The organism is Streptomyces sp. SAS_272 (assembly GCF_052543235.1).
Genome location: NZ_JBMNDR010000039.1, coordinates 1 through 51,588, shown reverse-complemented (window position 1 = coordinate 51,588; position 51,588 = coordinate 1). Strand labels below are relative to the sequence as shown.

At 72.0% G+C, this 51,588-nt stretch carries 48 protein-coding genes and 1 pseudogene; 35 read left to right on the top strand and 14 right to left on the bottom strand.

Going from position 1 to position 51,588, the window contains the following annotated elements:
- The first annotated feature begins 2 nt into the window (after positions 1-2).
- From ACN6LD_RS22320 to ACN6LD_RS22300, 5 genes are all read left to right on the top strand, one after another.
- Positions 3-1,409 (top strand): alkaline phosphatase PhoX, encoded by a 1,407-nt coding sequence (locus ACN6LD_RS22320; RefSeq protein WP_445044086.1) that lies wholly within the window; start codon positions 3-5, stop codon positions 1,407-1,409.
- A gap of 518 nt (positions 1,410-1,927) precedes the next feature.
- A complete protein-coding gene (locus tag ACN6LD_RS22315; RefSeq protein ID WP_319188660.1) occupies positions 1,928-3,511 on the top strand; it encodes a TROVE domain-containing protein in 1,584 nt (527 codons plus the stop codon).
- A 100-nt stretch (positions 3,512-3,611) separates the two neighbouring features.
- Positions 3,612-4,337 (top strand): GntR family transcriptional regulator, encoded by a 726-nt coding sequence (locus ACN6LD_RS22310; protein WP_445044085.1) that lies wholly within the window; start codon positions 3,612-3,614, stop codon positions 4,335-4,337.
- A gap of 58 nt (positions 4,338-4,395) precedes the next feature.
- Positions 4,396-5,412 carry a 1-aminocyclopropane-1-carboxylate deaminase gene (locus tag ACN6LD_RS22305; protein WP_319188664.1) on the top strand — a complete coding sequence of 339 codons (1,017 nt, stop codon included), beginning with the start codon at positions 4,396-4,398 and terminating at the stop codon, positions 5,410-5,412.
- 78 nt (positions 5,413-5,490) lie between these two features.
- A complete protein-coding gene (locus ACN6LD_RS22300; RefSeq protein ID WP_319188665.1) occupies positions 5,491-6,063 on the top strand; it encodes a TetR/AcrR family transcriptional regulator in 573 nt (190 codons plus the stop codon).
- 61 nt (positions 6,064-6,124) lie between these two features.
- On the opposite strand, the gene ACN6LD_RS22295 is transcribed toward ACN6LD_RS22300, so the two are convergent.
- Entirely contained in the window at positions 6,125-7,321 is a 1,197-nt protein-coding gene (locus tag ACN6LD_RS22295) for a TerD family protein (protein WP_445044099.1), read from the bottom strand.
- Positions 7,322-7,472: 151 nt separating this feature from the next.
- On the bottom strand, positions 7,473-8,282 hold the full coding sequence (locus ACN6LD_RS22290) for an NAD-dependent epimerase/dehydratase family protein (protein WP_319188667.1): 810 nt from the start codon (positions 8,280-8,282) through the stop codon (positions 7,473-7,475).
- Between the two features lie 227 nt (positions 8,283-8,509).
- On the opposite strand from ACN6LD_RS22290, the gene ACN6LD_RS22285 reads away from it, so the two are divergent.
- Positions 8,510-9,454: a 5-dehydro-4-deoxyglucarate dehydratase gene (locus ACN6LD_RS22285; RefSeq protein WP_445044084.1), complete on the top strand. Its 945-nt coding sequence runs from the start codon at positions 8,510-8,512 to the stop codon at positions 9,452-9,454.
- Complete coding sequence (locus ACN6LD_RS22280; RefSeq protein WP_445044083.1) at positions 9,451-10,617, top strand: hypothetical protein; 1,167 nt, start codon at positions 9,451-9,453, stop codon at positions 10,615-10,617. The genes ACN6LD_RS22285 and ACN6LD_RS22280 overlap by 4 nt, the downstream gene beginning before the upstream one ends.
- Here the strand turns inward: ACN6LD_RS22280 and ACN6LD_RS22275 are convergent.
- Positions 10,554-11,798: an MFS transporter gene (locus tag ACN6LD_RS22275; RefSeq protein ID WP_445044082.1), complete on the bottom strand. Its 1,245-nt coding sequence runs from the start codon at positions 11,796-11,798 to the stop codon at positions 10,554-10,556. The genes ACN6LD_RS22280 and ACN6LD_RS22275 overlap by 64 nt on opposite strands.
- A gap of 156 nt (positions 11,799-11,954) precedes the next feature.
- Between ACN6LD_RS22275 and ACN6LD_RS22270 the strand changes: the two genes are divergently transcribed.
- The 17 genes and pseudogenes from ACN6LD_RS22270 to ACN6LD_RS22190 all read left to right on the top strand — a co-directional run bounded on the left by ACN6LD_RS22270 (position 11,955) and on the right by ACN6LD_RS22190 (position 30,348).
- On the top strand, positions 11,955-12,551 hold the full coding sequence (locus ACN6LD_RS22270; RefSeq protein ID WP_319188675.1) for a TIGR03086 family metal-binding protein: 597 nt from the start codon (positions 11,955-11,957) through the stop codon (positions 12,549-12,551).
- 74 nt (positions 12,552-12,625) lie between these two features.
- The gene (locus tag ACN6LD_RS22265) at positions 12,626-13,387 is read left to right on the top strand and encodes an MBL fold metallo-hydrolase (RefSeq protein WP_319188677.1); all 762 of its coding nucleotides are present in this window, start codon (positions 12,626-12,628) and stop codon (positions 13,385-13,387) included.
- 138 nt (positions 13,388-13,525) lie between these two features.
- Positions 13,526-14,200 (top strand): GntR family transcriptional regulator, encoded by a 675-nt coding sequence (locus tag ACN6LD_RS22260; protein ID WP_319188679.1) that lies wholly within the window; start codon positions 13,526-13,528, stop codon positions 14,198-14,200.
- A complete protein-coding gene (locus tag ACN6LD_RS22255) occupies positions 14,197-15,108 on the top strand; it encodes a dihydrodipicolinate synthase family protein (protein ID WP_319188681.1) in 912 nt (303 codons plus the stop codon). Before ACN6LD_RS22260 ends, ACN6LD_RS22255 begins: the two co-directional genes overlap by 4 nt.
- Complete coding sequence (araD, locus tag ACN6LD_RS22250) at positions 15,105-16,826, top strand: L-arabinonate dehydratase (protein ID WP_319188683.1); 1,722 nt, start codon at positions 15,105-15,107, stop codon at positions 16,824-16,826. Before ACN6LD_RS22255 ends, araD begins: the two co-directional genes overlap by 4 nt.
- Positions 16,827-17,024: 198 nt before the next feature.
- The gene (locus ACN6LD_RS22245; protein WP_266726989.1) at positions 17,025-17,960 is read left to right on the top strand and encodes a carbohydrate ABC transporter permease; all 936 of its coding nucleotides are present in this window, start codon (positions 17,025-17,027) and stop codon (positions 17,958-17,960) included.
- Positions 17,957-18,856: a carbohydrate ABC transporter permease gene (locus tag ACN6LD_RS22240; protein ID WP_319188686.1), complete on the top strand. Its 900-nt coding sequence runs from the start codon at positions 17,957-17,959 to the stop codon at positions 18,854-18,856. The genes ACN6LD_RS22245 and ACN6LD_RS22240 overlap by 4 nt, the downstream gene beginning before the upstream one ends.
- A 193-nt stretch (positions 18,857-19,049) precedes the next feature.
- Entirely contained in the window at positions 19,050-20,210 is a 1,161-nt protein-coding gene (locus ACN6LD_RS22235; RefSeq protein ID WP_319188688.1) for a Gfo/Idh/MocA family protein, read from the top strand.
- Positions 20,210-21,064 carry a DUF6807 domain-containing protein gene (locus tag ACN6LD_RS22230; protein WP_319188690.1) on the top strand — a complete coding sequence of 285 codons (855 nt, stop codon included), beginning with the start codon at positions 20,210-20,212 and terminating at the stop codon, positions 21,062-21,064. The genes ACN6LD_RS22235 and ACN6LD_RS22230 overlap by 1 nt, the downstream gene beginning before the upstream one ends.
- Complete coding sequence (locus ACN6LD_RS22225) at positions 21,061-22,581, top strand: family 43 glycosylhydrolase (RefSeq protein ID WP_445044081.1); 1,521 nt, start codon at positions 21,061-21,063, stop codon at positions 22,579-22,581. The genes ACN6LD_RS22230 and ACN6LD_RS22225 overlap by 4 nt, the downstream gene beginning before the upstream one ends.
- A gap of 378 nt (positions 22,582-22,959) precedes the next feature.
- Positions 22,960-24,297: an ABC transporter substrate-binding protein gene (locus tag ACN6LD_RS22220; protein WP_319188694.1), complete on the top strand. Its 1,338-nt coding sequence runs from the start codon at positions 22,960-22,962 to the stop codon at positions 24,295-24,297.
- A 93-nt stretch (positions 24,298-24,390) separates the two neighbouring features.
- Entirely contained in the window at positions 24,391-25,188 is a 798-nt protein-coding gene (locus ACN6LD_RS22215) for a rhamnogalacturonan acetylesterase (protein WP_319188696.1), read from the top strand.
- 57 nt (positions 25,189-25,245) lie between these two features.
- Complete coding sequence (locus ACN6LD_RS22210) at positions 25,246-26,571, top strand: pectate lyase family protein (protein WP_319188698.1); 1,326 nt, start codon at positions 25,246-25,248, stop codon at positions 26,569-26,571.
- 88 nt (positions 26,572-26,659) lie between these two features.
- Positions 26,660-27,775 (top strand): pectinesterase family protein, encoded by a 1,116-nt coding sequence (locus tag ACN6LD_RS22205; RefSeq protein ID WP_319188699.1) that lies wholly within the window; start codon positions 26,660-26,662, stop codon positions 27,773-27,775.
- Positions 27,776-27,779: 4 nt separating this feature from the next.
- Positions 27,780-28,811 carry a pectinesterase family protein gene (locus ACN6LD_RS22200; RefSeq protein ID WP_445044098.1) on the top strand — a complete coding sequence of 344 codons (1,032 nt, stop codon included), beginning with the start codon at positions 27,780-27,782 and terminating at the stop codon, positions 28,809-28,811.
- A gap of 9 nt (positions 28,812-28,820) precedes the next feature.
- A pseudogene (locus ACN6LD_RS22195) lies at positions 28,821-29,474 on the top strand (right-handed parallel beta-helix repeat-containing protein); the annotation flags it as partial.
- 76 nt (positions 29,475-29,550) lie between these two features.
- Positions 29,551-30,348: an HAD family acid phosphatase gene (locus ACN6LD_RS22190; RefSeq protein ID WP_319188701.1), complete on the top strand. Its 798-nt coding sequence runs from the start codon at positions 29,551-29,553 to the stop codon at positions 30,346-30,348.
- A 45-nt stretch (positions 30,349-30,393) separates the two neighbouring features.
- Here the strand turns inward: ACN6LD_RS22190 and ACN6LD_RS22185 are convergent, their stop codons facing one another.
- The gene (locus tag ACN6LD_RS22185; protein WP_319188702.1) at positions 30,394-31,263 is read right to left on the bottom strand and encodes a hypothetical protein; all 870 of its coding nucleotides are present in this window, start codon (positions 31,261-31,263) and stop codon (positions 30,394-30,396) included.
- Positions 31,260-31,823: a SigE family RNA polymerase sigma factor gene (locus tag ACN6LD_RS22180; RefSeq protein ID WP_319188704.1), complete on the bottom strand. Its 564-nt coding sequence runs from the start codon at positions 31,821-31,823 to the stop codon at positions 31,260-31,262. The genes ACN6LD_RS22185 and ACN6LD_RS22180 overlap by 4 nt, the downstream gene beginning before the upstream one ends.
- Before the next feature lie 264 nt (positions 31,824-32,087).
- Between ACN6LD_RS22180 and ACN6LD_RS22175 the strand changes: the two genes are divergently transcribed.
- Positions 32,088-33,539, top strand: coding sequence for an NCS2 family permease (locus ACN6LD_RS22175; RefSeq protein WP_445044080.1), 1,452 nt, complete (start codon positions 32,088-32,090; stop codon positions 33,537-33,539).
- 46 nt (positions 33,540-33,585) lie between these two features.
- Here ACN6LD_RS22175 and ACN6LD_RS22170 read toward each other — a convergent pair whose 3' ends face one another.
- The 3 genes from ACN6LD_RS22170 to ACN6LD_RS22160 form a co-directional block, all read right to left on the bottom strand.
- On the bottom strand, positions 33,586-35,043 hold the full coding sequence (locus ACN6LD_RS22170) for a peptidoglycan D,D-transpeptidase FtsI family protein (RefSeq protein ID WP_319188708.1): 1,458 nt from the start codon (positions 35,041-35,043) through the stop codon (positions 33,586-33,588).
- Between the two features lie 79 nt (positions 35,044-35,122).
- Positions 35,123-35,593 carry a GNAT family N-acetyltransferase gene (locus ACN6LD_RS22165; protein ID WP_319188710.1) on the bottom strand — a complete coding sequence of 157 codons (471 nt, stop codon included), beginning with the start codon at positions 35,591-35,593 and terminating at the stop codon, positions 35,123-35,125.
- Positions 35,594-35,625: 32 nt separating this feature from the next.
- Entirely contained in the window at positions 35,626-36,399 is a 774-nt protein-coding gene (locus ACN6LD_RS22160; RefSeq protein ID WP_319188711.1) for an IclR family transcriptional regulator, read from the bottom strand.
- A gap of 123 nt (positions 36,400-36,522) precedes the next feature.
- On the opposite strand from ACN6LD_RS22160, the gene ACN6LD_RS22155 reads away from it, so the two are divergent.
- The 5 genes from ACN6LD_RS22155 (at position 36,523) to ACN6LD_RS22135 (ending at position 41,279) form a co-directional block, all read left to right on the top strand.
- Entirely contained in the window at positions 36,523-38,052 is a 1,530-nt protein-coding gene (locus ACN6LD_RS22155; RefSeq protein ID WP_445044079.1) for an aldehyde dehydrogenase (NADP(+)), read from the top strand.
- Positions 38,053-38,089: 37 nt separating this feature from the next.
- Positions 38,090-38,698 (top strand): DUF1349 domain-containing protein, encoded by a 609-nt coding sequence (locus tag ACN6LD_RS22150; RefSeq protein ID WP_319188714.1) that lies wholly within the window; start codon positions 38,090-38,092, stop codon positions 38,696-38,698.
- Between the two features lie 56 nt (positions 38,699-38,754).
- A complete protein-coding gene (locus ACN6LD_RS22145; RefSeq protein ID WP_445044078.1) occupies positions 38,755-39,261 on the top strand; it encodes a GNAT family N-acetyltransferase in 507 nt (168 codons plus the stop codon).
- A gap of 144 nt (positions 39,262-39,405) precedes the next feature.
- Positions 39,406-40,122 carry a DsbA family oxidoreductase gene (locus ACN6LD_RS22140; RefSeq protein WP_445044077.1) on the top strand — a complete coding sequence of 239 codons (717 nt, stop codon included), beginning with the start codon at positions 39,406-39,408 and terminating at the stop codon, positions 40,120-40,122.
- Between the two features lie 95 nt (positions 40,123-40,217).
- Entirely contained in the window at positions 40,218-41,279 is a 1,062-nt protein-coding gene (locus ACN6LD_RS22135) for an aminotransferase class V-fold PLP-dependent enzyme (protein ID WP_445044076.1), read from the top strand.
- Positions 41,280-41,393: 114 nt separating this feature from the next.
- On the opposite strand, the gene thpD is transcribed toward ACN6LD_RS22135, so the two are convergent.
- The 6 genes from thpD to ACN6LD_RS22105 all read right to left on the bottom strand — a co-directional run bounded on the left by thpD (position 41,394) and on the right by ACN6LD_RS22105 (position 46,609).
- Positions 41,394-42,281, bottom strand: a complete 888-nt coding sequence (thpD, locus tag ACN6LD_RS22130; protein WP_319192263.1) for an ectoine hydroxylase — start codon at positions 42,279-42,281, stop codon at positions 41,394-41,396.
- Entirely contained in the window at positions 42,278-42,691 is a 414-nt protein-coding gene (locus ACN6LD_RS22125; protein ID WP_445044075.1) for an ectoine synthase, read from the bottom strand. The genes thpD and ACN6LD_RS22125 overlap by 4 nt, the downstream gene beginning before the upstream one ends.
- A gap of 92 nt (positions 42,692-42,783) precedes the next feature.
- A complete protein-coding gene (gene ectB / locus ACN6LD_RS22120) occupies positions 42,784-44,055 on the bottom strand; it encodes a diaminobutyrate--2-oxoglutarate transaminase (protein ID WP_319192264.1) in 1,272 nt (423 codons plus the stop codon).
- A gap of 76 nt (positions 44,056-44,131) precedes the next feature.
- Positions 44,132-44,638 carry a diaminobutyrate acetyltransferase gene (gene ectA / locus ACN6LD_RS22115; RefSeq protein WP_319192266.1) on the bottom strand — a complete coding sequence of 169 codons (507 nt, stop codon included), beginning with the start codon at positions 44,636-44,638 and terminating at the stop codon, positions 44,132-44,134.
- A gap of 269 nt (positions 44,639-44,907) precedes the next feature.
- Entirely contained in the window at positions 44,908-45,435 is a 528-nt protein-coding gene (locus ACN6LD_RS22110) for a DinB family protein (RefSeq protein WP_445044074.1), read from the bottom strand.
- Positions 45,436-45,508: 73 nt separating this feature from the next.
- Positions 45,509-46,609 carry an aminotransferase class V-fold PLP-dependent enzyme gene (locus ACN6LD_RS22105; protein WP_445044097.1) on the bottom strand — a complete coding sequence of 367 codons (1,101 nt, stop codon included), beginning with the start codon at positions 46,607-46,609 and terminating at the stop codon, positions 45,509-45,511.
- 173 nt (positions 46,610-46,782) lie between these two features.
- Here ACN6LD_RS22105 and ACN6LD_RS22100 point away from each other — a divergent pair, with 173 nt between their 5' ends.
- From ACN6LD_RS22100 to ACN6LD_RS22080, 5 genes are all read left to right on the top strand, one after another.
- On the top strand, positions 46,783-47,634 hold the full coding sequence (locus tag ACN6LD_RS22100) for a transporter substrate-binding domain-containing protein (RefSeq protein ID WP_319192272.1): 852 nt from the start codon (positions 46,783-46,785) through the stop codon (positions 47,632-47,634).
- Positions 47,631-48,464, top strand: a complete 834-nt coding sequence (locus ACN6LD_RS22095; RefSeq protein WP_319192274.1) for an amino acid ABC transporter permease — start codon at positions 47,631-47,633, stop codon at positions 48,462-48,464. Before ACN6LD_RS22100 ends, ACN6LD_RS22095 begins: the two co-directional genes overlap by 4 nt.
- Positions 48,461-49,255 carry an amino acid ABC transporter ATP-binding protein gene (locus ACN6LD_RS22090; RefSeq protein ID WP_445044073.1) on the top strand — a complete coding sequence of 265 codons (795 nt, stop codon included), beginning with the start codon at positions 48,461-48,463 and terminating at the stop codon, positions 49,253-49,255. Before ACN6LD_RS22095 ends, ACN6LD_RS22090 begins: the two co-directional genes overlap by 4 nt.
- Before the next feature lie 9 nt (positions 49,256-49,264).
- Positions 49,265-50,356 (top strand): amidohydrolase family protein, encoded by a 1,092-nt coding sequence (locus ACN6LD_RS22085; RefSeq protein ID WP_445044072.1) that lies wholly within the window; start codon positions 49,265-49,267, stop codon positions 50,354-50,356.
- Positions 50,357-50,551: 195 nt separating this feature from the next.
- Positions 50,552-51,541 (top strand): SCO1860 family LAETG-anchored protein, encoded by a 990-nt coding sequence (locus ACN6LD_RS22080; protein ID WP_445044071.1) that lies wholly within the window; start codon positions 50,552-50,554, stop codon positions 51,539-51,541.
- Positions 51,542-51,588 lie beyond the last annotated feature (47 nt).

Here is a 51,588-nt window from a genome sequence, read left to right as displayed (position 1 = left end):
CGCTGGCGGGCAGCGTAGGCGCCCTCGCCAGCGCGCCCAACGCCCTCGCCGCCACGGACGCCGACCACACCGCGGACGCCGCGGACGCGTCGCGAGGGACGGCGGCCGACGGGCGCCACGGGGTCGGCTACGGACCGCTGCTCCCCGACCCGGACGGCCTCCTCGCGCTGCCCGCCGGGTTCAAGTACCGCGTCATCACGTACAGCGGCAGGACCAAGCTGGAGTCCGGCGAGATCACCCCGTCCAACCACGACGGCACCGCCGCCTTCTGCGGCCCGCGCGGCGCGACCCTGCTCGTCAACAACCACGAGCTGAAGGGACCGCGCGCGGGCTGGCAGCACCCGGTCCCGCTCACCGAGGGCCTGGTCTACGACCCGGCGGCCGCGGGCGGCTGCACGGTCGTCGAGGTGCGTCCCGGCGGGCACGTCGCCGAGTGGGTCGGCATCGCCGGCACCTCCACCAACTGCGCGGGCGGCACCACGCCCTGGGGCACCTGGCTCACCGGCGAGGAGACCGAGGACAAGGCCGGCCAGAACGGCATGACCAAGGACCACGGCTACGTCTTCGAGGTCGACCCCGCCGACCGCCGCGCCAACCGCGCCCCCAAGCCGATCAAGGCGTTCGGTCGCTACGCCCACGAGGCCGTCGTCATCGACCCCCGGCGCGGCCACGCGTACCTCACCGAGGACGCCTCGGGACCCAACGGCCTGCTCTTCCGCTGGACCCCGCCGGCCGGCTTCCACCACGGCCGCGGCAGGCTGCGCACCCTCGCCGACGACGCGGGCGTCCTGCAGGCCTTCAAGTGCTTCGACTCGAACGGCAAGTTCGTCGACGACCTCTCGCGCGCCACGAAGACCGGCACGGTGTACGGCGTCGACTGGGTCGACGTCCCCGACCGCGACGCCCGCACGGTGTCGGTCCGCAAGCAGTTCACCGCCGGCCAGGTCACCCGCGCCCGCAAGCTCGAGGGCATGTGGTGGGCCGACGGCGGCACGTACATCGTCTCCTCCTACGCCCGTGACGAGAGCCCCGTACAGCACGACGGCGCCGTGTGGTTCTACGACCCCAAGCGCCGCACGCTGACCCTGAAGGTGCTCCTCGGGGTGAACCCCGACCCGTCCGTCGACGGCGCCTTCGACGGTCCCGACAACATCACCGTCTCCCCTTACGGCGGCCTCGTCATCGCCGAGGACGGCGAGGGCGTCCAGCACCTCTTCGGGGCCACCGACAGCGGCCGCACCTACCCCATCGCCCGCAACGAGCTGAACATCGGCACCGAGGACGCGCCGGAGTACAGCGAGTTCACCGGCGTCACCTTCTCGCCCGACGGCCACACCCTGTACGCCAACATCCAGACGCCCGGAATCATGCTGGCGATCACCGGTCCGTGGAAGCGCCACAAGCGGTAGGCGGTGAACGGCATTTAATTCGCTCGCCCGCCCCGCGGCCCTCCTCCTAAAGTGATGCATGTCCAGGTGCGAAGGCAGGACCTACTTCCACTCTTAATGGGGAGGCCGCGGGTTCGAATCCCGCCGCCGGCACGACATGCCGGTGTAGCTCAGGGGCAGAGCACCTTGTCGGTTCCGCCGGCCTCGATCTCTGGACACCACAACTTCACAGCACCTTCCGGTGCGCGGGCTGCGGCTACTTCTCTCCAACAGAAACCGATGCCGCCGCCGAACTGATCTCGGGAGGCGCAGCATGAGGTGGGTGCCCGGTGCGCAGGCAACGGTTACTTCATAGGGTCAGACGGTCGCGGGTTCGAGTCCCGTCATCGGCTTCGGGCCGGTGTAGCTCAGTCGGTAGAGCATCTGGATAAGTCCGTCGCCGACCCCTGATCTCGGGCACCTTCCCTTTGCCGCGCCTCCCCGAAATACGAGTCGCCGACCGGCGGACTCGATGAAATTCGAATTCGGGGGAATTCACCATGGCGCGTTTCAATGTCCGTGCCCGCAAGGCGCAGCCCACGTCGCCCGTGACCACCACGGGCCGCACGACGGCCACCCACCAGGGCGGCCGCGGCCACGAGCGGGACGCCCGCTCCGAGCTCTTCCTGCTGGCGGTGGCCAACTTCGTCTCCCAGCAGACCTTCTACGAGGCCGGCGAGGCCCGCGACGACCGCTTCGCGAAGCTGGTGCGCGAACTCGCCGTCAGCGACCCGGACTGGACGGCCGGCCTGCTCGGCTGGCTGCGCGGCGAGGGCAACGTCCGCACCGCGGCGCTCGTCGGAGCCGCCGAGTACGTCCATGCGCGGCTGGCGGCGGGCGCCACCGGCGGCCCTTCGAACCGGCAGGTCGTGGACCGTGTCCTGCAGCGGCCGGACGAGCCCGGCGAGCTGCTCGCGTACTGGACGACGACGTACGGCCGCAACATCCCCAAGCCCGTCAAGCGTGGTGTCGCCGACGCCGTGCGGCGGCTCTACCACGCCAAGTCGCTGCTGAAGTACGACACCGCGTCCAAGGGCTACCGCTTCGGCGACATCCTGAACCTGGTGCACGCCGCACCGGATCCGGCCAAGCCGTGGCAGGGCGAGCTGTTCCAGTACGCCCTCGACCGCCGGCACCACCCGGAGACGGCCGTGGCGCCCAAGTCGCTGCCGCTCCTGGCGGCGCACCGCGACCTGATGGAACTGCGTCCGGCCGAGCGGCGCAGCGTCGTCACGGGGGCACGCGGCGCGGAGCGTCTGGCAGAGGCGGGGATGACCTGGGAGGCGCTGGCGGGCTGGTTGCAGGGGCCGATGGACAAGGCTGCCTGGGAGGCGGTCATTCCGTCCATGGGGGCGATGGCGCTGGTCCGCAACCTGCGCAACTTCGACGAGGCGGGAATCTGCGACGAGGTCGCCGCCCAGGTGGCGGCGAGGATCAGCGACCCGGCGGAGGTCGCGCGCTCGCGGCAGTTCCCGTTCCGGTACCTCGCCGCGTACCGGCACGCGCCGTCGCTGCGCTGGGCGTACCCGCTGGAGCGGGCGCTCGGCCACTCGCTGGCCAACGTGCCCGCGCTGCCCGGCCGGACGCTGGTGCTCGTCGACCGCTCGGGCTCGATGTTCTACTCGCGGCTGTCGGAGCGTTCGGAGCTCAACCGGGCCGACGCGGCGGCGGTCTTCGGCACGGCCCTCGCTCTGCGGGCGGCCGACGCGGACCTCGTCGAGTTCGGCAGCACCAGCAAGGAGATCACGTTCCGTAAGGGGGAGTCTGTGTTGAAGATTCTGGAGCGCTTCGGGGACCTCGGCGGTACGGACACCACCGAGGCCGTGCGCCGGCACTACCGCCGGCACGACCGGGTGCTGCTCGTCACCGACGAGCAGTACGCCTTCAGCCGCCACGGCGGCCCGACCGACCAGGTCCCGGCGCACGTGCCGGTCTACACCTGGAACCTGGCCGGATACCGCGCGGGCCACGGCCCGTCGGGCACGGCGAAGCGGCACACCTTCGGCGGGCTGTCGGACGCGGCCTTCCGGATGGTGCCTCTGCTGGAGGCAGCCGACGACACGAAGTGGCCGTGGGCGGCCTGAGTCCCGCGGTCGTGCGGCCCGCGCCTTCACCGAAGGCGCGGGCCGCGTGTCTTTCCCTCGGCCTTGCCGTGCGGAGGACTGATATCTAACATTTCAGTTCATGGAGGCTGTGCCACGCACTCTGCTCAGGGACCGCGCCTACGCGGCGATCCGTGACGCCATCGTCGCCGGGGCCATCGCGCCCGGCGCGGTGGTGCGCGACGCCGATCTCGCGGAGCGGCTGGGACTGTCCCGGGCGCCGGTGCGCGAGGCCTTCGCGCGGCTGGTCGACGAGGGTCTGCTGGAGAGCAAGCCGCAGAGCTACACCCGCGTCACCCCCGTCGTCGCCTCCGACGTACGGGACGCGGCTGCCGTGGTCGGCGCCATGCACGAGCTGGTCACCCGGATCGCGGTGCCCCGGCTGTTCGCGGCGGACGTCGAGGGGATGCGCGCCGCCAACGAACGGTTCGCCGCGGCCGTGCGCGCCGGAGACGTGGAGGCGGCCCTGCGCGCCGACGACGAGCTGCACGACGTCCTCGTGCGTGCCGCCGGCAACCGGGCGGCCGCCGCCACCGTCGCCCGCTACACACCTCTCATCCGGCGGTTGGAGCGACGCCGCTTCGGCGAGGGCGGCGCCTGCCGCTCGGCCGGACTGCACGGTCGGCTGATCCGGGCGTGCGCCGTCGGCGACGTGGACGAGGCGGTCCGGGTCACGGCGGAGATCTGGCGCACCCTCGCGGACCTCGTCGACACCGAGGGCGCCGACTCCGCCGACACCGACACCGACTCCGGCGACGACACCGCCCCCTGCGCCGACATCGACGCCGGCGAGGACGGCTCCGACTGACCACGCGGCCGTTCGCGCGAACCGATGGCACCGACCCACCCCTGCCCCCGGAGGCACCGTGTCCCTCTCCTCGTACGAGCGTTACCCCCTTCTCTTCGGCCCCTCGCCCGTCCATCCGATGGAACGCCTCACCGCCCACCTCGGCGGAGCCGCCCTGTGGGCCAAGCGTGAGGACTGCAACTCCGGGATCGCGTACGGCGGGAACAAGACCCGCAAGCTGGAGTACCTGGTCGCCGACGCCCTCGCGCAGGGCTGCGACACGCTCGTCTCGATCGGCGGAGTGCAGTCCAACCACACCCGCCAGGTCGCGGCCTGTGCCGCCCGGGCCGGGATGAGGTGCGTGCTGGTGCAGGAGAGCTGGGTCGAGTGGCCGGACTCCGTCTACGACAAGGTCGGCAACATCCTGATCAGCCGGCTCGCCGGCGCCGACGTCCGGCTGGTGCGGGCCGGGTTCGGGATCGGCTTCAAGGAGAGCTGGGAGCAGGCGCTCCGGGAGGTCGAGGAGTCGGGCGGCAGGCCGTACGCGATCCCGGCCGGCGCCTCGGACCATCCGCTCGGCGGGCTGGGCTTCGCGAACTGGGCCCACGAGGTCGCCGAACAGGAGCGTGAGCTGGGCGTCTTCTTCGACACCGTGATCGTGTGCTCGGTGACCGGGTCCACCCAGGCGGGCATGGTCGCCGGGTTCGCCGCGCTGGAGGAGGCCGGCGGCCGGCCCCGGCGCGTCCTCGGGATCGACGCTTCGGCCGAGCCCGCCAGGACCCGGGAGCAGATAGCCCGCATCGCGCACCGCACCGGCGGGCTCATCGGAGTCCGGCGTGAGCTGACCGTCGAGGACGTCGAACTCGACGAGCGCTACCACGCCGGCGTGTACGGCGTCCCGGACGGGACGACGCTGGCCGCGATGCGGCTCGCCGCACGGACCGAGGGCATGGTCACCGACCCCGTGTACGAGGGGAAGTCGATGGCCGGGCTCGTCGACCTGGTCGCCCGCGGCGAGATCGGCCCCGACGCGACCGTGCTGTACGCGCACCTCGGCGGGCAGCCCGCGCTGAACGCCTACAGCGCCCTGTTCTGACCGCTCACGGCCGGTGTCCCGCGCCGACGCGGCCCGTTAGGGTGCGAAGGGAGTCCCCGGTGCGCGAGGAGTATGTGGATGCCGCAGGTCAGGCCCATGCGTGCGGACGCCCGCCGCAACTACGAGCGCCTGCTGAAGGTGGCCGCGCAGGCCTTCGCCGAGCACGGGGAGAGGGCCTCCCTCGACGACATCGCCAGGCGGGCGGGCGTCGGGTCCGGCACGCTGTACCGGCATTTCCCCACCCGGCAGGCGCTTCTGGAGGCCGCCTACCTCGACCGCCTCGAAGCGCTCGCGGCCCGCGCCGACGAGCTGGCCGCCCGGCTCCCCGCGGGCGAGGCGCTGGTGGAGTGGCTCATCGAGCTGTGCGCCGGGACGCTCGAGGTGCGCGGGATGAAGTCGCTGCTGGGGTCCGCCGTGGCGGACGGCGGAGCGGCGGCGGTCACCGCGTGCGGCGCGCCGGTGAAGGAGGCGGCGGCCCGGCTGGTGGAGGCGGCCCAGCGGGAGGGCGCCCTGCGGGCGGACGTCGACCCGGTCGACGTGCTGCGGCTCGCCCACGGCGTGGCCACGGCCTCGGAGCTGGCGAACGGGGACGGGAGCGCCGTCCGCCGGTACGTGTCGCTGCTGACGGAGGGGCTGCGCCCCGCGCGGTGACGGCGGGCGCCCCCGTGGTGGCGGGCGCCCCGGGCCGGACGACTGCGCGACGACCCCCGGATCAGAGGGACTCGGCGCCCGGCTTGACCATGTTGCGCACGGTCCGCGCCTTCACGAAGGTGCCGATCGCCGTCATCTCCCACTCGCCGGAGTACTGCCGGATCAGCTTGGCCATCAGCACGCCGGTCTGCGCTTCGGCGCCGGTGAGGTCGAACCGGGCGAGCTCCTCGCCGCTGGAGGCGTCCAGCAGACGGCAGTAGGCCTTGGCGACCTCGGTGAACTTCTGCCCGGAGAACGAGTTCACCGTGAACACCAGCCCGCTGACCTCCTGGGGCAGCCGGCCGAGGTCGACGACGATCACCTCGTCGTCGCCGCCGCCCTCACCGGTGAGGTTGTCGCCGGAGTGCTTGATCGCGCCGTTGACGATGGAGAGCTTGCCGAAGTAGCAGCTGTCGATGTGGTTGCGCTGCGGGCCGTAGGCGATGACCGAGGCGTCCAGGTCGATGTCCTTGCCGCGGAACGCGGGCTCCCAGCCGAGGCCCATCTTGACCTGCGAGAGCAGCGGGCGGCCGCCCTTGACGAGGGACACCGTCTGGTTCTTCTGGAGGCTGACGCGCCCCTTGTCCAGGTTGATCTTCCCGGCGCCGGGCGCGGGCGGGGGCGGCGCCTGCGGCATCGGCGGGGCCGCGGGAGCCGCGGGAGCCGCGGGGGCGGCGGGCGTCATGGCGGGAGCCGGCGGCGCCTGCGCGGCGGCCGGGGCCGCCGGCTCCTCCACCGTCACACCGAAGTCGGTCGCGATCCCGGCGAGGCCGTCGGCGTATCCCTGACCGACCGCGCGGGCCTTCCAGGCGCCGTTGCGCAGGTAGATCTCGACGACCACCAGCGCCGTCTCGGTGCCGAGCCGCGGGGGAGTGAAGGTGGCCAGGACGCCGCCGTCGTCCGCGTTGCGGATCGTGGCGGTCGGCTCGACGCCCTGGAACGTCTGCCCCGCGGCGTCCGGGCTGGCGGTGACCACGATCTTCTCGATGCCCGGCGGGACGGCGGCGGTGTCGACCACGATGGCGTCGGGGGAGGCGCCGCCGCCCGAGCGGTAGGTCACCCCCGGGCCGGCGGGCTGGTTGTAGAAGATGAAGTCGTCGTCGGAGCGCACCTTGCCGTCGGCGGTGAGCAGCAGGCCCGAAACGTCGAGCCGCACCGGGGCGGCGACGTCCACCGTCACGCGCGCGGTGGGGAGAGGGATGTTCGAGCCGGGGGTCATAGCTGTCATACCCGGTGAACGACCGAGCCCACTTTGCCGTTCCCTTACCTGAGCACTCCTCCCGCAGCCGCCCCACGACGCCGCTGGAACGTCCGCTCGCGGCCTGGCGGCCTGGCGGCCTGGCGGCCTCGCGGCCTCGCGGCCTCTTCCGTCAGTACGGCCAGATCGGCGGGTCGCTGACGAAATGGCCGCCGAGGTGGGCGTGCGCGATGTTCTCCGGGTCCAGCTCGCCCTGCTCGGCGATCAGCTTCTCGGCGTACGGCTCGGAGTCGTCCTGCGGCTCGTAGCCGAGCGCCCGCGCCGTGCCGAGGTCCCACCACAGCCGGGTGTTGGCCGAGGATCCGTGGACGATGGTGTGGCCGACGTTCTCGGCGGTCAGGGCCGCGTGGAAGAGGCGGGCGCCGTCGGCCGGGCTCATCCACACCGACAGCATGCGCACGCTCGTCGGTTCGGCGAAGCAGGAGCCGATGCGCACCGACACGCTCTCCAGGCCGTGCTTGTCCCAGTAGAGCTGGGCGAGGTCCTCGCCGAAGGACTTGGACAGGCCGTAGAAGGTGTCCGGGCGGTGCGGGGTGTCGACGGGGATCAGGGGGTCGTCCCCTTGGGGGCGCGGTGTGAAGCCGACGGCGTGGTTGGAGGAGGCGAAGACGATCCGCTGCACGCCTTCCTCGCGGGCGGCCTCGTACAGGTGGTACGTGCCCTCGATGTTCGCCTTGAGGATCTTCTCGAAGGGGGCTTCCAGGGAGATGCCCGCGAGGTGGATGATCGCGTCGACGCCTCGCACGGCCTCGCGTACCGCGTCCCTGTCGGCCAGGTCGGCGACGATCGAGTCGGGCTCGCCGTCGACCGGACGCAGATCGAGCAGGCGCAGACGGTAGCCGTAGGCGGGCAGCAGGTCCCGCATCAGGGTGCCGAGGCCGCCGGCGGCGCCGGTGAGCAGGACGGTGCGGGGAGCGGGCATCCTCGGGTCTCCTTGGCGTCTACGGCCGCATGTGTGGACAGTATTCACATGCGTGGACACGCTAAGGATCTCCCGTGCCCCGCGTCAAGTGTGCCTCGGACCAGGCCGTTCCGCCCTTGCGGCGACAGCGCCGGGCTTGACCGGGCAGGAAAGGGCTTCATAGGCTGAGCGTGTTCATGAATGTGGACATCGATCAGAAGAACGCACGTGTCGCCTCAGGGAGTTCCGTGACGCCAGCCCCGCTCGCCGCCCGCCTCCGCGTCGTCGGCGGACCGCTGTTCTTCCCCGTCACCGCGTACGGCCCCGACGGCTCGCTCGACCTCGACGTCTACCGCGCGCACGTCCGCCGGGGCGTCGAGGCCGGCGCCGCCGCCGTCTTCGCGTGCTGCGGCACCGGCGAGTTCCACGCGCTGACGCCGGAGGAGTTCGAGGCCGCGGTGCGGGCGGCCGTCGACGAGACGGCCGGCCGGGCGCCGGTCGTCGCGGGCGTCGGCTACGGGACCGCGCTCGCCGTGCGCTACGCCCGCCGGGCGCGGGCGGCCGGCGCGGACGGCCTGCTGGCGCTGCCGCCCTACCTCGTCGTGGCGGCCCAGGAGGGCCTGCTGCGCCACTACCGCGAGGTGGCGGCGGCGACCGACCTCCCGGTGATCGTCTATCAGCGCGACAACGCCGTCTTCACCCCGACGACCGTCGTCGAACTCGCCCGCACCGAGGGGATCGTCGGCCTCAAGGACGGCCTCGGCGACCTCGACCTCATGCAGCGGATCATCAGCGCCGTGCGCACCGAGGCACCCGGCGACTTCCTCTACTTCAACGGCCTGCCGACCGCCGAGCAGACCCAGCTCGCCTACCGCTCCCTGGGAATCGACCTCTACTCTTCGGCCGTGTTCTGCTTCGCGCCCGAGATCGCCCTGGCCTTCCACCGGGCGCTTGCCGACGGTGACGACCGCACGGTCCACCGCCTGCTGGACGGGTTCTACCGGCCCTTCGTCGAACTGCGCGCCCGGGGCCGCGGGTACGCCGTCTCCCTGGTCAAGGCCGGAGTGCGGCTGCGCGGCCTCGAGGTCGGGGAGGTCCGCCCGCCGCTGCACGAGCCGGGCGAGGACCACGTCAAACAGCTCGCCCAGGTGATCGAGCGCGGCTACGCGCTGCTGGAGGAGGAAACCGCGTGAAGGCGTCTGCATTCGTCTATCCCTGGGACGTCGTCGGCGACCCCGGGGCGCCGGACCTGATCGCCGGGCTCGGCGTGGAGCAGGTGACCCTCGCCGCCGCCTACCACTCCACCCGCGCCCTCACCCCGCGCCACCCGCGGCACCGCGTCGTGACCGCCGAGCACGCGGCGGTGCTGTACCCGGCCGGCGACCGGTGGGCGGGCCGCGCCCTGCGCCCCTACCCGGCCGGCGACTGGGCCCCCGGCGACGCCTTCGCAGACGCCGCCCGGGCGCTCGCGGGCGCCGGCCTCGACGTCCACTCCTGGGTGGTGCTGGCGCACAACTCCCGCCTGGGCGCCGAGCATCCGGACACCTCGGTCGTCAACGCCTACGGCGACCGCTACCCCTGGGCGCCCTGCATCGCCCAGCCCGACACGCGCGCGTACCTCGTCGACCTCGCCGCCGAGGCGGCCGTCCGCCCCGGCGCGAGCGGCGTCGAACTGGAGTCCCTCGGCTGGTACGGCCTCCAGCATCTGCACGCCCACGACAAGACCGGCGGCGTCGGACTCGGGGACGCGGGCCAGTACCTGATGGCGCTCTGCTTCTGTCCCGCCTGCCGGGCCGGCTACGGCGAGCAGGGCCTGGACGCCGACGCGCTCGCCGCCGCCGTACGGGACGCGCTGGAGCCGCTGTGGCGCGGGGAAGCGGACGACGCGCAGGGCTGGGCGGGCGTCGAGAAGCTGCTGGGGGAGGAGACGGCGGCGGCCACGCGCGCGTGGCGCGACGACAGGGCCCGCACCCTCCAGGAGGCGGCGGTGAGCGCGGTGCGGGCGGCGGCGCCCGACGGCTTCCAGGTACTGCTGCACGCCGACCCCGTGACCCACCACGTCGGCGCCAACGCGGGCGTCGACCCGGAGCACATACTGTCCGTGGCGGACGGCGTGGTCGTGCCCTGCGCCGGCGGGCCCGGGCTGCTGACGCCGTTCGCCGGGCACCGGCGCGAGGGCACGGTCCTCGCCGCCAACCTCGGGGTCGTCTCCGGCATGGGCGGCAGTCCGGGCACGCTCGCGGCCGACGCGGCGCGGGCGAAGGAGCTCGGCGCGACGGAGATCCGGCTGTATCACGCGGGACTGGCGTCGGACGGGGACCTGGCGTCCGTGCGCGAGGCGCTGGCCGCCCGCTGAGCGCCGCCGCGGAACAGCGGCACGACGGTCACCAGCCGCACCAGCCCGAGGGCGACCAGCAGCGGCTGATACGGCAGCAGTTCCACCAGGGCGGCGCCCAGCGCGAGGCCGAGCGCGTTCGGCGCGTACATCAGGGTGCCGGCCGTGGCGGCGACCCGGCCCAGCAGCGCGTCGGGGGTCTCCCGCTGGACGGCCGTCAGCGCGGCGATCAGCATGCACGGCAGCCCCGCCCCGATCGCCGCGGCGCACACCAGGGCCACCGGGTCCGACGGCACCGCCCGCACCGCGACCGCGACGGCCGTCAGGGCGATCCCGCACGCGGCGAACCGGCGTTCCCCGAAACGCCGCAACGCGGGCCCCGACAGCAGGCCCACCGCGGCCGACCCGGCCCCCTGCACGGCGTAGAGCGCGCCGGCGTAAGCGGGCGGGTGGCCGAGACCCTCGACCACGGCGTAGAGCAGCGCGCCGTTGAGGCCCGCGCACAGCATCGTCGTACCGCCCGCGACCACCAGGGGGCGCAGCAACGGGTGGCCCCACAGGAAGCGGACACCCTCGGCCGTCCCGCCCCGCGGGCCGCGCCCGCCCGTTCGCGGGTGTGCCTGGTGGACCCGCACGCACGCGTAGAGCCCGGCCGCGCACACGAAACTGGCCGCGTCGAGCAGGGCCACGGCGGGACCGCCGTAGGCGGCGTAGATCCCCGCCCCCGCCAGCGGGGCCACCAGTTTCATGCCCTCCGTCGTCGTGGTGCGCAGCCCGTTGAAGTCGCCGAGCAGTCCCACGGGGACGACGGCGGCGACGAGCGCGGACTCGGCCGCGTCGGCCACGACGGCGGCGGCCCCGTATCCGAGGAGCACCGCGAACAGCAGCCACAGCCGGCCGGGGGAGCCGACGACGAGGAGCACCGGCAGCAGGGCCGCAGGGCCCAGGTTGACGGCGAGGAGCAGCGGCCGCCGGCGGACCCGGTCGGCGAGCGCGCCCAGCAGCGGGCCGGCCAGGGTCGGCGCCCACAGCGCCAGCACGGACAGCGCAGCCAGCCCGTTCGAGCCGGTGAGGTCCTTGACCCACACGCCGGCCGCCAGCCACAGCGCGGAGGTCCCGAAACCGGAGACCACGGACGCCGTCAGAAAGATCGCCGCGCCGCGGTCCCGCAGGACGCGCACAACGGACCAGTTCTTCGTCATGCCTGGTCATCGTGGGCCTAAGGCCCCCGGCGACGCATCGGGCAGGTGCCCTATCCGCGCCCCGCCCCGCGACCTCCGGCGACCGGTCGACCACGACGCGCCGCGAAGACACGCGCCGCGCCGATGAGTTCTCGCGACGCCGCGGGTCCACCCCGTATGACCGACACGACCATGCCCTTCGACCTCGGCCCCCAGGCCGCCGTGGTGGCGCGCCTCGCGGAGGCCGTCCGCGACGACCAACTCGACGACGGCACGCCTTGTCCCGGCTGCGCCGTCCGGAACCTGCTGGGGCACCTGACCGGCCTCGCCGTGGCCTTCCGCGACGCCGCCCGCAAGGACCTGGGCCCCACCACCGACACCCCGCCCGACGCCGCCGCACCCGACGTCGGCCCCGGTTGGCGCGAGGAGCTCGCCAAGGCGCTCGACGCCCTCGCCGAGGCCTGGCGCGACCCCGCCGCGTGGACCGGCACGACCCGAGCCGGCGGCGTGGACCTGCCCGGCGCGGTCGCGGCCGCCGTCGCCGCCGACGAGCTGGTGATCCACGGCTGGGACCTGGCCCGGGCCACCGGCCAGGCGTACGACCCCGACCCCGCGGCGCTGGCGGCGGCGCACGCCTTCCTCGCCGGCGCGGCCGACCCCGCCACCGGCAACGGGATCTTCGGGCCCGTCGTCCCCGTCGCCGACGACGCGCCCCTGCTCGACCGGGCGCTGGGACTCAGCGGACGCGATCCGGGAGGGCCGCGCCGGCCGTAGACGCGGGCATGAGGTTGCCGTAGACGGACGTAGTCGGGCGGCGTCGGACGAGGGCGAAACGTACGCTCGCGACCATGCCCCTCAGCCTGACCGTCCTCGGGACCGCCTCTCCGCACCCGGCTCCGGGCCGCCCCTGCTCCGGCTACCTGCTGCGCGGAGCGGGGGCGGAGGTGTGGGTGGACGCCGGGCCGGGCACGTTCGCCGAGTTGCAGCGGCACACCGATCCCGAGCGGCTCACGGCGATCTGGATCTCCCATCTGCACGCCGACCACAGCGCCGATCTCCTCGCCGCCGCCTATGCGTTCGCCTACGGGGGGATGACCCCGCCGGCCCCGATCCCGGTGTATGCGCCGCTCGACTGCGCCCGGCGTGTCGCGGGCTTCCTCGGCCGGTCGGACGTGCGGTTCCTCAGCGACTTCCTCGACTTCAGGGCCCTGTTCGACGGGCACACCGTGCGCCACTGGAACCTGCGCCTCACCTCGCGCGCGATGGCTCACGACACCGAGGCGTACGGACTGCGCGTCGAGTGCCAGGGGAGCGTCCTCGCGTACTCCGGGGACACCGGCCCGTGCGCGGCGCTCACCGAACTCGCCTTTGGCGCGGACCTGTTCCTGTGCGAGGCGGACGTCGACGGCCATCGCGAAGGCGAACAGGACGAGCAGGTCCATCTCACCCCGGAGGACGCCGGGGACGCGGCCCGCAAGGCGGGGGTGCGCGAGCTGTACATCACCCATGTGGGTCCCACGCTGACCCGCAAGGCGGCGACCGACCGGGCGGCCGTCGCCTTCGGCGGTCCGGCCCGCACCGCGCGCGAGGGCGAGACCATCCCCCTCTGAGTCCTTCCCTTGCGGCACTTCTTTGTCAGAAGCATTGACGAAACACAGAGGCGCTTCTACCTTCAACGCGTCGTACTTCGTACGTCATATATGAGACGCGATACGCGAGATCAGATACGCGACATCCGAGAGGCGCGCATGACCTCTGTGCCCACGCCGATCCCGTCCCGCACGCAGTACGTGCTGGAGGAGATCAAACGCCGCATCCTCACCGGGCGCCTGACGCCTGGTCAGGCCCTGGTCGAAACCGAGCTCGCCGCGCAGTTCGGGGTCTCCAAGACCCCGGTGCGCGAGGCCCTCAAGACCCTGGCCGGCACCGGACTGGTCGTCATGAGCCAGTACAAGGGCGTCACGGTGCGCATGGTGGACGCGGACATGGCGCGCGAGGTGTACGACGTCCGCCTGCTCCTCGAACCCGAGGCGCTCAAGCGGGCCGTGCGCCGGGGCGCCTCCCTGGACGCCGCGCGCTCCGCGCTGAGCAAGGCGGACGAGGCGACCGACACCGCCGAACGGTCCCTCGCCAACCGGGAGTTCCACCGCGCCCTCTACCTGCCGTGCGGGAACCCGCTGCTCGGCCGGATGCTCGACGAGGTCCGCGACCAGGCCGCCCTGGTCTCCGCGGTCGCCTGGGCCGCCTCGCCCTCCTGGGAGCGGGAGGCCGGCGAGCACCGCGAGATCCTCCGGCTCGCCCTGGCCGGCGACGCGGACGGCGCGGCCCGCGCCCTGCACGCCCACATCGCGTCCTTCGTGCAACGGGCGTTCCCCGAGACCGCCGAGACGGACCAGTCACCCGAACAGGAAGGCCGGGAATGAGCAGCGTGGCGTTCGAGACCCAGCGTGCGGCCCTGGCCGACGTGGTGGCCATCCCGGTGACCCCGTTCGCCGAGGACGGCTCCGTCGACCGGGCCGCCCACCGGGCTCTGGTGCGCAGGCTGCTCGACGGCGGCATCACCACCCTCACCCCGAACGGCAACACCGGCGAGTTCTACGCCCTCGCCCCCGAGGAGCGCCGGCTGGTCCTCGAACTGACCGCCGACGAGGCGGACGGACGGGCCGTGATCCTGGCCGGCGTCGGCCATGACGTGCCGACCGCCGTGGCCACCGCCCGGCACGCCCGTGAACTGGGCGCGCAGATGGTGATGGTCCACCAGCCGGTGCACCCCTACGTCTCGCAGAGCGGCTGGGTCGACTACCACCGGGAGATCGCGCAGGCGGTGCCGGAGCTGGGCGTCGTCCCCTACATCCGCAACGCGCAGCTGCACGGCGAACGCCTCGCCGAACTCGCCGACGCCTGCCCGAACGTCGTCGGCGTCAAGTACGCCGTGCCGGACGCCTCCCGGTTCGCCGCCTTCGCCCGGGACGCGGGCCTGGAACGGTTCGTCTGGGTCGCCGGACTCGCCGAGCCGTACGCTCCCTCCTACTTCTCCGCCGGCGCCACCGGCTTCACCTCCGGACTGGTGAACGTCGCCCCGGCCGTCTCGCTGAACATGATCGAGGCGCTCCGATCGGGCGACTACCCGGCCGCGATGAAGGTGTGGGAGCAGATCAGACGGTTCGAGGAACTGCGGGCCGCGGGCGGCTCCGCCAACAACGTCACGGTCGTCAAGGAGGCCCTCGCCTCCCTGGGCCTGTGCCGCCGTGAGGTCCGTCCGCCGAGCAGGACGCTGCCCGAGGACGAGCGCGCCGAGGTGGCCGCCATCGCCGCCGGGTGGTCCATATGAAGGCGCCCGAGGAACTGCGCAGCCACCAGTGGTACGGGACCGACGGTCTGCGGTCCTTCAGCCACCGCGCCCGCACCCGCCAGCTCGGCTACCTCCCCGAGGAGCACCTCGGCAAGCCGGTCATCGCGATCCTCAACACCTGGTCCGACATCAACCCCTGCCACGTGCACCTGCGCGACCGCGCACAGGCCGTGAAGCGCGGGGTGTGGCAGGCGGGCGGCTTCCCCCTCGAGTTCCCGGTCTCCACCCTCTCCGAGACCTTCCAGAAGCCGACCCCGATGCTCTACCGCAACCTGCTCGCGATGGAGACCGAGGAGCTGCTGAGGTCCTACCCGGTGGACGGGGCGGTGCTGATGGGCGGCTGCGACAAGTCCACGCCCGCCCTGCTCATGGGGGCGGCCTCGGTCGACCTGCCGACCGCCTTCGTGCCCGCGGGACCCATGCTCCCGGGGCACTGGCGCAACGAGGTCCTCGGCTCCGGCACCGACATGTGGAAGTACTGGGACGACAAGCGGGCCGGTCTCATCGGCGACTGTGAGATGACCGAGCTGGAGAGCGGTCTGGCCCGCTCGCCCGGCCACTGCATGACGATGGGCACGGCGTCCACGCTGACCGCCGCGGCCGAGGCGCTGGGCGTCACGGTGCCGGGCGCGTCGAGCATCCCGGCCGTCGACTCCGGGCACGACCGGATGGCGGCCATGACAGGGCTGCGCATCGTCGAACTGGTCCACAGCGACCGCAGGCTGAGCGACATCCTCACCGCGGAGGCCTTCGAGGACGCGGTGACGACCGTCCTCGGGCTCGGCGGCTCCACCAACGCCGTCATCCATCTCATCGCGATGGCCGGTCGCGCGGGAGTCCGGCTCACCCTCGACGACTTCGACCGCATCGCCCGCACGGTGCCGGTGCTCGCCGACGTGAGGCCCGGCGGCCGGAAGTACCTCATGGAGGACTTCCACTTCGCCGGCGGCCTGCCCGGCTTCCTCTCCCGCATCACCGACCTGCTGCACCTGGACCGGCCGACGGTCTCCCACGACACCCTGCGCGAGCAGCTGGCCGGCGCGCAGGTGCACAACGACGACGTCATCCGGCTCCGGAACGACCCCGTGGCAGCCGAGGGCGGAGTCGCCGTGCTGCGCGGCAACCTCTGCCCGGACGGCGCGGTCATCAAGCACATCGCCGCCGAGGAGCACCTGCTCAAGCACACGGGTCCGGCCGTGGTCTTCGACGACTACCGGACCATGCAGCGGACGATCAACGACCCCTCCCTCGGCATCACCGCCGACAGCGTGCTCGTGCTGCGCAACTCCGGACCCAAGGGCGGCCCCGGCATGCCCGAGTACGGCATGCTGCCCATCCCCGACCACCTGCTGAAGCAGGGCGTGCGGGACATGGTGCGGATCTCCGACGCCCGGATGAGCGGCACCAGTTACGGCGCGTGCGTGCTGCACGTCGCGCCCGAGTCGTACGTCGGCGGCCCGCTGGCCCTGGTCCGCAGCGGGGACCCGATCACCCTCGACGTCGAGGCGCGCACCCTCCATCTCCATGTGGACGACGCGGAGCTGGCGCGGCGAAGGGCCGACTGGACGCCGCCGCCCACCCGTGACGAGCGCGGTTACGGAGCGCTCTACAACGAGCAGATCACGCAGGCCGACACCGGCTGCGACTTCGAGTTCCTCGCCCGTCCGGGCCGGGTCGCCGACCCGTACGCAGGCTGAACCACCGCACCACGGATCACCGCACCACGGGACGACCGCACGCACCACGGGATCACCGCCCCACCGCACCACGCGACATCAGCAGGACGAGGCACACGCCTGCACAGGGAGAAAGCGCTTCCCGAAGGTCGCTCCTCGCACCTCGCACCTGGTACGTCGCACGACGTACGTACGACGCACCGAGAACGGAGAACAGTGATGGCCCAAGCCGCAGCCGTGGCGAAACGGCCCGCGCCGCCCCGGCGGCGCCGTGCCTCCGCCACGCCCCGCAGGCTGCCGTACCTGCTGATCGCGCCGGCGGCCCTGCTGATGCTGGGCTTCATCGCCTACCCGGTCGTCAGCGTCTTCTACTACAGCCTGCAGAACTACAACCCCACCAAACCGTGGCGCAACGGCTTCGCGGGCTTCGACAACTTCGTCCACGCCTTCACCGACGACCCGCAGTTCTGGGACACGCTGACCTTCAGCGCCCAGTGGGTCTTCGTCGAGGTCGGGCTGCAGCTGCTGTTCGGTCTGGCGCTGGCGCTGATCGTCAACCAGACCTTCGTGGGACGCTCGCTCGGCCGCGCGCTGGTCTTCTCCCCGTGGGCCGTCTCCGGCGTGCTGACCTCCGCGATCTGGGTGCTGCTCTACAACTCCCAGACGGGCATCACCCGTTACCTCGCGGACATGGGGATCGGCGAGTACGGCACCAGCTGGCTGTCGGACACCTCCACCGTCTTCTCGGCGGCGATCGTCGCCGACCTGTGGCGCGGCGTCCCCTTCTTCGCGATCCTCATCCTCGCCGACCTGCAGTCCGTGTCGAAGGACCTGTACGAGGCCGCCGAGGTCGACGGCGCCGGCAGGATCAAGCAGTTCTGGCACATCACCCTGCCCCACCTGAAGGACGCCATCGTCCTGTCCACGCTGCTGCGCGCGGTGTGGGAGTTCAACAACGTCGACCTGCTCTACACGCTCACCGGCGGCGGCCCGGCGGGGGAGACCACCACCCTCCCGCTCTACATCGCCAACACCAGCGTCGACGCCCACAACTTCGGCTACGCGTCCGCGCTCACCACGGTCGCGTTCGTGATCCTGCTCTTCTGCTCGATGGTCTATCTGCGGCTCAGCAAGTTCGGAGGAGGCGACAAGTGATCACCAAGGAGGCCCCCGAGGTCGTGCCCGCCCAGGTGCGCGAGCCCGCCGCACCCGACCACCGCCCGTCCCGGCGCAAGCGTGCGTGGGACGAGGCCCCCCGCTGGCAGATCTACCTCCCGCTGGGGATCTATCTCGTCTTCACCCTGGTCCCCTTCTACTGGATCCTGCTCTTCGCGCTCCGCCCGGCCGGCTCCACCTCGCTGGTGCCCTGGCCGATGACCTTCGACCACTTCGAGAAGGTCTGGAACGAGCGTGACTTCGCCGTCTACTTCCAGAACAGCCTGCTCACCGGTGTGGCCACGCTGCTGCTGACCACCGGCGTGGCACTGGCCGGCGGATACGCCCTCGCGCGCTTCGACTTCAAGATCAAGCGCGGTTTCATGCTCGCCCTGCTGTGCACCCAGTTCGTGCCCGGCGCGCTGCTGCTCGTCCCGCTCTTCCAGATCTTCGCCGAGCTGAAGTTGATCAACTCGCTGGGCAGCGTCATCATCGCCGAGACGGTCTTCCAGCTGCCCCTGTCGATCATTCTGATCAGCGGCTTCATCCGGAACGTGCCCTACTCCCTGGAGGAGGCGGCCTGGGTCGACGGCTGCAACCGGCTCACCGCCTTCCGGATCGTCGTCCTGCCGCTGCTGCGGCCCGGGCTGATCGCCGTCGGCTCCTTCGCCTTCGTGCACGCCTGGAACCACTTCCTGTTCGCCCTGATGTTCCTCTCCGACCAGACCAAGCAGACGATCCCCGTCGGCCTCAACACCCTGATGAGCGCGGACAGCGTCGACCTGGGCGCGCTGGCGGCGGGCGGCATCATCGCCGCCGTCCCCGTGGTGATCGTCTTCGCCTTCATCCAGAAGTGGCTGATCACCGGGTTCAGCGCAGGGGCGGTGAAGGGATGAGGAGCCGCCGGGCCGTCACGTCCGGGGGGAGCCGGCCCGCTCGCCTGCCCGCGATCCACGGGGCCTGCGACGGCGGCGGCGAGCGCCGTCCCACGGCGGACGTCGGACGGACGCCTACCCTGCACCCAAAGATCGACGGCGCCGCGGGAGCCGACCGCACGGTGGCACGCGGCGCGGGCGCAGGGAGGACTTCATGAGCACCGCTGTACCGATCGTCCTGGCGGGCGCGCGCGGCCACGGCCGCTGGCACCTGGACAACATCCGCAGGCTCCAGGACAAGGGCATCGTCCGTCTCGCGGGCGTCTGCGAACTGACCCCGCTGACCCCGGCCGAGATCCCCGAGGGCCTCGGCGCGCCCGAGCAGTCCGCGGACTTCGGCGCGCTGCTCGACTCCACCGGAGCCCGGATCGCCGTGGTGTGCACCCCGATCCCGACCCATGCCGACCTCGCGCTGACCGCGGCCCGCAAGGGTGTGCACCTGCTGCTGGAGAAGCCGCCGGCGCCGTCGTACGCGGAGTTCCGCCGGATGGCCGACGGGATCGCCGGGGCCGGCGTGGCCTGCCAGGTCGGCTTCCAGTCGCTGGGCTCGCACGCCGTGCCCGCGATCCGCGCACTGATCCGCGACGGTGTGATCGGCGAGATCACGGGGGTCGGCGGCGCCGGCGCCTGGGCCCGTGCCGAGTCCTACTTCCGGCGTGCCCCCTGGGCGGGCAGGCGGCGGCTGAACGGCGTCGACGTCATCGACGGGGCCCTCACCAACCCCCTCGCGCACGCCGTCGCCACCGCCCTCGCGCTGGCCGGAGCGACCCGCGCCGAGGACGTCGACGGCATCGAGACCGAGCTGGCGCACGCGAACGCCATCGAGTCCGACGACACCTCCTGCGTCCGCGTCACCACGGCCGACGGCCTGCAGATCGTCGTCGCGGCCACGCTGTGCGCCGAGGACCCCGACGACCCGTACGTCGTCGTGCACGGCAGCCGCGGCCGGATCACCTACTGGTACAAGCAGGACCGCGTCCTGCTCCAGCGGGCCGGCCACGGCCCGGAGGAGTTCGAGTACGGCAGCACCGACCTGCTGGAGAACCTGGTCGAGCATCTCGCCGACGGGACGGAACTGCTGGTCCCGCCCGCCGTCACCGAGTCGTTCATGCGGGTCGTCGAGGCGATCCGGGTCGCGCCCGACCCGGTGCAGCTGCCCGACGACGCCTGGCGTCTGCTGCCCGCCGAGGACCGACGCGTCGTCCCCGGCGTCGAAGGCCTCGTCGCGGCCGCCGCCGACACCCTCGCCCTCTACTCCGAACTGGGCGCCCCCTGGGCGTTCACGACCGCGCATCCGAAAGAGGTGAGCCCCTGATGACCGCACAGGCACCCGACTCACCGGTCGTCCTGCGTGTCGCCGGCCGCCCGGTCGGCCGCTATGTCACGCGGCCCGAGCTGCCCGCCAGGCTCTCCCCGCGCCCCTATCTGCACCCCGTCACCACCTTGGCCGGCGCCACGGTCACCGAGCTCTGCCCCGCCGACCACCTCCATCACCTCGGCGTCGGTGTAGCCGTACCCGACGTCGAGGGGCACAACTTCTGGGGCGGCCGCACCTACGTCCGCGACCGGGGCCCGACCGAGCTGGACGACCACGGCGCGCAGCGGCACGCGTCCTTCCAGCTGCGCGACCCCGACGGCTTCGTGGAGGAGCTGCGCTGGGTGGCGTCGGGCACGGAACTGCTGCGCGAGCGGCGGACGGTCGCGGCGACCGAACTGACCTCCTCCGCCTGGGCGCTGGACTTCACCTTCTCCCTCACCAACGTCTCGGGCGCCCCGCTGTCCATCGGCAGCCCGGCGACGAACGGACGTCCCGGCGCGGCCTACGGCGGCTTCTTCTGGCGGGCCCGCAAGGAGGACCGGGCCCCCGACGTCTTCACCGCGGCCACGGAGGGCGAGGCGTCCGTGCACGGCTCCCGCGCCGACTGGATCGCGCTGGCCGGCGCGGGCTGGACGCTCGTCTTCGCGGGCGCCACCGACGCCACCCGCCGCGACCCCTGGTTCGTCCGCACCGCCGAGTACCCGGGCGTCGGCTCCTCGCTGGCCTGCGCGGAACGGTTGCCCGTCCCGCCGGGGGAGACGGTCGTGCGCCGGATCGTCACCGTCGTCGCCGACGGCCGTCCGGGCCGGGACGAGGCCGCGGCTCTGGTCCGCAAGGCGGTCAGCCAGTGACGGGGGAGAGGGAGGGGACGTACACGAACCCGGTCCTGAACGCCGACTGGTCCGACCCGGACGTCGTGCGCGTCGGCGACGACTTCTACCTCACCGCCTCCACCTTCGGCCGGGCGCCCGGGCTGCCGCTGCTGCACTCGCGCGACCTGGTGAACTGGACGCTGGTCGGCCACGCCCTGGAACGCCTGGAGCCGGCCGGCGACTTCAGGGCGCCGCGGCACGACTGCGGGGTGTGGGCGCCCTCGTTACGGCACCACGACGACCGTTTCTGGATCTTCTGGGGCGACCCCGACCAGGGTGTGTTCCAGGTCAACGCGCCCGGTGTCCGCGGGCCTTGGACCCGTCCGCACCTGGTCAAGGCGGGCAAGGGCCTGATCGACCCGTGTCCCCTGTGGGACGAGGAGAGCGGCGAGGCGTATCTGGTGCACGCCTGGGCGAAGTCCCGCGCGGGCGTCAAGAACCGGCTCACCGGCCACCGTATGCACCCCGACGGGACGTCCCTCCTCGACGAGGGGAAGGTGATCGTCGACGGCGACGGCATCCCCGGGTGGTTCACCCTCGAAGGCCCGAAGCTCTACCGGCACGACGGCTGGTTCTGGATCCTCGCCCCGGCCGGAGGCGTGGAGACCGGCTGGCAGGGCGCCTTCCGGTCGCGGGACTTCTTCGGCCCGTACGAGGAGCGGATCGTCCTGGAGCAGAAGGACACCGAGGTCAACGGCCCGCACCAGGGCGGCTGGGTGCGCACCCCGTCCGGCGAGGACTGGTTCGTGCACTTCCAGCAGCGCGGTGCGTACGGCCGGGTCGTCCACCTCCAGCCGATGCGCTGGGACGGTGCGGGAGGCTGGCCGGTGATCGGCGACGAGGGCGCGCCCGTCCTGACGCACCGGCGGCCCGCTCTGCCCGCGCAGCCGCCCGCGGCGCCCGCCGTCGACGACGACTTCCCCGGCGGCCGTCCGGGCCGCCAGTGGTCGTGGACGGCCAACCCCCAGGACGGCTGGGCCCCCCGGCACTCGGCCGACGGACTGCGGCTGACCTGCGTGCGGACACCGGACGCGCATGATCTGCGGACCCTGCCCAACGTCCTCACCCAGCGGCTGCCCGGTGTCCCCTGCGCCGTCGAGGTGGAGCTGCGGCTGCACAGCGAGGAACCGGGAGCACGCGCGGGACTCACGGTCCTCGGCGACGCGTTCGGCTGGATCGGGCTCCAGCGGGACGCCGACGGCACGGTCCGGCTCGTCCACCGGTTCGCCGAGCCGGCCGCAGGGAGAGAACGGGACGCGTCCCGTCCACGGCTCGCCCCGGACGGGCGGGCACGGCTGCGGATCGAGATCGGCGCGGGCGCGCGCTGCCGTTTCGCGTACGACGTCGGCGACGGCCCGTGTCCCTCGGGTCCCGTCTTCGCGGCCACCCCCTGGCGCTGGGTGGGGGCCCTGCTCGGCCTCTTCGCCGTCGCGCCGGTCGGCACCGGGCACGCCGGTGCGGCCACGTTCAGCGAGTTCCGCATCAGACCGCTCTGACCCACTTCCGCCGTAAGCCTGTTGGGAGCCGCAATGACGCACTTCCCTAGCAAGCGCTTGCCAGGACCGGCCGCGGACCTGGCGGCCGTCGCCGCTGCGCCGGAAACCGCCTCCGTTGCGCGGGAATCCGCCTCCGCTGCGCCGGGAACCGCCTCCGTGCCGGGAGCCGCGGCGGCGGAGGCCCCGCAGATCGGTGACGCGGTCACGCTCGAGTTCCCCGGCGACCAGGACGCGTCGACGACCGACAGCCCCGAGCCGACGACGCCGGGCCGGGTGTGTGCGGCTGTGCGCCGCGGCGCCGCAGCACCCACCGCACCACCCACCGACCCCCCACAACTTCATATCTCCGCAGGGATCCAGAAGAAGAGAGCCGACCACATGACAAGCAGCATCCGCAGAAGCAGGCGCGCCGCCCTGGCCCTCGCCGTGGGAACCGTGCTCGCGCTGACCGCCACCGCCTGCGGCGACGACGGCAGCGGCGCGGCGGGAGACAAGGGAGGCGACGGCTCCGGTAAAGGGGAGATCACCTTCTGGGACAACAACGGCGGTCCCCGCACCGACGTCTGGAAGGAGATCATCGCCGACTTCGAGAAGGCGAACCCGGACATCAAGGTGAAGTACGTCGGTGTGCCCTCCGACAGCGTCCAGTCCAAGTACGACACCGCCATCCAGGGCGGTGGACTGCCCGACGTCGGAGGGGTGGGCACCGCGATGCTCGCCGAGGTGGCGGCGCAGGGCGCCCTCGAACCGCTCGACGGCCGTCTGGAGAAGAGCGGGCTCGGCGGCAAGCTCAACGCGAAGTTCCTGGACAGCGTCAAGGCCGCCGGCGTCGACGGCAAGACGTATTCCGTGCCGACCTCCGCCAACAACGGCACCCTCTGGTACCGCACGGACCTGTTCCAGAAGGCGGGCCTGGACGCGCCGACCACCTGGTCGAAGTTCTACGCGGCCGCCGACAAGCTGACCGACAAGGACAAGAACGCCTTCGGTTACACCATTCGCGGCGGTTCCGGCTCGATCTCCCCGGCCCTCGACGCGACCTACGGGCAGAGCGGGATCACCGAGTTCTGGAGCGGTGACAAGACCACCGTCAACGACCCGAAGAACGTGGCCGCGCTGGAGAGGTACGTCGGCCTGTACAAGAAGGACACCCCGGCCGCCGACGTCAACAACGACTTCACCAAGATGGTCGCCCAGTGGGACTCCGGCACCATCGGCATGCTGAGCCACAACCTGGGCTCCTACGGCGACCACCAGAAGGCGCTGGCCGGCAAGTTCAAGGGCGTCCCCGCCCCGACGCAGGACGACGGCACCCGGGTGCAGGTCTCCAACCCGGTGGACGGGCTGGGCCTGTTCAAGACGAGCAAGAACAAGACCGCCGCCTGGAAGTTCATCGAGTTCGCAGCCTCGCACGAGTCCAACAGCAAGTGGAACAAGAAGGCGGGACAGGTGCCGGCCAACCTCGAGGCGGCGCAGGACAGTTGGGTCCAGGGGTCCGAGCCCACGAAGCTGGCCGCCGAGGCGCTGACGGGCACCACCACGAAGATCGTGCAGCTGCCCTACTACCTGCCCGACTGGAACACCATCTCGAAGGCGGACAACGAGCCGAACTTCCAGAAGCTGCTGCTCGGCAAGATGACCGCGAAGCAGTTCCTGGACACGCTTGCCGACCAGCTGAACACCGCCCAGGCCGACTGGAAGAAGAACCACAAGTAACCGCTCGGGCGACTGTCGTCGCGGGGGGACCGCCGGCCCGTCCCGGCCGGTCGCGCGGTTCCCCCGTCTCCCACCCGTGAAAGGTGCACGTTGGTGTCCCTCACCCGCAGACAGGTCACCGCCGCGGCGCTCGCCGCCGTTCCGCTCGGCGCCATGGCCGCCGCTCCCGCTCACGCCGGCGCCCGCCGGCCCCGCACGCTCTACATCGCCGGCGACTCCACCGCCGCCCAGAAGTACTCCGACGCCGCACCCGAGACCGGGTGGGGCATGGCACTGCCCTTCTTCCTGCACACCGGACTGCCCGTCGCCAACCACGCGGTGAACGGCCGCAGTTCCAAGAGCTTCATCGACGAGGGCAGGCTCGACGCCGTCCTCGCGGCGATCCGGCCGGGGGACCTGCTGCTCGTCCAGTTCGCGCACAACGACGAGAAGACGACCGACCCCACCCGCTACACCGAGCCCTGGACGACGTACCAGGACTGCCTGCGGCAGTACCTCGCCGGCGCCCGGGCGAAGGGGGCCAGGCCGGTCCTCGTCACGCCCGTGGAGCGGCGCCGGTTCGACGCCGCGGGCACGGCCCTGCCGACGCACGGGGAGTACCCCGCCGCCATGCGCGCGCTCGCCGCGCAGGAGCGGGTCGCAACTCTCGACGTCCAGGCGCTGTCGCTGGCGCTCTGGCAGCAGCTGGGCGTCGAGGAGACGAAGACGTACTTCAACTGGACCGCGACCGAGCAGGACAACACGCACTTCAACCCGCCGGGCGCGATCGCCGTGGCGCGGCTCGTCGTACGGGAGCTGCTGCGCACGAGGGTGCTGGCCCCGTGCGACGTGGTCCGGCTGAACGAGCAGATCCCCGCGTCCTGGATCACCTGGCCCGACCCGCTGACGTAGTAGTCCCTCCCCGCGGGCGTGGCCCGCCCCGCGACATGACAGAAGGAGAACCGCACAGTGCGTACACAGAGATGTCATGGACCTGCCATTACTGCCCTGGTGGGCTGCACCGCGCTGGCGCTGGCGCTGTCCGTGACCGGCACGGCTTCCGCCCAGGCGCGGCCCGCCGCCCGCGACCTCGGCCGGCAGGTGCTGCCCGCGAACGACGGCTGGGCCTCGTACGGCACCGGCACGACGGGCGGCTCGGCCGCCGACGCCGCCCACGTCCACACCGTCACCACCTGGGCCGAGTTCAAGGCCGCCCTCGCCGCCGGGGGCGACACGCCGAAGATCATCAAGGTGAAGGGCGTCATCGACGCCGTCGCCGAGGGCTGCGACGCCTTCGCCGCGCCCGGCTACGACTTCGACGCCTATCTCGCGAAGTACTCGCCCGAGGCCTGGGGGCTGGACACCGACCTCGCCGCCGAACCCGACGGCAGTCCCGAGGGGCTGCGGCGGGTGTCCGCCGCCAACCAGGACAAGGCCATCAAGGCGAACGTCCCCTCCAACACCACCATCGTCGGCATCGGCCGGGGCGCCGGGTTCAAGGGCGTCAGCCTGCAGATCAAGGCCGTCGACAACGTGATCCTGCGCAACCTCTCCTTCGAGTCGCCCATCGACTGCTTCCCCCAGTGGGACCCGACCGACGGCGACAAGGGCAACTGGAACTCCGAGTACGACACCGCCGTGGTCTACGGCGCCACGCACGTCTGGCTCGACCACAACACGTTCACCGACGGCACACACCCCGACAGCGCCGCCCCGACCTACTTCGGCATGCTCTACCAGCAGCACGACGGCGAACTCGACATCGTGCGCGGCGCCGACTACGTCACCGCCTCCTGGAACGTCTTCAGCGACCACGACAAGACGATCCTCATCGGCAACAGCGACAGCGAGTCCACCGCCGCCGGCGACCGGGGGCACCTGCGCACCACCTTCCACCACAACCTGTTCGCGAACCTGGTCGAACGCGCGCCCCGCGTCCGCTTCGGGCAGGTCGACTCCTACAACAACCACTTCGTCGCGAACGGCGACTACTCCTACAGCTTCGGCATCGGCAAGGAGTCCAAGCTCGTCGCCGAGCACAACGCGTTCACCCTGCCGCAGGGGGTCAGCGCCGCCAAGGTGCTCAAGCGGTGGAACGTCTCGCCGCTGACCGCCGCCGACAACTACGTCAACGGTGTGCAGACCGACCTGATCGCCGTGCACAACGCCCAGATTCCCGCCGAGACCCTCGAGTCCGGCGCCGGCTGGACGCCCACCCTGCGCACCAGGGTCGACCCGGCGAAGGCCGTCCCCCGCATCGTCGACTGCGGCGCGGGCGCGGGACGCCTCGGCTGACCTCGCACCACCGTCCGACGGCCGGGGCGGCGACGCCCTTCGTCGCCCCGGCCACCCCCGCCGAGCCGCACCGTCAAGGAGCTCCCGCATGCACCCCGTTTCGAGAAGGCGGTTCCTCGCCGCGAGCGCGGGAACGGCCGGCGCCCTCGCCCTGGCCGCCCCGTCCGCCCGGGCCCTCGCGGGCGGCAGCCGCCCGTTCGGCCGCCACGGATCCCCGGCCGACCGCCGCACCCCGCAGACCCTCTACGTCGACCCGCTCGGCCGCGGCGACTTCACGACCGTGCGGGACGCCGTCGCCGCCGCCGCGGGCAGCGGCTGGACCCTCGTCCTCGCCCCCGGCGTCTACCGGGAGACCGTGGTCCTCGACGCCACCCGCACCGAGGCCACCTGGATCGGCGCCTGCGAGGACCCCCGGGACGTCGTGATCGTCCACGACAACGCGGCCGGCACCCCCAAGCCCGGCGGCGGCACCCACGGCACCACCGGCTCGGCCACCACCACCCTGCAGGCCGCCGGCTTCACCGCCCACCGGATCACCTTCGCCAACGACTGGCTGCGCGCCGACCACCCCGACGTCACCGGCACCCAGGCCGTCGCCGTCAAGGTCCAGGGCGACCGCTCCGCCTTCCACCACTGCCGCTTCCTCGGGCACCAGGACACCCTGTACGCCGACTCGATGTCCCTGACCGCCTTCGCCCGGCAGTACTACGCGCACTGCTACGTGGAGGGAGACGTCGACTTCGTCTTCGGCCGCGCGACCGCCGTCCACGAGCAGTGCCACTTCCGCACCCTGAACCGCACCGACCTGTCCGCGGCGCCCTACGGCTTCGTCTTCGCGCCCTCCACCGCGGGCGCCAACCCGCTCGGCCAGCTGGTCGTCCGGAGCCGGATCAGCAGCGAGGCCCCCGACGCCTTCTACAAACTGGCCCGCCCCTGGGTGCCCAGCTCCGACACCACCGCCCGCCCGATGCTCACCGTCCGCGACACCCGGATGGACGCCGGCATCGACGCGGCCGCGCCCTACACGAACATGTCGGCCGCCTTCCCCTGGCAGAACCAGCGGTTCGCCGAGTTCCGCAACACCGGGCCGGGAGCACGGATCACCGTCCCCGAGAACCGCCCGCAGCTCACCCGCGACCAGGCCCGGTCCGCGACCCGCGAGGCCTACCTCGGCGACTGGGAGCCCTGGAAGGGGGCGTGCTGAGATGCTGCCCCGACGCACACTCCTCGCCGCCGCCACCGGCGCCGCCCTGCTCGCCGGGGCGCCCGCGGCCCACGCGCACTCCCGCCGCGTCCTGCACGTCCGCCCCGGCGACAGCCTCCAGGCGGCCGTGGACGCGGTCGACGGCCCCGGCTGGACGATCGTCGTCCACCCGGGAACGTACCGGGAGGTCGTCGTCGTCCCGGCGGACACGGCGGAACTGACCCTGCGCGGCGCGAGCCGCGACCCGCGCGCGACCGTGGTGGTGTACGACAACGCGGCCGGCACGCCCAGGCCGGACGGTTCGGGCGCCTACGGCACCGCGGGCTCCGCCACCTTCACCTCCGCCGCACCCGGACTCACCGTGCGCGACCTCACCTTCGCCAACGACTGGCTGCGCGCCGACCACCCGGAGATCACCGGCACCCAGGCGGTGGCCGCCTACGTCACCGGCGACCGCACGCACTTCGAGAACGTCCGCCTCCTCGCCCACCAGGACACCCTCTTCGCGGACACCACCGCACTCGACGCCTTCGACCGGCAGTACTTCCACCGCTGCCACATCGAGGGCGACGTCGACTTCGTCTTCGGGCGGGCCCGGGCCGTCTTCGACGGCTGCCGCTTCCACACCCTGCGGCGGGACGTGGCCTTCACCCCCAAGGGCATGGTCTTCGCACCGGCCACCGCCCGGGCCGACCCCTACGGCTTCCTCGCCCTGCGCAGCAGGATCACCTCCGACGCGGAGGACGCCGCGTACAAGATCGCGCGGCCCTGGGTGCCGTCCTACGAGACGACCGCCTGGCCCTCGCTGGTCGTCCGGGACACCTGGATCGGCCCCGGCATCGACGCGGTGACGCCGTACGTCAACATGCGCGAGGCCTACCCGTGGCAGACCATGCGCTTTCGCGAGTACGCCAACTGCGGTCCGGGAGCGGCGACACCGGTCCCGGAGAACCGGCCGCAGCTGACCGCGGCGGAGGCGGCCCTGCACACCCCGCGGACGTATCTGGGGGACTGGAGGCCCTACGAGCGCCGGTGACGCCGGCGGATCAACAACACCGTCAGGAACATCGGCAGCTACGGCAACTACGACGCCGCGAACCACGGCGAGAACGCCGACGGCATCGCCGTGAAGTTCGGATCCGGCAGCGGAAACCTCATCACCGGGGCCCGCCTCTCCAACAACGCGGATGACGGCATCGACTTCTGGTCCTTCTCCTCGCCCGTCACCGTCGAGCATACCTGGTCCTTCGGCAACGGCGTCAACCGCTGGTCCGACCCCGCCTTCGCGGGCGACGGCAACGGCTGCAAACCGGGCGGCGACGGCGAGGCGGTCGCCCATGTCGTCAACAACTCCGCGGCCTGGGGCAACGCGGGGAACGGTTTCACGGAGAACTCCAACACCGGCGCGCTCGTCCTCAACCGCACCACCGCCTACGCCAACGGCAAGTGGGGCTACTACTTCGCCACCGGCTCGGCCAGGCTCGGCAAGAACCTTGCGGTGGGCAACGGCGGCGGCTCGGTCAGCAAGGGCTCGAAGGTCTCCTCGTCCGGCAACAACGGGGACTCGGGCGTCCCGACGCCCGCCTTCCGGTCGACGGACGCGAGCAGCGCCTACAACGCCCGAGGCGCCGGCGGCGCCCTGCCCGCGACCACGTTCCTCACCACCGGGTCGACGACCATCGGAGCGACCATGAACTGAGCCCCCGGGGTGCTTGACCCGTTTTTTGCCCGGCGGGTCTCGCGCTCACCCACGTGACGCGCGTAGAAAGCGTGTCATGCATAAGCCACTGCGCATCGCGGCCGTCGCCGCGGCCTGCGCCGTCGCCGGCGCCGCCCTCTACGGCGCCGGCGCGGCCACGGCCGGCCAGTCCACGGCCAACTCCACGCACGAGCCCTACAACATCGGGCTCCTGGTGAAGGACATCGACACCTACTACGGCACCGCCCCGGACGCGAACGGCGTGTACCAGGCGTCGCCGACCAGCCCGTACGCCAAGGACCTCGCGAGCATCGACAAGGCCGCGCGGAAGTACATCGACCAGGCCGCCCGCAAGGCGGTCAGGAAGCACGAGCGGCCCGCGGTCGTCTTCGACATCGACGACACCCTGCTGCTCAGCCTCGACTACGAGAAGCGGTACAACTACACCTACAACTCCGCCAGTTGGGCGGCCTACGTGAACAAGGCCGACCGCCCGGCGGTGTTCGGCAGCCCCGAACTGGTGCAGTACGCCGAGAAGAAGGGCGTCGAGGTCTTCTACAACTCGGGTCTCGGCGAGGCCCAGCGCACCGCCGCGGTCGAGAACCTGAAGAAGGTCGGCGCCGACGTCAACCTCGACGCCGCGCACATGTTCCTCAAGAACGCCGCCGCCCCGCCGTCCTACCTGAGCGCCTGCGCCGCCCCGGGCGCCTGGACCTGCACGACGGTCCAGTACAAGTCCGGCACCCGCAAGCACATCGAGGACGATCTCGGGTACGAGATCATCGCCAACTTCGGCGACCAGTACTCCGACCTCGAGGGCGGCTACGCCGACCGCAGGTACAAGCTGCCGAACCCGACGTACTTCGTCGGCTGACGGCCCGTGCGAGGGCGGGACCGTTCCCGTCCTCGCACGGCCCGCTCAGTCCTTCTTGTCGTCGTGGGAGGCGAAGTCGCCGCCCACGACGGTCTGGCGGCCGTCCGAGCGGCCGGCGACCACGTAGGCGTCGTCCTTCGCGTCACGGCCGCCGCGGTCGTGGTCGTACTGTCCGGCGAACACCCACTCGCCCTTGGGGACCGTACGGCCCTGCCTGAGCACCCAGGTGTAGACGAGGAAACCGTCCCGTTCGGCCGCGGTGAACTCGAAGTCGCTCTCGGGCAGCGAGCGCCAGGCGCCCGTCGACGAGACCCCGCCGGTCTGCGCGACCTTCAGCTGCACGGTGAGTGCGGTGAGCGCCTCGGACGTCTTCAGCGTGACGTCGCTCTGCGCCCAGAAGTCGTTGCTGTGCACGTCGATCGAGCCGTCCGACCACAGCGGGCCCTCCGCCTCGTCGGTCGTGGCCGGCAGCAGGGAGGCCGCGGGCGCGGAGGGCTTGGCCGCGGGGCTCTTCGGCGGGGAGACGCCCGGCCCGGCCGGGGTCCTGCCGCCGCCCGGGGCCGGAGTCGGCCGGGGCGAGACCGGCGGGCGGCTGGTGGCGCCCGGGGACTCGACCGGCGGCGAGGAGACGGAGACGGCCGGCTGCGCCGGGGCGTCGCCCTTCACGGCGGACGCCACCGCGTAACCGCCGACCGTGAGCATGCCCGCGACCGCGGCCGTCGCGCCCACGATCCGCGCCCAGCTCCACAGCGGCGGGCGGGTCGCCCGGTGGGCGGAGCGGACCTGCGCCTGTCCCTGCCCGGCCATGCCGCGCTCGACCCGGGCCAGGATGCGCGCCCGGTCGGGCTCGTGCGCCCCGGCCGCCGCGTGCAGCCGGGTGCGCAGTTCGCCGTGCACGTCCCGCTGCGTCGTCATCGGTCCCTCCCTGCGGCCTGACGGTCGCGTGCCATCGCAGGCACCCTAACCGGAGCACCCTTGCCGCCCAGCAGCTTCTGCAGCTCGGCCATCCCCTTGGAGGTCTGGCTCTTCACCGTACCCACGGAGACGCCGAGCGCGAGCGCGGTGTCCTTCTCCGACAGATCGAAGGCGTGCCGCAGCACCACGCAGGCCCGTTTGCGGAACGGCAGTCTACGCAGCGCCGACTGCACGTCCACGACGCCGGCGACGTCGGGATTCTCCGTCTTCTCCTCGCGCTGCGACCAGAACAGCGCGATCCTGCGGCGCTCGCGGACTGCGCTGCGGATGCGGGTGCGGGCGAGGTTGGCGACCACCCCGCGCGCGTACGCGACCGGGTGGTCGGCGGCGCGCACCCGGTCCCAGCGGTTCCACAGGGCGAGCAGCGCGTCCGCCGCCAGGTCGTCGGCGGCGTCCGCCTCGCCGGTCAGCAGGCAGGCGAGGCGGGACAGTTCGGCGTAGTGGCGGTCGAAGAAGGCGTGGAACTCCACGGAGGCGGCGTCGTCGACGACTGTGCCCACGGGTGACCTCTTCTCGGTGCGACCTGTGCTGTGCGTGCCATGTGGATGACATGGGGATGTCCCGGGGAGGCGGTCGGGACGAGATCGGGAAGCGTAGCAGTGCGCGACCGCCCGGTTCGGTCGGGGGTTCGAACACCACATGGCAGGTCGAACGTGTCCGGAACCCGATTCCGTAACACGGCGAAAACCTGAAGAGGGTTCAACGAGGGAACAATCCAGCCAGCATCCGCATCGAGATCGTTCCGGCCCCTAGGAGTGGCAGTCATGTCCGAGACGCAGCAGAAGGCCGACCGGCCCACCCGTGAGAGACCGGCGGTGAACAGCGTCGACCGGTACTTCCGGATATCCGAACGAGGGTCCACGTTCGCCCGGGAGATACGCGGCGGCACCGCCACGTTCTTCACCATGGCCTACATACTTGTCCTGAATCCCATCATCCTGGGCAGCGCCGAGGACAAGTTCGGGCACCGCCTCGACAGCGTCCAACTCACCACCGCCACCGCCCTGGTGGCCGCGGTGATGACCATCGTCATGGGCGTCGGCGGCAACCTTCCCCTCGCGCTCGCCGCGGGTCTCGGCCTGAACGCGGTCGTCGCCTTCCAGATCGCCCCGCTGATGAGCTGGGACGACGCGATGGGCCTCATCGTCCTCGAAGGCCTGCTGATCTGCGCACTGGTGGCGACCGGACTGCGCGAGGCCGTCATGCACGCCATCCCGCAGTCGCTCAAGCAGGCGATCAGCGTCGGCATCGGCCTGTTCATCGCCTTCATCGGCTTCGTCGACGCCGGCTTCGTCAGCCGCATCCCCGACGCCGCGCACACCACCGTCCCCGTCCAACTGGGCGGCACCGGCACGCTGGGCGGCTGGCCCGTCCTCGTCTTCTGCCTCGGCGTGCTGCTGACCGTCGGACTGCTCGCGCGCAAGGTCAAGGGCGCGATCCTGATCAGCATCGTGACGATGACGCTGCTCGCGATCATCATCGACTCGCTCGCCGACATCAAGTCCTGGGGACTGACCACGCCTTCGTGGCCGGACGACGTCGTCGGCGCCCCGGACTTCGGGCTGATCGGCCACTTCAGCCTGTTCGGCGCGTTCGGTCAGACCGGCGTCGTCACGGTCGTCCTGCTGGTCTTCACGCTTCTCCTGTCCGACTTCTTCGACACCATGGGCACGGTCGTCGGCATCAGCGCCGAGGCCGGACTGCTGAACGAGAAGGGCGAGGTGCCCAACCTGGGCCGTGTGCTGCTCATCGACGGCGCGGCGGCGGTCGCGGGCGGCGCGGCCTCCTCGTCCTCCGCGACCTCCTACATCGAGTCGGCCGCCGGCGTGGGCGAGGGCGCGCGCACCGGGTTCTCCAACCTCGTCACCGGCGCGCTCTTCGCCCTCGCGCTGTTCCTCACTCCGGTCCTCACCATCGTCCCGCTCCAAGCGGCCGCCCCGGCCCTCGTCGCCGTCGGCTTCCTGATGATGACCCAGGTCAAGAGCATCGACTGGGACAAGTACGAGATCGCGATCCCGGCCTTCCTCACCATCGCCGTGATGCCCTTCACCTACTCGATCACCAACGGCATCGGCGCCGGTTTCGTCGCGTACGTCGTCGTCAAAACCGTGCTCGGCAAGGCGAAGGAGGTGCACTGGCTGCTGTGGGGGGCCTCGGCGCTGTTCCTGGTGTACTTCGCGATCGACCCGATCGAGCAGATCCTCGGCGTCAAGTGAGGTGACGGGGGCGGCCGTAATCCGGTCCGCCCCCGCGACCGCCGCGCTACTTCCGCAGCGCGGCCTCCATCATCGCCTTCGCGACGGGCGCGGCCAGGCCGTTGCCGCTGACCTCGGAACGCGCCGCGTCCGACTGCTCGACCACGACCGCGACGGCTACCTGCCCGCCGGACGAGTCCGACGTGCCGTACGAGGTGAACCAGGCGTACGGGGCCTTGCTGTTGTTCTCGCCGTTCTGGGCCGTGCCCGTCTTGCCGCCGACGGTGACGCCGTCGATGAGCGCGTTGGTGCCCGTGCCCTTCTCGACGACCGTCTGCATCGCCGACCGCAGCTGCTCGGCGGTCGAGGAGCTGACCACCTGGGTGGTGGCCGCCTTGTCGTCGTAGTCCTCCAGGACGTCGCCGCCGCCGTCCGTGATCTGCTGGACCATGTGCGGCGACACCAGCTTGCCGCCGTTGGCGAGGGCCGCCGACACCATGGCCATCTGCAGCGGGGTCGCCGTCACGTCGAACTGGCCGATGCCGGTCAGCGCGGTCGACGAGGCGTCCATGCCGGACGGGTACACGCTCGCGTAGGCCCGTACCGGCACGTCCTGGCTGTCGTCGTCGAAGCCGAACCTGTCGGCCATCGCCTTCAGCTTGTCCTGACCGAGCTGGACGGCCATGTGCGCGAAGACGTTGTTGCAGGAGTACTGCAGCGCGACCCGGATCGAGGCGTTCTCGCAGGGCGCGGAGGTGTTCTCGTTCTTCAGGTCCGTCCGCGTGCCCGGCAGGGTGTAGGGGTCCGCGCTGTCGGTCCTCTCGTCCACGGACGTGTACAGCCCGTCCTCCAGCGCGGCGGCCGCCACCACCAGCTTGAACGTCGAGCCCGGCGCCAGCGGCTGCCGCAGCGCCCGGTTGACGAGGGGCTTGTCGGGGTCGGCGTTCAGCTTCTTCCAGGCCGCGCCGGCGGTGTCGGCGTCGGTCAGCGACGACGGGTCGTACGACGGCGTCGAGACGACCGCGAGGATCCGGCCCGTCGACGGGTCGATCGCGACGGCCGCGCCCTTCTTGTCGCCGAGCGCGTCGTACGCCGCCTTCTGCACCGCCGGGTCGATCGTGGTGAGCACGTCGCCCGGGTCCGCCCGCTGGTTCGTGACCGTGTCCAGGACCGTCTTCAGCCGGGGGTCGGTGCCGTTGAGCAGGTCCGCGTACACGCCCTCCAGCTGCGTCGGGGCGTAGCTCTGCGAGGCATAGCCGGTCACCGCCGCGTACAGCTCGCCGTTCGTGTACGTGCGCTTGTATCTGAGGTCGCTGTCCGAGGTCACCGCCGAGCCGGTGATCGCCTTCCCGGCCACGATGATGTTCCCGAGCGGCGCCGCGTACGTCGTGATCGCGTTGCGCCGGTTGTGCGTGTCGTCCGCGAGCGCCCGGCCCTCGTAGAACTGCACCCAGGTCGCCCGCAGCAGCAGGGCGAACACCAGCAGCAGCGTGAAGACCGAGGCGCGTCTGATCGTCTTGTTCATGGCATGGGAAAGACGAACGGGACGGGGCGGTGCGTTCCCTCCGTCCCGGTTTCTCATCGCCTGTTCATCTGCGCCCGGCTCAGTTCTCCAGCCGCAGGACGACCTCCTCGACGTCCGCCTTCCGCGCGGGGGCGTACCCGGTGGCGCGGGCGGTGGGCACGAAGCCGCACTTGACGAGGACCCGGAGGGAACCGGCGTTGTCGGCCGCCGCCCGCGCGAACAGCGGACGCTCCGGGACCTCGGCGAGCAGGGCCGTCAGCGCCGCCGTGGCGATGCCCCGGCCCCAGTACGCACGGTCCACCCAGTACGTCACCTCGCGCTCGCCGGGCTCCCCGTACACGGCCGCGCTGCCGACCACGTCCCCGTCCACCAGGATCGTGCGCACCACGGCGGACGAGGCGCGGATCCGCTTCCAGCGGTCGTCGAAGGCGTCCCGGTCGGTCGGGTCCTTCGGGGTGAAGGCGGCCATGATGAGGGACTCGGGGTCGTTCGTCTGCCGGAAGAACACCGGCAGATCGCTGTCGTGGACCCGGCGCAGAGCGATCGGCATACCGCAGAGGGTAGGGCCTTCACGCCCTGGGTTCAGAGCCGCCGGGTGGCCAGGGTCAGCCGGTCCCGTGCGTCGAACAGGGCGTCCTTCACCAGCTGCTCGTGCGCCGGCGTGAGCCGCGCCACCGGCACGGAGCAGCTGATCGCGTCCCGGGCCGGCGTGCGGTAGGGGATCGCCACGCCGAAGCAGCGCAGGCCCAGGGTGTTCTCCTCGCGGTCCACCGCGAAGCCCTGCTCGCGGACCTGGTGCAGCTCCTCGATGAGCTTCTCGCGGTCCGTGATCGTGTGCTCGGTGAGCGCCGGGAGCGTCTCCGGCAGCAGCTTGCGGACCTGCTCGTCGGTGTACGTGCTCAGCAGGGCCTTGCCGAGCGAGGTGGAGTGCGCGGGCAGCCGGCGGCCGACGCGGGTGAACGGGCGCAGGTAGTGCTGCGACTGGCGGGTGGCGAGGTAGACGACGTTCGTGCCGTCCAGCCGGGCCAGGTGGATGGTCTCGGTGGTGTCGTCCGAGAGCCGGTCCAGGGTCGGCCGCGCGGACGCGACCACCTCGTCGCCGTCGATGTACGAGGTGCCGACGAGCAGCGCCCGCACCCCGATGCCGTACCGCGTGCCCGTCGCGTCCGTCTCCACCCAGCCCAGTTCCACGAGCGTGCGCAGCAACATGTACAGACTCGACTTGGGGTATCCGACGGCCTCCTGGACCGACGCGAGGGAGTGCATCCCGGGGCGGCCGGCGAAGTATTCCAGCAGCTCAACCGTCCTTACCGCGGACTTGACCTGCGCTCCGCCCCCCGTATCGACAGCCGACATCGCCCTTGACCCCTTCGTTCGACGGGAAATACGCTCCGACAGCATATTCAGCATCAGAGACAGCGTTCAGCCTATCGAACGCCCCTGGTGGATGAGCCAGTACCAAACGTGGAGGGACCCGCGGTGGCAGCAGCACCAGTCTGGAGTGTCGACCCCCGAACCGGGAAGCAGCGTGAACAGGTTGCGGTGGAGGCCACAGCCCAGGAGGTCGACGCCGTCGTCCGTGCCGCCCACGAAACGCGCGGCTCCCTCACGGACCGCCGCGTCCGCGCGGCCTTCCTGCGCGCCGCCGCCGACCGCCTCCAGGCCGCCAAGGACACCCTCGTCGAGGTGGCCGACGCCGAGACCGCGCTCGGCCCGGTCCGGCTGAACGGCGAGCTCGCCCGCACCTGCTACCAGCTGCGCGCGTTCGCCGACATCGTCGACGAGGGCGCCTTCCTCGACGTCGTCGTCAACCACCCCGACGACACCGCGACCCCGCCCGTCCCGGACCTGCGCCGCTACAAGGTGCCGCTCGGCGTGGTGGCCGTGTACTCGGCGTCGAACTTCCCCTTCGCCTTCTCCGTCGTCGGCGGCGACACGGCCAGCGCGCTGGCGGCCGGCAACCCGGTCGTCGTCAAGTCCCACCCCGACCACCCGGGGCTGTCCGAGCTGGTCGCCAAGGTGGTGCGCACGGCCGCCGCCGAGCACGGCATCCCGGCGAGCGTGCTCGGCCTCGTGCACGGCTTCGACGCCGGCCTCGAGCTGATCAGGCACCCGCTGGTCGCCGCCGCCGGCTTCACCGGATCGATCCGGGGCGGACGGGCCCTGTTCGACGCGGCGGCCGCCCGGCCGACGCCGATCCCGTTCCACGGGGAGCTGGGGTCGCTGAACCCGGTCGTGGTGACCGAGGCGGCCGCCGCCGAGCGCGCCGAGGCCATCGGGACCGGTCTCGCCGGGTCGATGACGCTGGGCGTCGGCCAGTTCTGCGTCAAGCCTGGGCTGGTCCTGGTGCCGTCCGGCGCGGCCGGCGACGGGCTGCTCAAGTCCCTGACCGACGCTGTGAGCGACACCGAGGCGGGCGTGCTGCTCGACCACCGGATGCGGGACAACTTCGTCGCCGGGGTCGCCGAGCGCGCCGGGCTGCCCGACGTGGAGTCGCCGGTCACCCCCGGCGCGGGCGGGGAGCACACCGTCAGCGCGGGGTTCCTGACCGTGCCCGCCGCCCGGCTCACCGCCGGGGGCGAGCACGACCTGCTGCTCGAGGAGTGCTTCGGGCCGGTCACCGTCGTGGCCCGCTACGAGGACGACGACGAGGTCAGGGCCGTGCTGTCGCGGCTGCCGGGCAACCTCACGGCGACCGTCCAGCTGTCCGAGGGCGAGGCGGCCGGGGAGGGACGCGGCGGGGAGATCCTCGCCGAGCTGACGCCGCTGGCCGGGCGCGTGCTGGTGAACGGCTGGCCGACCGGCGTCGCCGTGGCGGCGGCGCAGCACCACGGAGGGCCCTACCCCGCCACCACGTCGACCTCCACCTCGGTGGGCGGCACGGCGATCGAACGGTGGCTGCGGCCGGTCGCCTACCAGAACACCCCCGCCGCGCTGCTGCCCGTGGAGCTGCGGGACGAGAACGAGCTGGGCCTTCCGCGCCGGTTCAACGGGCGTCTGGAGCGATAGCGCATGAGCCCCCGCGTGGGCGTCCGATAATCAGACCATGGACTTCTCGCTCCCCGAACTGCCCTTTCCCCTCCGTACGTACGGGCCCGACGGGCACTGGTTCCACGAGGACGGGGTGCTCACCGGGTGGGCCGGAGCGCGGCAGGACCGGTTCGTGACGCCCACCGGGGAGGCCTTGGACGCCGCCGCCGACGCTCCCCGGCTGCTGGGGGCCCCGGAGGGTGACTTCCAGCTGATCGCACGGGTCACCGTGGGATTCACCGGGGCCTTCGACGCGGGGACGCTGTACGTCCAGGTCGGCGAGCGGGACTGGGCCAAGCTCTGCCTGGAGTACTCCCCGGACGTGGCGACCGTCTGCACGGTGGTCACCCGGGGACACTCCGACGACGCCAACGCCTTCACCGTGGAGGGGAGTTCGGTCTGGCTGCGGGTGAGCCGGACCGGTCGCGCCTTCGCCTTCCACGCCTCCCGGGACGGCCGCCGCTGGACCTTCGTCCGCCTGTTCACCCTGGGCGACGAGGAACGGACCGGCGCGGCCCTGGTCGGCTTCATGACGCAGTCGCCGATCGGGGAGGGCTGCGTGGTGACCTACGACCACCTCGAGTTCAGGCCCGAGTGGCCGGACGACCTGAGGGACGGCAGCTGACCGGTTCCGCGAGCGGGGGAGGGAACCGGGGCGGCGGTCGTCACGTCCTCCCGATCATGATCGGAGATCGTGTCACCGCAGACCGGGTGATCCGCACGGCCGTGCCCGCCGAGACGGAGGCGGTCGCCGCCCTGCACGCGCGGGCGCGGGCGACGTACTACCCCGACGGGGTCCCCCAGGACGGCACGGACTGGCTCGCCAACTGGCGCACGGCCGTCGAGCGGCCCGACGGACATGTGCTGTGCGTCCTCGAGCAGGGGCGGATCGTCGGCCTGGCCTCCTTCCGCACACCGGAGGGCGCGCCCGCGCACACGGTCAAGCTGTTCCAGCTCCACGTCGATCCCGGCCACTGGCGTGCGGGGATCGGCACGGCCCTGCACGCGGCCTGCGTCGAGCAGTGGCGGGCGGACGGCCGCCGCACGGCCGTGCTCGACGTGCACGTCGACAACAGGCGGGCGCAGGCCTTCTACGCCCGCCAGGGCTGGGTCCCGGACCCGGAGCGCCCGCCCGCCGAGGGGGATCACCACCAGTGGCTCAGGTTCCGGGTGCCCGACGGCTCCTGACCGGCGGCGGGGGAGTGGGGACCAGCGGGCGGGGAGCGGGGAGCGGCGGGCCGGGACGGGGGAATGAAACGGGCTGCTTGAACGTTCATGCACCTGGCGGAGGGAACCTCCGTGTCAGCCGCACGACCTGAAGAGAGCCGAGACATGCGCGTCGAGATCTGGAGCGACATCGCCTGCCCGTGGTGCTACGTGGGCAAGGCCCGCTTCGAGAAGGCGCTCGAGGCCTTCCCGCACCGCGACCAGGTCGAGGTGATCCACCGTTCCTTCGAGCTGGACCCGGGCCGCGCCAAGGGCGACGTCCAGCCCGTGCTCGCTATGCTCGGCAAGAAGTACGGGATGAGCCAGGCGCAGGCGCAGGCCAGCGAGGAGAACCTGGGCGCGCAGGCCGCCGCCGAGGGCCTCGACTACCGCACCCGGGACCGCGACCACGGCAACACCTTCGACATGCACCGTCTGCTGCACTTCGCCAAGGAGCAGGGCCGCCAGGACGAGCTGATCCAGATCCTCTACCGGGCCAACTTCGCCGAGGAGCGGTCCGTCTTCACCGAGGGCGACGAGCGCCTCGTGGAGCTGGCGGTCGAGGCCGGTCTGGACGCCGACGCCGCCCGCACGGTCCTCGCCGACCAGGCCGCGTACGCCGACGAGGTCCGCGCCGACGAGCGCGAGGCCGCGGAGCTCGGCGCGAACGGCGTGCCGTTCTTCGTCCTCGACCGCGCCTACGGCGTCTCGGGGGCCCAGCCCGCCGAGGTCTTCACCCAGGCCCTGACCCAGGCGTGGGGGAACCGCTCACCGCTGAAACTGATCGACGACGGCGGCGCGCAGGCCTGCGGCCCGGACGGCTGTGAGGTTCCCCAGCGGTGATACCGCAGGTCAGCGCCCATCCATAAGCGTTCCTTAGCGGAATCGCGTAAAAATCGGCAATGGACGGGGAGATCCGCGGGGCCCAGAGTGGACGCATGGAGACCTTCGAGAGCCTCGTCCGTGCCGAGTTCACCCCGAAGACCACGTACCTGAACACCGCGAGCAACGGTCTGCTGCCCGCGCGGGCCGTCGCCGCCCTGCAGGAGGCGGCGCTGCTGCGGGCGGAGGGCCGGCCGCTGACCCCGCTGTACGAGGACGTCGAGGCCTGCCGGGCCGCATACGCCCGGCTGACCGGCGTCCCCGAGACCCGGGTGGCCCTCGGCGCCTCGGTCGCCGCGCACACCGGTGTGATCGCCGCCTCGCTCCCGGCCGGCGCCGAAGTGCTCACGGCCGAGGACGACTTCACGTCCGTGCTGAACCCGTTCCACGTCCGCGGCGACCTCAAGGTCCGGGCCGTCCCGTTGGAGCGGATCGCCGAGTCCGTCCGTCCCGGCACAGCGCTGGTCGCCGTCAGCGCCGCGCAGTCCGCCGACGGCCGGATCGCCGACCTGTCCGCCCTGCGGGAGGCGGCCCGGGCGCACGGAGCGCGCACCTACGTCGACTTCTCGCAGGCCGCCGGATGGCTGCCGGCGGACGCCGGCGGATACGACTTCTCCGCCGCCGTGTCCTTCAAATGGCTGCTCGGCCCGCACGGCACGGCCTTCCTCGTCGTCCCTGAGGACTTCGGCGGGCTGTCGCCGATCCTCGCGGGATGGGTCGCCGGCGAGGAGCCCTGGAACAGCTGTTACGGCCCGGTGTCCGAACTCGCCCGCTCCGCACGGCGGTTCGACCTGACGCACGCCCTGTTCGGCTACGCCGGCCTGCGACGCTCCCTCGAACTCGTGGAGCAGATCGGCGTCGAGGCGATCGGCGCCCACGACCTGTCCCTCGCCGACCGCTTCCGCGCCGGACTCGCCACGCTCGGACACGAACCCCTCCCCGCGCCCAACTCCGCGATCGTCTCGGTGCCCGGCCTCGGTCACCGCCAGCCCGGGTTGGCCGCGGCGGGCATCCAGGTCTCCGACCGCGCGGGCAACCTGCGCGCCGCGTTCCACCTCTACAACACGGCAGCCGACGTCGATCGCCTGCTGGACGTGCTGGACGTGCTGGCGGGCTGACGCGACCGACCGCCGCCGGAGGGTTCCGGCGGCGGTCGTGTCGGCCGGCCCGGCGTCAGGGGACCGGGCCGGGGCTCAGCGGCTCATCGCCCAGCGGCTCATCGCACCGGCGGCTCATCGCACCGGCGTGAAGTCCCGGGCCCCGATGAACTCCGGACGGCGGATCGGCGCCGCGAACGGCTCCACCGCCGTGTTCTCCACGCTGTTGAACACGATGAAGACGTTGCTGCGCGGGAACGGCGTGATGTTGTCGCCCGACCCGTGCATGCAGTTGCAGTCGAACCAGGTCGCCGACCCGGCCCTGCCGGTGAACAGCCTGATGCCGTGGTCGCCGGCCATCGAGGTGAGCGCCTCGTCGGACGGCGTGCCCGCGTCCTGCATCTGCAGCGACTGCTTGTAGTTGTCCTTGGGCGTGGCTCCGGCGCAGCCGAGGAACGTCCGGTGCGAGCCCGGCATGATCATGAGCCCGCCGTTGGTGTCGAAGTTCTCGGTCAGCGCGATCGACACGGACACCGTCCGCATGTTCGGCAGACCGTCCTCGGCGTGCCAGGTCTCGAAGTCGGAGTGCCAGTAGAAGCCCCCGGCCCCGAAGCCCGGCTTGACGTTGATCCGCGACTGGTGGACGTACACGTCCGACCCCAGGATCTGCCTGGCCCGCCCGACGACGCGCTCGTCACGGACCAGCGCGGCGAACACCTGGCTGAGCTTGTGCACCTCGAAGACGGACCGGATCTCCTGCGAACGCGGCTCGACGATCGACCGCTCGTCCGCCCGGATCTCCGGATCGGCGACGAGCCGCTCCAGCTCACGCCGGTACACGGCGACCTCGTCGTCGCCGATCAGCTGGTCGACGGTGAGGAAGCCGTCGCGCTCGTACGACCGCAGACCGGCGGCCGGGATCGGGCCGGGGGCGTCGGGGGAGCCCCAGACGACGGGGTCCTGACGGGGGACGGACACCTCGGCGGTGCCACGGGTGGGGTAGAGATCGGTGAGCGTGGTCACGATGCCTGCACCTCCTCGGGCTCGGTCAGCAGGGGGTAGACGCCGTTCTCGTCGTGGTCCTCCCGTCCGGTCACCGGCGGGTTGAACACGCAGAGGCAGCGGAAGTCCTCCTTGACGCGCAGCGTGTGCCGCTCGTGGCCGTCGAGGAGGTACATGGTGCCGGGTGTGACGGTGTGCGTCTGCCCGCTCTCGTGGTCGGTCAGCTCGGCCTCGCCCTCGACGCAGACGACGGCCTCGATGTGGTTCGCGTAGTGCATCGACGTCTCGGTGCCCGCGTACAGAATCGTTTCGTGCAGCGAGAATCCGACCCGTTCCCGGGCCAGGACGATGCGCTTGCTCTCCCAGGTGCCGGACGCCGCCCGCACATGCCGGTCGGTGCCCTCGATGTCCTTGAACGAACGGACGATCACGGTGTCGCGATGCCTCCTAGGTAGGTGACGGATGGCCGGCCACGGAAGCGGCCGGTGTGCGGGCCGGGGTCGCGCCGGCCCGCACGGGAGCGTCAGACGGTCTCCCGCACGGCCCGGGCCACGATGCTCAGGCCCTCGTCCAGCTCCTCCGGGGTCACGGTCAGCGCCGGCAGCAGCTTGACGACCTCGCTCTCCGGGCCGGACGTCTCGATCAGCAGCCCGAGTTCGAAGGCGCGCTGCGCCACCCGGCCGGCCCGCGCCTTCTCGTGGAACTCCAGGCCCCACACCAGACCGCGGCCCCGGTACTCCTTGACGTCGGCGAGGTTCTCCTCGGTGATCGAGATCAGCCCCTGCTCGACCTGCTCGCCGCGCGCCCGGGTCTGCTTCTCCATGGCCGACCCGTCGGTCCAGTACGTCTCGAGCGCGGCGGTGGCGGTGACGAAGGCCGGGTTGTTGCCGCGGAAGGTGCCGTTGTGCTCGCCCGGCTCCCACACGTCGAGCTCCGGCCGGAAAAGGCAGAGCGACATGGGCAGTCCGTAGCCGCTGATGGACTTGGACACCGTGACGATGTCCGGGACGATGCCGGCCTCCTCGAAGGAGAAGAAGGCCCCGGTGCGCCCGCACCCCATCTGGATGTCGTCGACGATCAGCAGCATGTCCTGGCGCTCGCACAGCTCCTTGAGCGCGCGCAGCCACTCCGGACGCGCGGCGTTGATGCCGCCCTCGCCCTGCACGGTCTCGACGATCACGGCGGCGGGCTTGTTGAGGCCGGAGCCCTGGTCCTCGAGCAGCCGCTCGAACCAGAGGAAGTCCGGGACCTGACCGTCGAAGTAGTTGTCGAACGGCATGGGCGTGCCGTGCACCAGGGGGACGCCGGCGCCGGCCCGCTTGAAGGCGTTGCCGGTCACGGCGAGCGACCCGAGGGACATGCCGTGGAAGGCGTTGGTGAACGACACGATGGCCTCGCGGCCCTTCACCTTGCGTGCCAGCTTCAGCGCGGACTCCACGGCGTTGGTGCCGGTCGGGCCCGGGAACATGACCTTGTAGGGCAGGTCGCGGGGGCGCAGCACCAGGTCCTGGAAGGTCTGCAGGAACGTCCGCTTGGCGACGGTCGACATGTCGAGCCCGTGCGTGACGCCGTCCCGCATCAGGTAGTCGATCAGCGCCCGTTTCAGCACGGGGTTGTTGTGGCCGTAGTTGAGCGATCCGGCGCCGGCGAAGAAGTCCAGGTAACGGTGGCCGTCCTCGTCGTACATGCGGCTGCCCTGCGCGCGGTCGAAGACGACGGGCCAGCCGCGGCAGTAGCTGCGCACCTCGGACTCGAGGGTCTCGAAGACGCTGAGGTCGGGCTGGGTGAGGGTCACGGCGAAAACACTCCTTGGTGTGGGGTCGGCAGGAGAGCGGTAACGGGCTGCGCGGACGCGGGGGAGCGCGGGGAGGTCAGAAGGAGAGCGGGCCGATCCGGTACAGCACCTCGGGGTCGTGCGGGCCGTCGGGGAACAGCCCGGCGTCGAAGAGCACCTCGCGGGTGACGGTCGCCCCGTGCCGTTCGGCGTACGAGGCGAACAGCCGCTCGGAGGCGGTGTTGCCCGGCGTGATGGTGGTCTCGACGGCGGTGAGCGGGCGCTCCGCGGCGAGCCGCGCGGTCAGCCCGTCGAGCAGTGCGGCGGCGAGTCCGCGACCCCGGTGTGCGGAGTCGACGGCCACCTGCCAGACCAGCAGGGTGTGCGGGTCCTGCGGCCGTACGTAGCCGGTGACGAACCCGACCGGCTCGCCGCCCTCCGCGCGCGCCACCGCCGAGGTGGCGGCGAAGTCGCGGCACCACAGCAGATAGCTGTAGGAGGAGTTCAGATCGAGCGTTCCGGATTCCTTGGCGAGACGCCAGAGGGCGGCTCCGTCAGCCACCGACGGGCGGTCGATACGCAGGTCTGCTTGTGCGGCAGTCATGCGGATTGAACTTACCGAGCGAAATTCGATAACGCATGGAGAGGCCGTGGTGATTCCGTGATGCCGGAGAGACTGAAGGGCTTTTTGTCCTGATTCGCACCGCGCAAAAGGTGCATATGGTCGAGCTTGTGCAATGCGTCACGCAGTTCCTGGACGCCCGGAAATCGCTGCGTTTAGACAACCGTAAGCGGGGCAGAAGAACTCAGGAAACCTATCGTGGCGAAGTCCCCCGGAAAATACCGGGAATGAATTCCCGAATTACCTTCCGTTCAGGTTCCGGTCACTCCGTCGAGGCGCTCGCGGAGAATGTCGGCGTGGCCGTTGTGGCGGGCGTACTCCTCGATCATGTGAAGGAGCACCCAGCGCAGGCTGACCTCGAGCCCGGTCATCGGGCCGTCCACGATCCGGCCGGCGTCCTCGAGCGACCGCCCGGCGATCAGCTCGCGCCCGCGGGCGATCTCCCGCCGCCAGACGGTCAGCGCCTCGTCGAGCCCGCGGTCCGCGTCGAGTGCGTAGCCGGTCCTCTCCCCGAAGACCGGCGGCGCCTCGAGACCGGCGAACGCCCGCTGGAACCAGTTGCGTTCGACCTCGGCGAGATGCTGCACCAGACCGAGGAGGGTGAGCGAGGACGGCTCGGCGGACGCCGTCCGTGCCTGCTCGTCGTCCAGCCCGGCGCACTTCAGTTCCAGCGTGGCCCGGTGGAACGCCAGCCAGCTCTCCAGCATGGGGAGTTCCTCGCCGGTCAGCAGCGGGACCGGGCGGCCGTCGGGAAGTGTCCGGTGCGCGTCGGTGGTCATTGCGGCAGCATGCCATCCGGCTCCGGCGCCGACGGTCGATTCCGGCCGCCTCCGATCGGTCCCGGCGCTCCCCTCAGCGCCGGCCGCCCTCCGTGGCCCGGAAGGCCGCGTCCAGGTCGACGGTCAGGCCCCTTTCCGCCAGCGCGGCGCCCAGAGCGGCCAGGGACCCCCGCACCGCGTCCACCGTGGCGTCCGCCCCGTAGTGGTTGACCCGGATCATCTCGCCGGCCAGCGCGCCGCCGCCCGCGGCCAGCGGCAGTGCGGGGTCGCCCGCCAGCGCCTGGGCCACCAGTTCCGACGCCGGCACGCCCGCGGGCGCCCGCAGCGTCGTGGCGACCGGCGCCGCCTCCGCCGCGTCGTGCACGTACGGCTCGAGCCCGCCGCCCAGCGCCAGCGCGCCCGCCCGCGTGGCCGCCGCCGCGGACGCGTGCCGGGCCATGACCGTCTTCAGCCCCTCGGTCTCGATCCGCTCCACGCAGGCCTCGAGGGCCAGCATCTCCAGCTGTGCCGGCGCGTGCAGCAGGGCCTTGCGGCCGCCGTCGATCCACCGCTGCTTCCAGTCCAGCAGGGACAGGTACGAGCGGCGCGGGGCCGTCGGGTTCGCGGACATCCGCGCCCACGCCCGCTCGCTCACCGAGACCGCCGAGACGCCCGCCGGGCCGCCCATCGCCTTCTGCGCGCCGATCACGCACAGGTCCACGCCCCACGCGTCCGGCAGCACCGGCTCCGCGCCGATCGAGGCGACCGCGTCCAGCGAGAAGAGCGCGCCGTGCTCCCGCACCACCTCGCCGATCTCCGCCACCGGGTTGGTGTTGCCGGTCGCCGCCTCCGCGTGCACCAGCGACACGAAGTCGATCTCCGGGTGCTCGGCGAACGCCTCGCGGACCTGTGCGGCCGTCACCGCCGTGTGGAAGGGGACCGCCAGGTCGATCACGGTCGCGCCGCAGTCCCGCAGCCAGTCGCCGAAGGTCTGCCCGTACGGGCCGGTGATCACGTTGAGGGCCGTGGTGCCGGGACCCGCGGCGCCCCGGATCGCCCCCTCCAGGGGCAGCAGCGCCTCGCCCTGCGTCACCACGACGTCCTGCCGGGTGTCCAGCAGTCGCGCCACCCGGGCCTCGATCGAGGCGAAATGTGCGGCGCTCAGCGGTGCGAGGTCCAGGAACGGGTGTGTCACGGCGGTGCTCTCTTCACTCACGGGGTAGAGGTGACGAGAGTAACCGGGACATGCTTCCCCACTCCGCCGGTGACTTCGTAGGCTCGACGGCCTCATGACCATCGGATTGGTTTGAGAGTCCCCAACATCTCCTTATAATCGGAACCCTTAGTTCCCTTACAGGAAGGCCCGCCGTGATCACCCTCTCCGGGCGTCGGACCCGCATCCTGGCCGCTGCCACCGCGACGGCCGGGCTCGTGCTCGTGTCCGCCTGCACGTCGAGCGACGACGGCGGCAGCGGCTCCAAGACCGCCGCCGGCGGGGTCGAGCTCGTCAAGGCGGGCCAGCTCACCACCTGCACCCACCTGCCGTACCCGCCCTTCCAGTCGGAGATCGACGGCAAGGTGCAGGGCTTCGACGTCTCCCTGATCGACCTGGTCGCCAAGAACCTCGGCGTGAAGCAGGCGATCGTCGACACCCCCTTCGAGAACTTCAAGACCGGCGCCTTCCTCAACTCCGGCCAGTGCGACCTTGCCGCGGCCGGCATGACCATCACCGACGAGCGCAAGAAGAACGTCGACTTCTCCGACCCCTACTTCGAGGCGACGCAGGCCGTCCTCGTCGACAAGGGCGCGGGCGTCTCCTCGCTCGCCGACGTGAAGTCCAAGGGCGTCAAGCTGGGCGCGCAGGCGCAGACCACCGGCGAGGACTACGCCGAGAAGCAGGGCTTCGACGCGGTCTCCTTCGAGTCCTCCGACGCCGTCCTCAACGGACTGCGCACCGGCCAGGTCAAGGCCGTCATCATCGACTACCCGGTGGTCCAGGGCTGGCTGAAGGACAAGGCCAACGCCGACGCCTTCAAGGTCGTCGACAACCTCAACACCGGCGAGCAGTACGGCTTCACGGTGAAGAAGGGCAACGCGAAGCTGGCCGCCGCGATCGACAAGGCGCTGGCGGACGCGAAGGCCGACGGCACGTACAAGAAGCTGTACGAGAAGTGGATCGGCCCGTACGACTCGTCCGCCGCCTCCCCGTCGGCGTCATGACCGCCGCGGACGTACCGCTCCAGCCGAAGAAGAAGGGGCTGACCCGGCGGCAGAAGCGCAGGCTGTCCCAGGGCGCCCAGTACGCCGTGTTCGTCGCCGCCGTCATCGTCTTCGCGGTGACGGCCGACTGGGGCCGGCTGAAGAACCAGTTCGCCCAGTGGGACATCGCCAAGGAGATGTTCCCGGACGTCATCACGCTCGCGCTGAAGAACACCGTCCTGTACACGGTGTCGGGCTTCCTGCTGGGGCTCGTGCTCGGCCTGGTCATCGCGCTGATGCGGTTGTCCTCGGTCGGCCCGTACCGCTGGGTGGCCGGCGTGTACATCGAGATCTTCCGCGGTCTGCCCGCCCTGCTGATCTTCGTGTTCATCGGCGTGGCCGTGCCGCTGGCCTTCCCCGGCACGGAGATCGTCGGCGGCACCTACGGCAAGGCGGCCCTCGCGCTCGGCCTGGTGGGCGCCGCGTACATGGCGGAGACGTTCCGCGCGGGCATCCAGGCGGTGCCCAAGGGGCAGATGGAGGCGGCGCGTTCGCTGGGCTTCTCGCCGGCCCGCGCGATGATCTCCATCGTCATCCCGCAGGCGTTCCGGATCATCCTGCCGCCGCTCACCAACGAACTGATCATCCTCTTCAAGGACTCCTCGCTGGTCCTGCTCCTCGGTGTGACCCTGGAGGAGCGCGAGCTGTCCAAGTTCGGCCGGGACCTGGCCAGCGACACCGCCAACTCCACGCCGATCCTGGTCGCCGGCCTGTGCTACCTGCTGGTGACCGTCCCGCTCGGCTTCGTCGTGCGCCGCATGGAGGCCAAGGCCCAGGAGGCCGTGAAATGAGCCGACCCGAGATCGAAGTGCGCGGCCTGCACAAGGCGTTCGGCGACAACGAGGTGCTCCGGGGCATCGACCTGGAGATCGGCCGGGGCGAGGTCGTCTGCGTGATCGGCCCCTCCGGATCCGGCAAGTCGACGCTGCTGCGCTGCGTGAACCTGCTGGAGGAGCCCACGAGCGGCCAGGTCTTCGTCGGCGGCACGGAGCTCACCGACCCCGACGTCGACATCGACGCCGTGCGACGCCGTATCGGCATGGTCTTCCAGCAGTTCAACCTGTTCCCGCACCTGTCGGTGACCGAGAACCTGACGCTGCCGCAGCGCCGGGTGCTCGGCCGCGGCAAGGCGGAGGCCGCGAAGGTCGCCGCCCAGAACCTGGAGCGGGTGGGCCTGTCGGAGAAGGCGCACGCCTATCCCTCCTCCCTGTCCGGCGGCCAGCAGCAGCGCGTCGCGATCGCCCGCGCCCTGGCCATGGGCCCCGGCGTGATGCTCTTCGACGAGCCGACCTCGGCGCTCGACCCGGAGCTGGTCGGCGACGTCCTGGCCGTCATGCGCATGCTGGCGAACGAGGGCATGACGATGATGGTCGTCACCCACGAGATGACTTTCGCCCGCGAGGTCGCCGACCGGGTCGTCTTCATGGACGGCGGAGTGATCGTCGAGGACGGCGCCCCCGCCCAGGTCATCGGCGCCCCGCGGCACGAGCGCACCCGCCACTTCCTCTCCCGCCTGCTCGACCCGGCGATGGCCGAGGTGGAGGAGGAGGCCTCGGGACAGGTGGGCAAGAGCACTGGCTAGGGTGCACGTATGAGCGATCGTCCGGTGCTGCACGTGAAGGGCAGGGTCCTGACCGGGCCCGACGACGTCCGCGACGAGCTGTGGGTCGTCGACGGCCGGATCTCCTACGACCGTCCCGTAGGGGCCCGTGAGGTCCGCACCGTCGAGGGCTGGGCGTTGCCCGGTCTGGTGGACGCGCACTGCCATGTGGGCCTCGGCGGCCACGGACCGGTCGAACCGGACGTCGCGGAGAAGCAGGCGCTCACCGACCGCGAGGCCGGCGCCCTGCTGCTGAGGGACGCCGGCTCGCCCTCGGACATCCGCTGGACCGACGACCGCGAAGACCTCCCGAAGATCATCCGGGCGGGCCGGCACATCGCCCGCACCCGCCGATATCTCCGCGGCTACGCGCACGAGATCGAGCCCGACGACCTCGTCGCGTACGTCGCCCGGGAGGCCCGGCGCGGCGACGGCTGGGTCAAGCTGGTCGGCGACTGGATCGACCGCGAGGCCGGCGACCTGGCCCCCAGCTGGCCGCGGGCGGCGGCCGAGGCGGCCATCGCCGAGGCCCACCGGCTGGGCGCGCGGGTCACGGCGCACTGCTTCGCCGAGAACTCGCTGCGTGACCTGGTCGAGTCCGGCATCGACTGCATCGAGCACGCGACGGGTCTGACGGACGACCTCGTCCCGCTGTTCGCCGAGCGGGGCGTGGCGATCGTCCCGACCCTGGTCAACATCGCCACCTTCCCGGATCTCGCCGCCGGCGGGGAGGCCAGGTTCCCGCGCTGGTCGGCCCATATCCGCAGGCTCCACGCCCGCCGGTACGACACCGTCCGCTCCGCCTACGACGCCGGCATCCCGGTCTTCGTCGGCACGGACGCCGGCGGCACGCTGCCGCACGGTCTGGTGGCGGCGGAGGTCGCCGAGCTGGTGACCGCGGGCATCCCCCCGCTGCAGGCGCTCTCCGCGACGACGTGGGGCGCACGCGCGTGGCTCGGACGCCCCGGCCTGGACGAGGGCGCGCCGGCCGACCTGGTGGTGTACGAGACGGACCCGCGGGCGGACGTCCGCGTGCTGGCAGCGCCCCGCAGGATCGTGCTCAACGGAAAGATCGTGGGCTGAGGCGCGCCGAGCCTTGGGCTGAGGCGCCCTGAGCCGGGGCCGCGAGGGTGACGACGCAGAACGTACGTGCCGGTGGATTCGAAGACACGCACGGAAATCTCACGTTGGAGTGAACTCGGTGCAGCGCGCTGACCGTTCACCCTTCGTACGCGATTCTTGCGGGGTCCCGAAGCGTCTCTTCTGGGGGTCCCACCCTTGAACGGCAACACCTTCCGCATGCCCGCACGCGCCCGTCGCGTCGCCGCCGTCGCGGCGGCCACGGCCCTGGCCGCCGGTCCCGCGGCCCTGGCCGGCGCGGGCCCCGCCCACGCGGGCGACGGGCAGGGCCGCGCGAGCGCCGCCGTGCTGCGCACCGGCCTCGACGTGGCCCTGCTCAACAGATCCGTCGACATCCCGCTCGCCGTCTCCCTCGACGAGGTGCACGCGCCGCAGAGCGCCGAGAGGACAACGCTGACAGCGGAGTTGGACGGCGTCGCCGGCGGAAGGCCGTTCAGCGTGCTGCGCGCCGACGTCGCCGAGGCCAGGGCGACGGTGGACGGGCAAAAGGCCGAGGCGTCCACCCGCCTCGTCCACGCCAGGCTGCACGTCCCCGGCCTCCCGCTGCTCTCCCTCGTCGAGGTCGGCACGCTCACCTCGAAGGCGACCTGCGAGACCGGCCGGCCTCCGGTCGCCGTCGCGAACCTGCTCGGCTCCGTGACGGTCCTGGGCAAGAAGGTGTCGGTGAGCACGGGCGGCACGACGGAGGTGAAGGCGCCGGGCGTGGGACGGGTCCGCCTCGACCTGTCCAAGCGCGTGACCACCACCCGCACGGCCGCCGCCACCGCCCTCGAACTCACCGTCTCCGTCAACCCGTTGAAACTCGACGTCGCCGATGTCACCGGCACGGTGACGCTCGCCGAGGCCACCTGCGAGGCGCCCGCCGGAGAGCCGCAGGAGCAGGCCGGAGAACAGGACGAGCCACAGGGAGAGGGGACGGGCAAGGGGCCGGGGAAGGGGACGGAGCAGGGGCGGCCGGCCTCGCCGAGCGCCGCTACGGCCCCTGACGTCAGACCGCAGGGCGCGCCCGCCGAGGCGGACCTGGCGCGGACCGGCGGCGGTTCGCCGGCCCCGTACGTCGCGGGCGGCGCCGTGGCCCTGCTGCTCGCCGGCGGGGGAGCGGTGGCGCTGACCCGTCGGCGGGGCTGACCGAACCGGGCGGGGCACGGGCGCCGACGTCCCCCGGCGCCCGTGCC

Bases quoted from the DNA above. Each gene is read 5' to 3' on its own strand.
- ACN6LD_RS22315 (WP_319188660.1), top strand. From the start codon at position 1,928: ATGGCGCGTTTCAATGTCCGTGCCCGCAAGGCGCAGCCCACGTCGCCC.
- ACN6LD_RS22310 (WP_445044085.1), top strand. From the start codon at position 3,612: ATGGAGGCTGTGCCACGCACTCTGCTCAGGGACCGCGCCTACGCGGCG.
- ACN6LD_RS22300 (WP_319188665.1), top strand. From the start codon at position 5,491: ATGCCGCAGGTCAGGCCCATGCGTGCGGACGCCCGCCGCAACTACGAG.
- ACN6LD_RS22295 (WP_445044099.1), bottom strand. From the start codon at position 7,321: ATGACCCCCGGCTCGAACATCCCTCTCCCCACCGCGCGCGTGACGGTG.
- ACN6LD_RS22290 (WP_319188667.1), bottom strand. From the start codon at position 8,282: ATGCCCGCTCCCCGCACCGTCCTGCTCACCGGCGCCGCCGGCGGCCTC.
- ACN6LD_RS22275 (WP_445044082.1), bottom strand. From the start codon at position 11,798: ATGACGAAGAACTGGTCCGTTGTGCGCGTCCTGCGGGACCGCGGCGCG.
- ACN6LD_RS22270 (WP_319188675.1), top strand. From the start codon at position 11,955: ATGACCGACACGACCATGCCCTTCGACCTCGGCCCCCAGGCCGCCGTG.
- ACN6LD_RS22265 (WP_319188677.1), top strand. From the start codon at position 12,626: ATGCCCCTCAGCCTGACCGTCCTCGGGACCGCCTCTCCGCACCCGGCT.
- ACN6LD_RS22260 (WP_319188679.1), top strand. From the start codon at position 13,526: ATGACCTCTGTGCCCACGCCGATCCCGTCCCGCACGCAGTACGTGCTG.
- ACN6LD_RS22255 (WP_319188681.1), top strand. From the start codon at position 14,197: ATGAGCAGCGTGGCGTTCGAGACCCAGCGTGCGGCCCTGGCCGACGTG.
- araD (WP_319188683.1), top strand. From the start codon at position 15,105: ATGAAGGCGCCCGAGGAACTGCGCAGCCACCAGTGGTACGGGACCGAC.
- ACN6LD_RS22245 (WP_266726989.1), top strand. From the start codon at position 17,025: ATGGCCCAAGCCGCAGCCGTGGCGAAACGGCCCGCGCCGCCCCGGCGG.
- ACN6LD_RS22235 (WP_319188688.1), top strand. From the start codon at position 19,050: ATGAGCACCGCTGTACCGATCGTCCTGGCGGGCGCGCGCGGCCACGGC.
- ACN6LD_RS22230 (WP_319188690.1), top strand. From the start codon at position 20,210: ATGACCGCACAGGCACCCGACTCACCGGTCGTCCTGCGTGTCGCCGGC.
- ACN6LD_RS22220 (WP_319188694.1), top strand. From the start codon at position 22,960: ATGACAAGCAGCATCCGCAGAAGCAGGCGCGCCGCCCTGGCCCTCGCC.
- ACN6LD_RS22205 (WP_319188699.1), top strand. From the start codon at position 26,660: ATGCACCCCGTTTCGAGAAGGCGGTTCCTCGCCGCGAGCGCGGGAACG.
- ACN6LD_RS22190 (WP_319188701.1), top strand. From the start codon at position 29,551: ATGCATAAGCCACTGCGCATCGCGGCCGTCGCCGCGGCCTGCGCCGTC.
- ACN6LD_RS22185 (WP_319188702.1), bottom strand. From the start codon at position 31,263: ATGACGACGCAGCGGGACGTGCACGGCGAACTGCGCACCCGGCTGCAC.
- ACN6LD_RS22175 (WP_445044080.1), top strand. From the start codon at position 32,088: ATGTCCGAGACGCAGCAGAAGGCCGACCGGCCCACCCGTGAGAGACCG.
- ACN6LD_RS22170 (WP_319188708.1), bottom strand. From the start codon at position 35,043: ATGAACAAGACGATCAGACGCGCCTCGGTCTTCACGCTGCTGCTGGTG.
- ACN6LD_RS22165 (WP_319188710.1), bottom strand. From the start codon at position 35,593: ATGCCGATCGCTCTGCGCCGGGTCCACGACAGCGATCTGCCGGTGTTC.
- ACN6LD_RS22160 (WP_319188711.1), bottom strand. From the start codon at position 36,399: ATGTCGGCTGTCGATACGGGGGGCGGAGCGCAGGTCAAGTCCGCGGTA.
- ACN6LD_RS22150 (WP_319188714.1), top strand. From the start codon at position 38,090: ATGGACTTCTCGCTCCCCGAACTGCCCTTTCCCCTCCGTACGTACGGG.
- ACN6LD_RS22145 (WP_445044078.1), top strand. From the start codon at position 38,755: ATGATCGGAGATCGTGTCACCGCAGACCGGGTGATCCGCACGGCCGTG.
- ACN6LD_RS22140 (WP_445044077.1), top strand. From the start codon at position 39,406: ATGCGCGTCGAGATCTGGAGCGACATCGCCTGCCCGTGGTGCTACGTG.
- ACN6LD_RS22135 (WP_445044076.1), top strand. From the start codon at position 40,218: ATGGAGACCTTCGAGAGCCTCGTCCGTGCCGAGTTCACCCCGAAGACC.
- ectA (WP_319192266.1), bottom strand. From the start codon at position 44,638: ATGACTGCCGCACAAGCAGACCTGCGTATCGACCGCCCGTCGGTGGCT.
- ACN6LD_RS22110 (WP_445044074.1), bottom strand. From the start codon at position 45,435: ATGACCACCGACGCGCACCGGACACTTCCCGACGGCCGCCCGGTCCCG.
- ACN6LD_RS22095 (WP_319192274.1), top strand. From the start codon at position 47,631: ATGACCGCCGCGGACGTACCGCTCCAGCCGAAGAAGAAGGGGCTGACC.
- ACN6LD_RS22090 (WP_445044073.1), top strand. From the start codon at position 48,461: ATGAGCCGACCCGAGATCGAAGTGCGCGGCCTGCACAAGGCGTTCGGC.
- ACN6LD_RS22085 (WP_445044072.1), top strand. From the start codon at position 49,265: ATGAGCGATCGTCCGGTGCTGCACGTGAAGGGCAGGGTCCTGACCGGG.